Raw genomic sequence first — 57,671 nt, 5'->3', positions numbered from 1 at the left:
TACTGGTACATCGGATCGCCTATCTGCTGCGTATGAAGCGCGAGGATCCGCGAGGCATTCTGGTTCTCGCCTACAACCGGCACGCAGCGGCCGAAATCCGCGTGCGGCTGCGGTCTCTGGTCGGCGACGATGCCATTGGCGTCACCGTCTCGACCTGTCATGCGCTGGCGATGAAGCTTGTGGGGGCCAGTTTTGTGGGCCAGCGGGCCGAGACCGAAGATTTCGATGGCATCGTAATGGAGGCGGTGCGCCAGCTCGAGGGCGAAGGGCTGTCGAAATCCGAAGCCGAAGCGCAGCGCGAGACCCTGATCCAGGGCTATCGCTGGATTCTCGTGGACGAGTACCAGGACATCGGGCCGGAAGAGTATCAGCTCATCTCGGCAGTCGCGGGCAGATCTCTCGAGGATGCCGACCTGAAGCTCAGCCTGTTCGCCGTCGGGGACGACGATCAGAACATCTATGCCTTCAATGGCGCGTCCGTCGGGTTCATCCGCCAGTTCGAAGAAGACTACAAGGCGCGGCCGGCGTTCCTGGTCGAGAACTATCGTTCCACCGACCACATCATTGCGGCGGCCAATGCGGTGATTTCTGCGGCGCCGGATCGAATGAAGGTTGATCATGAGATCAGGATCAACGCAGATCGCAGGCGTGATCCCGAGGGGGGCGTCCTCGCAAAGGTGGATGGAGTTGGACAGGGCCGGGTTCAGCTTCTGAATGTCCCCTCCGGCGATGTGCCACAGGCGATCGCTGCCGTCGACGAAATGGTGCGGCTGTCGAAATTGGATCCGGAGTGGTCCTGGGCCCGTACCGCCATCATCTCTCGTGACTGGAAGAGGCTTGGCGCTGTCCGGACCTATGCTGAAAAGCAGGGTATCATGGTCGAAATGGCCAATCAGGACTTGCCAAACATCTGGCGACTGCGCGAGACGCAGGCGCTTGTGGCAAGTTTGGGTCGGCGACAGGGCGAGCTGCTGGGCGTTGCCGACATCATCGAGCTCCTTAACGAGCAATCAGGCAACAAGTGGGTCGACCTGTTGGCAGAAGGTATCGCCGAGCTGGCGAGAGAGCTGAAGACAAAGACTATGCCTGTGCCCGATATCGTCGAATGGCTGGCCGAATGGTCCCGTGAGACACGGGGCGAGCAACGCGGGCTGCTCCTGCTGACGGCGCACCGGGCCAAGGGGCTTGAGTTCGATCATGTGGCTATTCTGGATGGCGGTTGGGACCGGGCATCGAAGAATGAAGACCGTGATGCTCCGCGCCGACTATTCTACGTCGCGATGACGCGTGCCCAAAAGGGCCTGATCGTTATGGCTTCGGGCGAGCATGCGTTCCTGAAGCCCGGCACTCCCTGCGTCGTTGAGAGACAGGTCGAGCCGCATTTCCCGGCTGGAGGACTACCTTCGAGGGTCTACCATCTGCCGAACCTAAAGCATGCCGACCTGTCATATGCCGGTCGCCAGGGAGATCGGCACGAGGTTCACAGTGCAATCCAGGAATGCCGGGTGGGTGACCCGTTGCACCTGGACCGCCGAGCCTCCAACTGGGAGTTGCTGGACCGGCATGGCCGCCTCGTAGGACGCATGTCGAAGTCATGGGAGCATCCGACGGGGCAGATCCTGCTCTCGGGTGCGGTTGGAGCTGTGGTCCAGTGGCGCAAGTCGGATGGTGACGAGAAGTATGCGCACTACGCGCGTCGAGATGCTTGGGAGACCGTCCTTCCCGAGCTGGTTTTTGCCCCACCGGGACAAGTACCTTCTGCCGCAACGTTGCCCGACACAGCTGTCGAGAGTGTCGTCTCTCGGGCCAATCCGGCAGGCTGCACGGAGATCCGGGGCGGGCAGCTTGCGAAAGCCGTCACGCCGGATGATGCGGATGCGCTCGCTTCGCTTGCGCAGCGCATCTACAACAAAAGCCGATCGTGGGGCGAATTTATCGACAGCTTCAAAGAACGGGGTCTTGAAGTGGCGCCCAAGGGTGGCGGCCTCGTGCTCAAGGACGGGACCGATGGGCGCGAGCTTTGCAAGATGTCTGCATTGGGCTTCAGCTACAAGGAGATGGTGCAGGGCTTCGAGGAAGGGTTTCCCGGCCATCCGTCTCCCTCCATGGCGGACTACGCTCTAGGAAAGAAGAGGGCAGGTGCGCCGAAGTTACAAAGACGCAGCAAGCCTTCATCCGAAGAAGATGACTTCGACATCATAGATGAGTGAAACTGCCAGCGCGCTCACCCTATTTCGTCTGGCGACTCCGCTCGAACGCCAGCACCGAGGTAGCCAATGGGTCCAGACCGGCTCCTTCGGCATTTTGGGACATGGGAAGACTTGGCCGGGATGAGGCTTCCCTTTTCAAAGGTTGCTGAAGCTTTGCTCGGCCCATTGCTGCCGTTCCTTGTAATGGCGTGCGCCGCGGAGCGGCATCTTTAGACCTGCCATTCGCGCGGGCAGCGACGACGGGGCGAACGTCCTGATCGAGACCCGTTGCGACGTCAGCTCAGGCACATCTGAATTTAGAATACGTTTCTCGAAATCCGGAAACGCCAATTCGTCCGCGTTTTTCTCTCGGCGCATGCACCAACCGCAGCGCTAAAGAGGTGATCCGCCCACAATAAATCGGGGCGGATCACTTGTCTTAGGTCACGCGCCAGCCGCTGCGCGCACCTCCTCCAGCGTCCAGACGCGCAGGATGCGGCCATCACGGAACACTGGCCTCAGGGCGTCGGCGCCAGGGGGGATGTTTTCCTGCCGTCGGGCCACCATGGCGCCGCTGTCCGACAGGAAGACGCCTTGCCGTCCGCGCTTGGAGGTCTTTGCCCCGCCTGCCGTCACCGGATCTTTGAAGACGTCGCTCCACTGCCCGTCAATTCGAATGGCCGAGGCCTTCATGGCATAGCCAAAGCTGTCGCGGTCGACCTTTTGCAGCAGCGCGCCCCCCATGCCGAAGGCAATGTTGCCGATGGCGAGACGGCGGGCGATCATCGCCTCCATGATCTCGACCAGCGACTTCGGGTTGATCCCGTCGCCTTGGATCACGCGCACCTGTGGCGGCAACAGGCGGTAGCCCTGTGCGGTCATCTCGCAGCCGAACCGAGCCATCAAGGCCTCGATCACGTCGGGCACGATCTCGATCGGATCACCAGAGTCAGGCCGGACCACCAGCGTGCCCTGCCGCGCCATGACCTTTGCCTTCAAAGCGTCGCCCCAATAGTCTCGGATCGCACGGAACAGATCGTAGCTGTCCGAGACGCAAGCGATGATGCCCGTCGGATTGGCGTCGAGAAAGCGCTCCATCTGTGCCAGTTCTCCATCGGGACCAAGCGCCGTCATGGTCGAGTGCTCCGTCGCGGGGATCGAGAAGCCCGCCATGTCAGCGCCATAGAGGTTGCGCGCCAGCACCAGCGCCGGAACGGTGTCGGTGCCGCGCGAGGCCACAAGGTGCGCGAGCCCACCAAGCGCGGCGCTCTCGCGGCTCGATGCTCCGCGTGCGCCGAAGTCGTGCAGCTTGAACTCCGCGCCCGCATCGCTACCGTCGGTCTGCACCAGCCTTTGCCGGATGGCGTTGACCAAGTAGTGCGAGACCGAGGCCACCGTCGTCGGATACCACACCGCACGCAGCAACCGCGTTTCGAGTAAGCCGACCAGCCATCCAAAGCCCGGGGCGGTATTGCGGATGCGCAGTTGCGGGATGCGCACAGGGACGAGCGTCCCCTCCGGCAGAGCGTCGATCTCGATGGGCAGACAGCCGCCGAACTCGTCGATGATCTGCTGCCAGCCTTGCACGTAGATATCAAAGCCGTGCGCCCTCAGAACCGGCACTGCCTGATCCAGCGCGGCTTGCGTCACGACCGGACCGCTTAGGCGCGCCAGCTCCACCTGCAAGCCGAAAAAGACCAGCCGATCGATCTCGCCAAAGGGGCTGCGCGCCTCGATATAAGAGGACACAGCCTCAGTCCCTTCTGGGTATTGAGCATAGTGCGAGAGTTTGTAGCTGTCGGTATCGAAAAGGATGTTCTCGGGATCGAGCGCATCGTCAAAGAGTGCCCCAAAGGGTTTCGTCATAGTCATTGTCCTGTTCCTCCTCGGATGGACGTGTTCGGGGGACGGACCTCCCGCCCCCTAGGTTCGCCCGCTTGTGCCCAGATTGGGCCCGGCGCGGACGGCCGGATCTCAGAGTGCCTGCAGCTGCGCCATCAGGATCGAGCTGTAGGACACCGCGATTTCGGGAATGAAGTGCTGGAGAATGTCGAAGTGATCCTCGAATATCTCATCGGGCGTAATCTGATCGAGCGGCACCCAGAGTGCCTTGATCGCGTCGTCCGCGCCCTTGACTTTCTCCATCGGATTGCGGTCTTCGAGTTGGAAGAGAAAGGCCTCGGTCCTGACCCAGCCTCGTTCGGACCGCTCGGGGTGATCAAAGACTTGCCTCGCTCTAATGCGGTTGGCCAAAAGGCCCGGCGGCACGTCCAGGCGTGTCTCCTCGCGCAATTCGCGGATCGCAGCTTGATCGGCGGTCTCGTCGCGGTTGAGGTGTCCGCCGGGCAGCGCCAGCGTGCCCTTGCCGGGCTGCACACCGCGCCGCACCATCAGCACATGACCGGACTGCACCACCACCGCATCGGCGGTGTTGATCGGGATCGGGTAGCCAAAGACCTGTTCGGCCGCCGCTGTCTGTTCGCGGTAGCGCTGAATATAGAGAGCTTCGTCGCGCACGGTCTGGACCGCGTCAGGGTTAGCGTCGATCCACCCCTTAAAAGCCGCGACAGGGGCCGCGCCGAAGCTGTCGATCAAGTCCGCCTGCGGTTCATCCAGAAACAGGGCGCGCCGCAGGTCGGTTGCATTGATCACCCGCCCACCGTGTTTGAGCGGCTCAATGGGCAGCGCCTCCCATTCCGGAAACCACTTGAGATAACGCGAGGATTTGTCCTTTTCGAAGCCGGTGAGCACGACCTTGACGCCGTCTTCCTCCCAGTTGCGCGCGCGGATATAGGCCTTGACCGCCATGCGCACATTGGCCGCCCAAGCGCGGTCAGAATAGAGCGTGTCAATCAGCGGCAGCACGTCGAGGCGCGCATCCAGCCCCGTCGCGACCTTGCGCACAAGAGCTTTGCGTTCGTCGAAAGTCAGGGGATTGCGGAAACTGCGCGAACGGTAGGCGCTGCCGACAAGCAAAAGCACGTCATCGGCGGCGCGCGCAGCGGTTTCCAAGATTTGAATGTGGGCTTTGGTGACAGGGTTCACTCGGCCGATCATAACGGCGAGAACCCGCGCGTCAGGGTCTTTCATCAGTGCGTCCTCCGCTCTGGTATATTGAAGCAAGCTGGACCTCCCAGCATGCAATACAAACTCTCTATCCCAATAAAGATTGGTTTGGCAAGAATAAATGCGAGACTACTACGGTTGCTCCTATCCAATTTGCATGTCGCGACCGGCCCAAAGGAGACATCTGTCCCGCGCCTCTCTGCTGCAGCGCAGACTCACCAGAGCCGACGTTGGTGGGGTGGCCCCGTGTGGTTTTTTCGGGCAGCTGCGTTAGGCAAAACGGAGCTTGGGGCAGTCAAGAGGTCTGCATATAGTAAGGCAATAGAGAGGTTGGAATGATTGAACCAGATATTCAGTTGCTTAATTCGAAACTATCTAAGCTCCAAAAGGCAGTCAGCGAAGGGCGTTCACGATCCTATTGCCTTTCCAAATGGAGTGATTTCGTGCGCTATCGTGACGGCCAAAGGTGTGTCGACTGTCATGAAGTGAATGGATTGGCAGCTCATCACATTTTCAGAAAAGTGATAGCTAGTCCGGCACAGTTTGATCCAGGCAATGGGATCACACTATGTAGGCAGTGTCACAAAGAATGTCACAAAGATTTCAACCGCCGCCCGAATATGTCTCTGCCAATAGATGCAGAAGGGGGTGAAAAGCTAGAAGTGATGGAAAGATTATATTGTATTTTGTACCAAGATTCCGTCGAACGTGACTTAGCGCATGAGCCATTTTATTCGCTAAGCGCCATCGTGATTTCGATGCTGAAAAAAATGCATGGCCATTCAGCAAACTCCCATTTTCCAGGCTCATCGCTTCAGCAAGCTTTTATGATCCTAGCGACTTGCGAGAAACAAACAAGAGATGCACTCCTGGCAGCTAACGGGTTTTCAGTTGGAGCGGAGCCAATCCTGCCTGGCACTATGCAAATTTTTCGAAAGTAGAGCCATCGGCCCAGAGCGGCCCTTCGCTCTAGGCGCGGCGCATGACCGGTGTCAGCCCATCGCGCCGGTGGACATCCATAAAGTTGGCAATTTCTACATCAGACAAGTCGGTCGTTAAGCTGACTTTTGTTCCGATTTATGCGAATTGGCAAAATGAGTCACGAGGCGATCTCTCGGGGCCATCAAGCCAAAAAATAAACAGCTGCTATGAATAACGGCGCCCCCCACGACACGCGACCTTTGTAGGCCATTGTCATGCCACTCACTTGGCTTCCAGTTCCATTATTCGTTTCTCCAGTTGCTCTCGATATTTTCCGTGAGACGTCCGAGCAGCAGCATCCCGCGCTGCGATCAACGCATTTCGAATGTCGCCGTCCCCTTCGTGGCATCGGCTTATGAGATCCAAGTACGACCCTAACCGCCCCGTCGCCCTTTGGTCTTTCTCTGCCAACGCCAATGCCAGTTTAGACGTAGAGAGCGCGCGGCTCACAAGCTTTTCATCTAGTTGAGCTTTGGCTTCCTGATAGAGAACCCAATGATCCTTGCTTTCATCGGGTACGGTCTCGAGAAGAGCACACGCCTTGTCAGCTTGCCCGGAACCAATGTAGGTCTTGGCGACTAGTCGCAGCACATAGTTATTCATATTGCCTTTAGCCGAAAGTGCATCCGCGAAGACGCAAGCAGTTGCATTTAGTTTAGTAGACAATTCAGTTTTTCCGGCAATAGACGCAGCGGTAGCCGTGTTGGATAACGCCTCGCAAACATTGGACCACTGTCGCTCCTCGACCGCCTCAGGGTAAATCGCGAGCAAATCTCCAAAGAACTGGGCGATCGCAACAGGATGCTCTCCATGATGGTAGGAAAAAAGACTCGTGAATGCCAAGAATCCTTCATAAAACTGTTGGAAGCCTGACAGGGCAGCCAAGGTCACTAATTCTGCAAGCTGCTTGACCGCATCTGGCGACTTCTGCAATTCGTCGCGCAGAGCGGGATAGGATCGCAGGCGTCCAATCGACGCAAGAGATACACGTAACGGTACTTTATCGATGTCGTTCATAATCGCGCAGATTAGGAACCTCTCCGCCTCTTCACCGAACTTGCGTATGTCATCCGACGCTCCTTTTTGCGAGCCGGCGTGCGCAATTTGGCCGTAGGTCGCGTGCCAGTTGGGCCTCCCTTCGAGGACCTCGCGGAAGCACTCCACAGCAGGTTCGAGCTTGCCGCTTCTACGAAGCGACTTTCCCTGGTGATGAAGGAGCTCTACTCTGATTTCGTGATTGGTTGAGAGCGCAGCTATCCGACCATATTCTTCACTGCATGCTACATAGTACGCCAATCGCTGGTCGTGCGGCAGGCTATACGAATGGGCTTCCCTAAGGTCGATGACACAAAGTAGCTCCGGCAACGTCATCTTGTCGTGAATAGGGTCAAGGTGAGCACCTGGTGCCAATCCCAGCTTGTCACCGCTTTCAATCTGAAGAAGCGAATATGTTAACCAGTCGACAGGCGGCTTCTCACGTGATCTATGAGCCTCCAGAAGTTGATCCGCCGAAAGGTGGATTTGTCGAAGAACGCTTGGGAGCATTTCTCCTTGGAGCTTCTCGACCAATCTGACGATTTCTATCGCCAGATCTGAACCATCCATCTTGGCACCACGTCGCATTGCGCTGCATATCAAATCGTGGACGGTCAATGCGGACGACGCTCCGGCGCGCGTTACAATTCCCAAACGCTGTAGGGATGCGCGAGCGTTGGCGCCAATGAAGCGCGTCAGAAACCTCGAGTCAAATCTGGTACAGCCACTGGTTGCTATCTTGGACAATGCATCTCGATTGTTCTCACTAAGGCGTTGAAGTAGCCGGTCCATAACGGAACGGCCGTCAAAGTCTTCAGCCACCTCCGGAAGAGCCAAAACCTCTTCGTAAAGCTCCTGCTTGTCGACACCCTCTGTATTCGCGACCTCGCGAGTGACTGAAAGGATCAAAGGGCAGAAACGGCAGGCTTCAATGAACCGAGCTAAGTCATCATTTGCCGTTTTTTCATCTTCCCCAAGGATCGCGAAAGCGGTAGCGGTTGAGAACTTTGGAACTGGCAGATGGATCTCGCTATTTGGATCGCCAATCTGAGATGTGACGATCACTCTACTGCCAATTTCGAAACCTCGTTCTAATTCCGAAAACATGTTCTCAGAGGTGGATCGGCCTAAGTCATCAATAACCAGAATGGTCTTCGTGCGGTTGAATACACCTGCCACATTTATCGGGACACCACCACGTGAACGCTTGATCGCTGTAAGTGGGGTGTTTTCCGCCCAGTCGCTTCCTGAAATCCAAATGTAGTTTCCGAACTGAGGGAGTTCCGCATGCACAAAGTCAATTGCTGCTTGCGTTTTTCCAGATCCGCTCAATCCATAAAGCACGCAGACCTTCGCAGTCGCGGCGAAGTGCGCCCTAATGGCGTCAAGGATTAAAGGCTCAAGATGGTGGCCAGGACAACTAGTGGGAACGCGGCCATAATACTCATAGCTGTCCAGATTTTGGGAGAAATCAGGTAAGAAGTAGCGGAAAAATTCCGCGTCACTTGGGTTTTCGATTGAAAACTCCAAAATTCTCTCGGCCAACTGACGGCCATCCAGAAACTCGATTTTATCCGAGTGAGCAATCGACAGATCTGTTTTATTGAAACTCCCCCGGAAGCTGGGTGGTTCTTCGCAGGTCGAGACGAGGTAGATTTTACGAAGCGCAATCTGATCCGCCATCTTCAAGGCATGATTGATATCGTTTTCAATTTTTCTGAAAGAATTAAGCTTCTTGCGGCCGGACTGATCCTCAAAGTAATCCTTTTCTGTACTGTACTCGCCCACCGTCGTGAAATCTTGGGTGAAGCTGTCGACTGTATACCCAACTGGCTTATAGTCCTTATTTATACCATGATGTACAAGTCGTTGACCCTCGATACATTCGATTACCCGATGCCCAACCAATTCGAGTGCAATTGCATCAAGATCTAGGATCTCATCAATGAGATCTTTAAGTACTCGCTTTCGGATAAATTCAGACAAATGAACCTCAATGTGATCAAAGGGAAGTATAGGGCCGGAGTAAGGCTACCTCAGGCAGCGCGGTTGATGCAATCTAGGAGCGCCCAAGGCGTCTTTCGAGTCCCTCCTTCACAGCCACCGGCTGATGGAGGGTGCTAACCTGCTATTGGTCTTTCATCCACTCGTGACCGAAGCCCTATTGGAATTTACGCCGATCGGTGCAAGTTGAGCAGTCACCAGACGCGCGGAGTTTTCATCTCTCGCACCCGGCGGTACGATTGCTGAGTTCAGGGCCCCCGCTTGGTCATCCGATCTCTGGTAGTCTCAGGCCCACATGCGGGGCGTGTCTTATTAGTTTCGGCAGACTAGATGAGGATCACGACGAAAAGCCTCGCATCTTAGCTCCTTCCGCTTCCTGCGCAGATCAGTCGTTAATGCGGTCCGCAGCGAACTTCCGCTTTCCGCCCCATCATACTTTTAGAGGCATCGGGTAATTGTCTTGGTGCATGTCGGCGAGCACTACGGTTATGTCTATCGACAAAGGAATACTGACCGGTTGGCTGATCGCACTCATGAAATGGGCTTGCCCCAGGCTAAATTCCAGAACATGCAGCGAATGGAGCTTCACGAGCGCGACTTCAGAAGAATGGCGGCGCAATCATCACAGGTGGTTGTCAGCCACCCGCCCAGACTCTTGAGCTCAGCAGTGTGCATTCCACAGTGTTCGCATTTGCTAGCGGCCTCAAATTCAGCTTGAAGTATGCGGTCAGCAGTGCGGTCGTTTCCGCCCTTTGAATAGAACCGCAACTTACCCAGCTTTTGCTTGACCTGCCGTGCCTGAAAACGGCTTAGATCATCCTGTTGGACAATCGTTGTCAGATCCGCGCTCAGGCTTTCAATCAGGGGATACCAACCCTTGCCACAGCTTAAGCCCCAGGCCAGATTTGTCTCCTCAATCCTCCATGGTGGTTTCCCAAAAACCTCGGGAAACGCTACCATGATGCGCCGGGCTTCATCATCAATTCTGCGCTCTTGGTCTTGCATAGCGGCCTCCTGCTAATTCTGCTTGGATCGCTGAGGCGATAAAGTGCGTCCGGCACCCGAGCCCGTCATATCCGCGCATACTTTGATGGTAATGTCTAGTGTGTTGAAACTAGTTTATTTTTCGCATTTTTTCTAAGGCTTTCGGGGGCAGCGCCGTTCCGCTACCCTTCGGGCGAGTTGAAAGGAGGCAGCTTCGGCCTGCTGTTCCGAGGGCACAGGGGGCATACATCTTGAAACCCGTTTACCGCAGTCCGGCTGCAACGCCACTAGCCCATGTGCGCGGGGCCCAATTCGCTCGTTTTCAGGACGTTATGTCAGAGTACGCTTGAGCACTCTAAGCAGTAGTACTTTTCACCTTAATGTAGATTGGACTGCGAATTATTCTTCAATTAATTGATTTGTTAAGTTTACTAGATCGTCGACGAAACCAGCATGGGCGCCAGAGCGCGTTGCTCTGAGAGTTTCTGAAAAGTTTGTAGCGAGGTTTGCAGTCTTGTGAATCTGTTCCACAGCGGGCACAGATTTCTGAAAGTGCAAACCCAATGTCAGTGGGCGTTCAACCGGCTCCTCAGTTCGAACCGGGCGCTTACCTGCCGTGCAGCTGTGGGGCGAGTTGTCGGAAGTCTCGTTGCCCCAGAGGCTGATCCCTCCAAGTCGCGTGGCGACTTTTTTCTCGCGATGTCCTGCTCATGACCTTGCGAGAACATGTCGGCCATCGTGCGTTCGGCCCCGGAAACGTGATGTTCTCAGGCCCTGAACTGGTCACCTGAAGAAAATTCAGATGATATTTTTTCGCATTTTCAGGGGGTTGACGCCATTTCGGAAAGGGCCTTGAAGGCCGGGCGCATTTTTCTGTTTTGGATTTTCAGCGGATTCGCGGACCTTCCCCTTGTGCAAGGTCGGCGGTCCATGACGCCCACGTCCTGCGCAAAAGAAAACGCGCACCCTCGGGTGCGCGCCTGGAAGTTGGGGCAAGGATCGCCCGTGTGTCACTTGCCAAGCTAGAGGCCGAAATCGGTCTGGGCAAGCGCGGTCTGAGCTCCAGGATGAAAAGATGACTACCCCGGAAGCGCCTCGTTTCCGGGAACGGAGACGGCATGTCGAATTACGAAGACTGGTTGCAGGACCAACCGGCACCCAAGAAGAAACAAGCAGCCCTGGTGGTGGCGCCGATCCACGGGGTTCTGCCCTATGCTGGTGACCGCAATCCGTTGACGCGCAGCGACACTGTCAAGCGTGTGTCGGCCGCGATTGCAACTCCAATGACCGGCGGCATCCGGCAGGTTTACCATTTCGATGGCGAGTCCGAATACGCCGTTGCCCTGGATGCCCTTCGCAGCCCCGAGCTCTATGGGCTGGAGGTACAGCTTCCTCCGCTTAGCTTCTACTGTCGGCAGAAGCGGAAGGTGCGGACCCATCGGTTCGACTTGCGGCTGACGTTCAGGGATGGGTACCGGCGCGCGGTCTTCGTCCGCAACGCGACTAGCTTGGCGAAGCGCGAAACCCAGGACGAGATCGACGACATCTTCGCCGCGGTCACCGAGGACTTCGCTGACGACTGCATGGTTGTCTGCACCGATGATTACACGCGGGCATACCGCGATAACCTTCGCCGTATCTGGGACTATCTGCAGCTTGCAGATGCCGAAGCCGACAAGATCGTCGAAGACGCCGCGCGCATGACCAACTACTGGTACCTGAGCGACCTAATCAAGAATTGCGACTTTGAGCCGGGTCGCTGCTACCAGGCGGCGATGCGGCTCATCGGCCACAATGTGCTCTGGACGGACATGCATGGGGTCATCGACTACCCCTCCCGGGTCGCGCTGAACGCATGACTTCGCAACCGCTCTACAACATCCCCAGGGGATCTATCCTCCAGCTGGATGGTCGCGAACTGACTGTGTCGGTTCGCGAGGAGAGCGGCTATGCGGTGGAATGCAAGGAAACCGGCGAGTGTTTCACGCTTTCGCTGGAGCGGGTTGAGACTGCAATTCGGAACCGGGATTGCGAAATCATCAAGCCGGCTGATGTCGAAAAGCGGATGGCATTGCTCGAGCATACCGACGGCCTCGAGTTCGTCGAGCAGCTGTCGGACAAAGACCAGCGAATTGTCCAAGCGCGTCTCGCCCTCGTTATCGCCCAAGACGAGCTGCGCGCCGAGGGCGTGAAGCTCACCCAGCGCAGTATGAACAAGGGCGGTACACATCGCCGTCTACTGCTGACCCGCGCGGAAGAGATCGCACCGGGACACAATTTCCTCGGGACACGCCGCGGCGGGAAGCTCGCAAGCGGCTTTGACGTCCCGCAAGGGCGCACCTTGGCCAACTACCGCGACGTTTACTATCGCTTCGAGCAGAACCCGGTGGTCCTGGCAGATCGTGATCGCATGAAGGGGCGTCGGGAGCCCAGGCTCTGCGAATGGCAAGAGCGGTTCATCGACTATGTCCTGAACCGTTGGCTTGATCTCAGACAGCCGAAGCTGGCATCCGTTTTCAAGCTGGCGACAAAGGTTTTCCACCGCTCTGCGAGAGAGATGGCGCAAGAGATCAATTTCCCCTCGATCACGACGGTCCGTACGCGCGCGAAAGCGATTTCAGATGTCGTCGCCGTGCTCGGTCGAGGTGGGACGCGGCACGGGACTAACACCAAGGGAGCTGGGTCGACCGACGTGCGTGCCTTGGCGTTTGGCGAGAAGTTCGAATGGGACCAGTGCCTGCTGTCGATTTTCACCTCCGGGGACGGTGTCGTGCGTGCTGAGGTGATCAACCCTAAGGAAGCCCCTCAGGAGCTTGCGGACAACGAGATCCGCCGCTGCTGGCTCCATGTGATCCTCGATGTCGCGACCCGCGAGGTACTTGGCTGGATCATTTCAGAGACAGCCGACGCTGACCACAGCAAGGCTCTGCTTCGCATGGCGACGCGCGACAAGACTAAAGAGAAGGTGCGGTACGGGTGCAAGCAGGACCCCGCTCCTCCGGTGCGGCTGGGCCTCGCCCTGGCGGACAATGGCACTGCAACTCGAAATGCCGAAGTCTACGCCAGCCAGCTTGGCATGGGGATGACCGTCATGACAGCGCGTGCCTATCAGCCAATGGATAAGCAAATGGTCGAGCGGCTTTTCGGTACGACGCAATGGGATGTTCTGAACTTCCAGCCTGGATATACGGGCAGCCGTCCGGGAGAGCTGACCGGCTATGATCCCAAGGGATCTGCCGAACTCAGCCACGATCAGCTCTACGGAACGATCACGCGGTACTTCGTCGATGAATACCCCTTCCGTCCGCACCGTGGCACTGGGATGTTTGGCGCGACCCCTCGTCAGAAACGGGAAGAAGCCCTGCGGCGCTATGGGCCTATTGAGGCGCCCTCCCAGCGAAGCCGTTGTTTGCACCTTGGAGAAAAAGTCCGGGCAACCACGACATCCGAAGGCGTGAGGGCATTCAACATCCCGTTCAACTCGAAGGCACTTCAAGACTTGGCGGCCGGCACCGCGAAAGAGGTCACCGTGCATCTCGATCCAGACGATCTTCGCAAGGTCTATGTCACCGCAGAGGGTGACGAGGAGGTCGCGGAGACCCGTTTGAGCATGACGATTTTCAAGGATCAATCGCTCGAAGAGGCCATTGAGATCATGGAGAACGCAATGGCATCCAATCCCAGCCTGCGTGTTCTTCATGAGGAGAACCTGAGCGAAGCCATGCAGCGCCGCGCAACCGAATCCGGCTTCTTCCCAGATTCTCGTGATCCCCTGAGCTACCGGAAAATCGAGCAGCTCAGGCGTCGCGCTGACAAGCTTCACCAAGTGGAAGCGCGCCCCGCCGCCTACATCGGCGGCACTGCTGCTCCCGGGCAGCTCATGAGCAGGGGGCGCGCGTCGGGTGTGGTGCCGGCACGCCCGGCCGGTACGGCTCCGTCTAAACCGCCATCCGCTTCGACGCCTCCCAGGGCAAGTACATCGTCGCCGCGGTCCGCTGGACAGGCGGATGGGACCCCAGAGACGGGGGCAACTTCGGCGCCAGACCCTGACGACATCAAGACCATGACCTTCGGCCCCATCAAGGATAGCAAACTGTGACCAACCCCTTCATCATTCGCTCATTGGCAAACCTGAATGCGGATCTCGCCCAGCGGCATTTCCCGCTGGCCAGGGGCGAGGAACTTCAGCAGACCTTCGCGCAGCTCTTCAGTCGCCACCTGGGGCGCCTGCAGTCCGGGAAGGGCTTCGAGGCACGTAGCCTCCTTGTGACGGGGCTGTCTGGTTCTGGCAAGACAGCCGAGATCTCGGACATGTTGAATCGCTTCAACGAGAGCGCTGTTCGCATGCCTGACGGCAAGGATGCGCGGTTTGCAAGCTGCGTGCTTGAGGCGAAAGGGTCCTGGAAGGATCTTGGCCGCAAGACACTTCACGCCTTGGGCTATCCGATTACGAACAAGACGCGCCGAACCCAGTTTGAGATCTGGGATCTGGTCGTCAAGCAGGCCAAGCTCCAGGGCGTCGTCGGGATCTACTACGACGAAGCCCAGCATATCATGCGCGGAAAGTCGGATGCCGAGGTTCTGAGCGTCCTGGACGCCTTCAAGACCCTGATGAAGTCACACGACTGGCCACTCATGTTGATCCTTTCGGGTGTTCCGGAACTGGGAGGTTATGTGCAACGCGAGCCACAACTCGATCGGCTGATGACCAGGATCGAGTTCCAGGAAATCGATTTGAGCAGTGCGCCCGGGCATCCGGCACAGGACTATGAAACCCTCAACGAAATCGTCGGCAGCTACGCCATCAGCGCGGGGCTTTATGTAGATGCAAGCCTACCGACGGGAGATTTCCTGCACCGCCTCGCGACTGCTGGCGCATTCAGGTGGGGCCTGGTCATCGACATGGTCGTCGATGCCGTGGCGCTTGCCGTTGCCAGGAGGGAAGGGGGGGTTGAGCGGTCGGATTTCGTGGCGGCCTGGTGCGAGAAAACCGGAATGAACCAGCTGGCGACGCCGTTCACGCATGACAGCTACGAGAGGATGTTCCGGAGGGACAAGCCGTTCCGGGCCGCCATCGGCACCTGATCTTCCAGGACAATTCAGTCTTTGAGAAACCCGCGCTTCGGCGCGGGTTTTTTCATGCCTGGATGCTGGCGCCCGGATGCCCGCACCAGCTAAGCCGCTGATGATGCGCAGGTTTTTGGTTTCTGCGCAGATATATGCTTTCACTCTGGAAATCGCGTCCGGCAAGTTGTTGAAAATGTTTATGGATTCCTGGTGCCGAATCGGAAGCGATTGATTTTGCGCATTCATATGCTTTCTCTGACTTGTTCGTGCCATTGCACCATAAGTTTGCACGTTTTGGCGGTTTTCATACCCCCTCCCTATCAAGGGTTTTTATGTGCCGCTGCACAAGGGTGCTCAGGTCTGTGTTGGCGAATAGTTTGAATGAGCTCGAAGCAAGAACCTGACTTTCGGGCCCTGTGCGGTGAAAGTCTCAAGTGAGCTATAACTACCGCACCCGCGCCGAACCTTTGCTGCGGGTGCAATCGGCGGCTCCAAGCCCAATCGCGACATTCATACGAAGCGCGGCGAAGCCTCCGTTGAAAGAGCCAACAAACCCGAAAGATGCCCGAGAGCGGACCTTCAGTTTCGCTCACCTGAACACCCAATAAACAACGCGTTAGCAAAGCCAATGACGTGATGGAGTATCCTTCAGCAGCAACGACCAGGATACTCCGTCAAATGTAGTCGGTGTTTTTGCTCGCAAAGCAGTAAGCAACCTGATCTGCGGATCCCATCAGGGCCAGCGGTCAAAACTTCACAGCCGAGCCGGACACAAGAAGACGCAAAGGCATTCAGCCACGTTTAATCCGTGCTATGCGGGCGCAATCCACAGAGGATGTTCGCATTGTGCCGCGTGGTAATCACTAAGCTGCCCATAGCGCAGAACGGTGATTTTTTGTCCGGACTGACTTGGTTGTCGTGCGGTGTCTGACAGTGTGGTCAGATCGAAGCAGCGATCCCATTCGTGGGGTTTGCCTCAGGGTGCCGCCGCTCAAATCTGCAATACGTCAACGACAGGACAGAACCAAAAACGATCAGCGCGTAGCCGAGCAGTTCCAAGCCTTCCTGCACGATGGTTTTGAATGTTGCGTTGTACTCCGCCCCCATGGCCGCCTGCCAAAGAGCACCTGTGCCAAACAAGCGGCTGAACACCAGAACAATCAAGAGCCCCATAAACATGAAAGTCGAGTGACGTTCTTCGATTTGACTCGTAAGTGGTTCGACTAAGGTGGCTTTATACCGCCCTATCAACACGGCGCCAGCTACCGCGGCAATGCCCACCGGCACCGCCCAAAAGCCATGGTAAACCTGATCAAGGTACGCATCGTTTTCCCGTATGAACATGCAGGTAAATAGTGTTGCAAGCCCGATCAGGTACCCCCGCGCCTCGACCTCACGCATCGCACGCCAGATAAATATGAGCGCGGAAGCCAGCACAAGCACAGCTTGCAGCGCTTCAGTGAGAGATGCTTCTGACACGGAAGTCTTGAGGAGTTTCAAATCAATCATCACGGCAAGAACGACGCCCACCAGCAGCCCCGTCAGGGCCAGAAATTCAATTGCGACAGATCTTAGCTTGCGACGTGTCTCTAACAGCGCAGGCTCTAGGACATCGATGTGACTGTCCGAAATTGTGCTCATTCACTCTACTCCAATATTTGGTGGGTCTGTCAAAGACCAGGCGGTCAGGATGAAGTAGATGTAGCCGCCAAGCTGCTGGGCGATCGTCCGGTACCAAAGGCAAGGACAGATTCACGCGTCCTTGCCTGTACGCAAGGACAGATAATTGATGTGCAAAATGATCTGATCAATGTAGGCCACCGGCCTTGCTGGCTCTATAAAGCGGTTTTCCATCGCAGCAGATCGTCGACACGATTAATCTTATCGCTTGGAATGCGAGCGAGCGCGTCTGCCAGCCAAGCTTGTGGGTCCCACCAGATCATCTTGATCGGTCACCTTGCCGGCCACGAAACACAAAGAGATGCCCGGTGGACGGGCCCTTCTCCAGTGTCTGCTCGGCAGCGCCGCCGGCGTCGTAAAGCCGCGTATCTGCCGACACGATATCCGCTATCAATGGCGGTCCCTATCAACACACTCTATGATGCGTCTGAGCAGGGAGGCTGTGCGCCAACCGATCAGTCATATCATTGCTGAATTAAATGAGCCGATTATGAAAAGCGCAGAATTATTGCATCTTAGCTTTGGCAGCTTCATGGTCGGCTTGTCATTGTTTTGCGCCAGCCTTTTATTCGCTCAAAAAGAGTATCGACAAGCGTACTGGCCCTTGGGGCTATTCTTCCTGTCGCAAGGCATCTCATCCCTGACATTGGTTCTAGATGCGGTCGCAAATGTCTATGATATCAGGCAGGTATCCAGATATTATTTGCCGCTTAGCATGCCCTTCGCCCTACTGCAGGTACCGCTGTTCTGGATGTATGTGCGCGGCTTGACGACTGAAGCCAGCCATCTTGATATCAAATACAAGGGGTGGCACGCCGCGCCAGCGCTCTGCGCGTTCGTGTTAATGTTTCTCTTCCTGATGCTGCCAAACGATGTGTATCAGTCCTTCGAGCGCAGTGAGACAGTTGATCATCCTTTGATGCCGGTTGGTATTTTCGGAGTTTGGGCGCTGACAATCATGTTTTACGCTCAGATTCTCATTTACCTATTTTTGATCGTTCGACTGCTCACATCTTACACCACCCGGCTCAAAGATCTGTTCGCCAGCACCGAAGAGCGAGAACTTCACTGGCTCTGGTGGATCATTGTTGCCCTGATGGCGTTTTTGATTTTTGACATCGACGATTCACTGGCCGCCTTATCGGGCATACATATTCTTCCTGCCAGGTTGGTGGAATCGCCTGTTGTTGATCTGACATTCAGCGCTGGGACAATCTGGCTCCTTGCACTTTGGGGGCTGCGTCAGAAACCCGGTCTTGCCTGCTTGTCTGCATCAGCTGCAGCGAAGGAGGTTAAGGCTGCAGAAGCCGCCCCAAAGTATGTACGCTCTGCTTTGTCTGACGAACAAGCGCAGCGCCTGGCCCGCAAGATCAACTTGGCGATGGAAAATGACCATTTGTACCGCAATCCAAATCTGTCGTTGTGGGACCTTTCAAAACACATTGGGGTTACGTCCAATCATCTTTCCCAGACCCTAAATGAAACGATAGGAAGCACGTTTTTTGACTACGTAAATCGCTGGCGCGTTGAAGACGCCGCCAACCGGGTGCGAGACAGCACTGATACCATTCTGGCAATCGCATATGACGTGGGGTTCAATTCAAAATCATCCTTCTACTCTGCCTTCAAGAAGCACCTTGGCGTAACGCCTTCTGCCTTACGACACTCTGCCGCGCCTAGCTGTTCAGTCCCGGCATCTGGTGGGTCGGATTGATGATAAATCGACTTGGCTCTGGAGCCCCGACTTTGCAGGTGTATTCGTTGGGTGTGAGGCCGTTCAGGGTCTTTAGCCTGCATGCGAAGTTGTATGCGGCCATGACATCGGTGAGGTGCATGCGCAGCTGATGATAGCTGTCGTAATGGTAACGTTTGACTGTCGCTTCCTTAATCGTTCGTTCATCCGCTCGACTTGGCCATTGGTCCACGGATAGTTCACCTTTATCAGTTCTACTCGATCCCATTCACGTCGCAGATCATGTCAAAGCGCATCTGCCGGGGGTATGCTGTGTTCCGGTTGCGACGCTGTTCGGCGAACTTGATGCCCCTCGCCATCGTCTCTCGGACCAATGGCGTTCCAATGGCTCAGTCAGGATCGTGTAAGTTCGACTGGGGACGGCCTTGAGCAGGTTCTCGAGTAATACACTGCATGAATCCAGTATGATAGCTGGATGACATGAGCTGTTGGGCCCCTACGACGTACAAAAACCACGAACCGGTCGGCTTACAATGACGCTTTGAAGCGGCGCGGATCACTGACGATCTGGTTTGAGCCAGAAGTGGCATGGAGAGCGCCACCGACCCGCAAACGCGGCCTACAAGCACCGCATCTGGCAAATATACACATGGAATTGACGAAGAAACGCTGGTAGTTCGAGCGGTGGAGGTCACGACCAGCAATGTGGGTGACGCGCCGATGCTGGCGAGCTATGCGATCAAATCCCACTCGATCAGAGCGTTGGATCGGTTCCCGCGGACGGCGCCTATGACAGGCAGCCCAGATTTTGATCCGGACTGCCTTCTGGGCTATGCCGTATCTTGGCCTGGTTTTTTACCCAGAATGATCATCGACAAAAGATCGTCATCGGTCACATCATCGATGTCCACGGTGCCGACCAGTTGACCGTTCTTCATCACCGACGCCCGGTCACACAGCTCCATCACCGCGTGTACATCATGATCGATCAGGAAGATCGCGATGCCTTGTGCCTTCAGCTGCTGGATCAGCTCCGCCACCATCTGCGTTTCATGCGGTCCTAGCGCCGCAGTAGGCTCGTCCATGATCAGGATCTTGGCGTTAAAATAGACAGCGCGGGCGATCGCCACCGATTGCCGCTGCCCACCCGAAAGCGCCGAGACCGGTTCGTTGAACTTGCGAAAATTCGGGTTCAGACGGCCCATGATCTTGCGGCACTCGGCCTCCATCGCAGCATCGTTCACCAGACCCGTTGCGGTGACGATCTCGCGCCCCAGAAACAGGTTGGAGGCCGCATCGAGATTATCCGCCAGCGCCAATGTCTGATAGATCGTCTCGATATTGTGGCTGCGGGCATCACGGGGGTTGGTGATCTCCACCTTGTTGCCGTTGATGCGGATCTCGCCGCTGTCCATCTTGTAGGCGCCTGATAGCACCTTGATAAGTGTCGACTTGCCGGCGCCGTTGTGGCCAAGCAGGCCAACGACCTCGCCGGGATGTAGATCGACCGAGACGTCGTCCACCGCCTTGATGCCGCCGAAAGAGATGGAGATATTGTTCATCTCCACCATCGGAGTTGCGCCTTGGGCGCGGAGTTCTTTGGGAGTGGTCATTACTTGGCCCCCACGCGTTTGCGATAGACGATGTCGATGAAGACGGCTGCGACCAGCACTGAGCCGACGACGATATTCTGGAACGGCGCGTCGACACCGACCATGGCCATGCCGGACTGCAGGCTCTGCATGATCAGCGCGCCGAGGATGGCGCCGTAGATGGTGCCAAAGCCACCCGACAGCGCAGTGCCGCCAATGACCGCCGCCGCAATCACCCGCAACTCGTCCAGTGTGCCGATGTCGTTGGAATGGTTGGCGAGACGGGCTGAGGCCACGACCGCAGACAGGGCGCAGAGAAAGCCCATGATTGCAAAGATCTTCACTGTCAGCAGGCGGGTGTTGATGCCCGACAGCTCTGCCGCGTCGGGGTTGCCGCCCGTGGCAAAGATGTAGCGGCCCAGCCGGGTGCGGCGGGCAACGATGGTCATGACCACCGCGACCGCGATCAGGATCAGCACCGAAATCGGCAGGCCGTAGCCCATGGTCAGACCTTCGGGCATGACCTCGCCGCGGGCTTCGAACAGGCGCGCCAAACGGCGGCTGGGGATTTCATAAGCGTTGAGGATGCCGACAAACCCGAGGATCGCGCCGGAGACGATGACAGCCATAACCGCCTCGGCCCAGAGAGGTTTTACCGGGAATTCATGCGCGAGCTTGGCGCGACGGCTGTTCCAGAGGGTCAATAGTGCAAGCACGGTCGCCACGATGCCGAGGATCCAGCTGAGCGAGACACCGAGAGTGCCATTGATGCCCCCGAACATCATGAAGGTGGAATCCAACGGGCCGATCGTCTGGCCGTCGGTCAGGTACCAGGCCACGTTGCGCCAGACCAAGAACCCGCCCAGCGTAACGATGAAGGCAGGGATTGTCAGGTAGCCGACCATCCAACCATGAAACGCCCCGATCAGCGTGCCGGTCACCAAACCAACCAGAACAGCAACGACCCATGTGATCGGGTGATTGAGGCCAAGTCCAAGCACATGCGGCACAAATTCGGTCTGGGTCATTGCCATCACCGCCGAGCAGGTGGCCAGCAAGGCCCCGACACTCAGGTCGATGTGGCGGGTGACGATCACGAACACCATGCCCGAAGCCATGATCGCCACGGAAACAGTCTGGATCGTCAGATTGAAGATGTTGCGCGGCGTCAGGAAGCGCCCATCGGTCACCAGGTTGAACCCGATGCAAAGAATGATGAAGGCACCAATCATACCCAATAGCCGCACATCCAGCTCAAGTTGCTGGAAGATATTGCGTTTGGTTTGGGGGGTGATTGGCTGAGACGTGGTGTCGGTCATATCCGGCTCCAGTAATCAGCGATTTTATGAGGTGGGATAGGCGCTCCGGAAGATGCCGGAGCGCCCGGTTGTGGTGATACGAAGATCAGTTACAGGGTGCAGGGCCGCTTTCGACACCTTGGCAGAGCGCTTCCTGGGTGATCCAGCCCGCGTCCACGACTGCGGAGAGATTGTCCTGGGTCACCGGCATCGGCGCCAGGAACTTCGCGGTCATGGTGGTGCCCGCCGGAGAGGTCCAGGAGGTCGCGCCGTCGATCTCTTCCATCGCGGTGCCGCTTGCCATGGCCACCGCGATCTCGCCCGCTGCCGCGCCGAGGTCACGGGCGTCTTTCCAGACGGAAACAGTCTGGGTGCCCTTGGCGACACGGTTCAGTGCGGCGTGATCGCCATCCTGGCCGGAGACCGGGATGCCTTCCATGCCCTGCGCGGTCAGCGCGGCGACAACACCACCAGCGGTCCCGTCATTGGAGGCCACAACCGCGTCGACGTTGTTGTCGTTCGCGGTCAGGATTTGCTCCATGTTGCGCTGCGCGTTCGCGGGCAGCCAACCATCAGTGTAGGCCTCCGCGACGATATTGATGTCACCAGAGTCGACTGCGGCCTGGATGACCTCCTGTTGACCGCCACGCAGGAAATCTGCGTTGGGGTCGGTGGGAGAGCCTTTGATCATCACGTAGTTGCCCTTGGGCATCGCTTCGAAAACGGCACGCGCCTGCATGCGACCTACTTCGACGTTGTCAAAGGTCAGGTAGAAGGCGCGATTGTCTTCGATCAGGCGGTCATAGGCGACCACCGGAATACCTTCGTCCGCTGCGGCTTGAACCGCGGGTCCGATGGCTTGGGCGTCCTGTGCGAGGATGATCAGCGCATCCACGCCCTGTGCAATCAGGCTTTCGATGTCAGAAAGCTGCTTGGCAGAGGAGGATTGCGCGTCGGCAGAGATATACTCAGCCCCGGCTTCGTCCAATGCGCCCACGATGGCTGCTTCGTCGGTTTTCCAGCGTTCTTCCTGAAAGTTCGACCAGCTTACGCCGACGGTCAGATCCGCGGCAAAGGCCGAGGATGCTGCAAATGCACTCAGTGCGATAACGGAAAGTCCGTTCAAGAATTTCATATTTTCCTCCCTTGGCGTGCGGCCCATTCGTTTGCTGACCTGCACGGTGATTCATGTGTAGCAATATTTTTTTTGAGTTTCAAATTAAATCATGTATCCTCTCTCGAAGGGAGAGATTGCCGGAACCTGCCCAGAGTGTCATACCCTAGCGCGTCTGGGCCGGGCTGGTAGTGGAGGAGCATCGATTTGGCACGATCAGGACGGCTGTCGCCAAGCGGCGATCAGCGCGAAAGCGGGCGTCAGCAGATACTGGATGTGATCCGTGCGGCCGAGAGCATTGCCCGCATCGACATTGCCAAGGCCACGGGCGTAAGTCCTGCTACGGTTACGGCGATCACCGCAGAGCTTCTGGCTGCAGGCCTGATCGAAGAGGTTGCCCCCGAGAGCTCCTCCGAAGCCCGTCGCGGGCGCCCACGCGTTGCGCTGAAAATCCGCGGCGGCGCGCATCTGATCGCCGGCCTCAAGGTGTCTCACCATGTGATTTCCACCGTGATTACAGACTTTGTGGGCGAGGAACTGGCGAGCCATGAGATGCCGCTTGCACAGGGCCGCATGCCGGTGCCCGTCCTATGTTCGCAAATCCGCCGTGCGCTGGAGCTGACGTGTCAAAAGGGCGGCTTCACGATTGACGATCTGTCTGGCGTTGGGCTTGGTCTTGCAGGCATGATCGATGCGGAGCGCAGCTTCATATATTGGTCCTCCTCGCTGGAGGAGCGCAATGTACCCTTTGGTGAGGCGATCGCCAGGGAGCTGCCCTGCCCGGTCTTCCTCGACAACGACGCAAACCTTGTGGCCAAGGCCGAACATCTGTTCGGTGAAGGGCGCACCTGCGACAACTTCATCGTCATCACCATCGAGCATGGCGTCGGCATGGGTATCGTAATCGACGGGAAGATCTATCGCGGCACACGTGGATGCGGCGCGGAGTTTGGTCATACGAAGGTCCACCTGGAAGGCGCTTTGTGCCAATGCGGCCAGCGCGGCTGTCTGGAGGCCTATGTGGGCGACTACGCATTGTTGCGAGAGGCCAATATCTCCAGCGGCAGCGAACGACACCGCACCTTGGCCTCACTTTTTCAGGCCGCAGAGAAGGGCGACTCCATGGCGCTGTCCATCCTCGACAGGGCACGGCGCATGTTCGCAATGGGATTAGCGAATGTTGTCAATATCTTCGACCCTACAAAGATCATTCTGGCCGGTGCGCGACTGTCCTTCGACCACCTTTATTCCGGCAAAGTGATCGGTGAGATGCGCCAATGGGTGGTGCAGGTCGATGCGCCCTTGCCCGAGGTCATCGTGCATGACTGGGGCGATCTGATGTGGGCCAAGGGCGCCGCGGCCTATGGAATCGAGGAAGTCACGGCGCGCACCGTGAAGGAGCTTGCCAATGCTGCCGCGTAGCTGGATTGCCCTAACTGCGGTCATATGTGTCCATGCGGCGAATGCCGATACGCAGACCCCAAGCTTCACGCCGGTCGCGATGAGCGAACACATATATGGCGGCGGCTGGGAGCACTATGTTGGGGGCGGCCTTGCAGTTTTTGATTGCAACGGCGATGGCCTGCCAGAACTTTACGCTGCCGGCGGCGAAAACACAGCGCAGCTGTTTCAGAACACCACCCCCGCCAATGGCGCGTCCGTGGCATTTACTGCCGAAACACCGGCATCCCTGGCCCTGACCGGCGTCACCGGAGCCTACCCGCTAGATATTGACGGTGACGGGTGGACCGACCTTGCGATCCTGCGGGCGGGACCGGACCTCCTGATGCAAGGCACCGGCGAATGCCAGTTCCAGCCCTTCGATCACCTCGGTTTCGTGAGTGATGATCACTGGACCACCGGCTTCTCCGCAACCTGGGAGGGCGACAATACTCTGCCGACGCTCGCCTTCGGCACCTACGTGGACCGCCAGGACCCTAACGGTCCGTTTGGCACCTGCGACGACACCCTTCTGTATCGCCCGGACGGCGAAACATACCAAGCCAGGCAATCCCTAGCTCCGGGTTACTGCGCGTTGTCGGTCCTGTTCAGCGACTGGAACCGAACCGGTCACGCAGATCTGCGCCTGTCCAATGACCGGCACTATTACGTGCGCGGTGGGCAGGAACAGATGTGGGCAATGGAAGACACGCCGCGGCTGTACACGACCGACGAAGGCTGGAGGCCATATGCTCTATGGGGCATGGGCATCGCCTCGCGTGACATAAACGGTGACGGGTTTCAGGATGTCTACCTGACCTCGATGGGGGATCAGAAATTTCAGCTGCGTGACGCCAAAGCGAAGGGTCCGGTCTGGGAAGACGTGACCTACGGCTTCGGCACCACCGCCCATCGGCCCTACACTGGCGGAGATGGGCGCCCGTCAACCGGCTGGCACGCCGCTTTCGGCGATGTGAACAATGATGGGCGTGACGATATTTTTGTGACCAAAGGCAATGTCGAGCAGATGCCCGACGCCGCGCAGAAAGATCCCAACAACCTGATGCTGCAGAATGTGGACGGTACGTTTTCAGAAGTCGGTGACACAGCCGGCGTTGCCAGCTTGCATCGCGGTCGTGGCGGCGCTCTGGTGGACCTGAACCGTGACGGGTTGCTGGACATCGCAGTCGTCAATCGCCGCGCCCAGATGGAAGTGTGGGAAAATACCAGCGATCTGGACGGCAACTGGCTGCTGCTACGCCTGCGGGCAGCCGCCCCCAACCCAGACGCCATTGGTGCGTTTGTCGAAGTCAAAACCCAAGACCGGACCCTCACGCGCGAGATCACTGTTGGCGGCGGGCATGCGGGCGGGGATTTGGGGGATCTACACTTCGGCCTTGGCCAGGCCAACACCGTTGATCTGCGTGTCACTTGGCCGGATGGTACGCTGAGCAACTGGCAGGCGTTTCACGCCAATCAGCACATTACTCTGTCTCCGCAAGACAAGCGCCCCTAACGGTCCACAGGCAAACCACTGGGCACACTCTCCGGGACGCCCAGCCGACCTTTTGCAGCGTCCTCATCTGTCAGTGCCCGCAAAAACGCCACGATATCATCCACTTCGGCTGGAGACAGCGGCTGTGGCGTCAGATCCACCGCCCGAAGTACTGCCTCGCGCTCTGCCGCTGCGCGATGAACGCGCCAGTCGTCCTTGCCCTCCAACGGCGGCAAGACAACGGACGCAATATCGAAACTCTCCAGCGAGGCCTCGGGCGACAGGTGATGCTCAACCATCGCCTCCAGCGTCGCGAACGCGCCGGAATGTCCATAAGGCGCTGTCAGGCTGACATTGCGCAACGACGGCGTACGAAAGGCATAAGCATCCTCCGCTGCGCCGGTCACCCGTAAACGCCCCTCATCGCGGTTGTGGGCTTCGAAACGTGCGGCCTTGCCCGGCCCCAACTGAGGCACTGCAAGAGCGTGAAAATCGTGATCTGTCTGCAACCAGCCGGAATGGCACTGACTGCAGGCCGCCTTGCCATAGAACAGCTTCATGCCGCTCTGCGCATCGGGCAGCAGTTCACCCTGCTGCAACATATACGCATCAAAGGCACTCATATCCGCGCGCCATTCGAAGCGGATGAAATCGGCAAGGACATTGGCGATATCGGCAAAGGTGATCGCCTCCCCCTCTGCCAAGACCGTATCGAAACGCGTCCGGTATTCCGGTATGGCCTCAATCCGCGCCGCTATCAGGTCCCAAGCCCCACCCGGCGTGGAGAGCTGCCCCAACCGCACCGCCTGCGCCACATCGTTCTCCGAATAGTGGCCCGCCATTTCATCCGCCGAGAGCACCGGGAACATGGCTTGCGCCGCAAGGGCGTCGTCAAATCCGGAAAGCATGTCCTCGCCCAAGGGAGTGCGAATGCCATTGGGAAACGCAGGATCATCTTCCAGCCTACCATCATGGAACATCACGGTGAATTCCGGCGCGCCGAGGTTCCAAAGACCCGGCGCATTCCGCGGAATGCGTTGTTCGGGTATATTCAGGGGGTCGGGCGTACGATCCGGGCCGAGGCCAATGCCGCCCTCACCAAGCCCAAGCGCAACACCATCCCCCGTGCCGAATTTCGGATGATGGCATGTGGAACATGCGATATTGCGGTTTCCCGAAAGAACCGGATCATAAAAAAGTAGCTGCCCCAGCTCGACTGCGGCCATATCGACGGCAGGGAAGACTGGCCGCGGGCCGAGATCCGGCCGCTCGTCAGCGCGAACCGCAGAGACGACCAGAACACCAGCACAGATCACAACCGCCCTCAGATCCATCCGAAATCCAGACGCAACTTTTGAACATACGGCACATCTGGCGACACGATCACCGACGGGAAATCTGGCTGGTTTACCGCGTTTGGAAAGCCCTGCGGTTCAAAGCAGACCCCCATGGCGGGGCCCAGCACCTGCCCTGAATGCCCCTCGGGCTGTGTCGGCAAACCACCAGCTGTATAAATCTGCGCGCCGGGCTGATCAGTCGTCACCGTCATTTGCAAGCCATCAGGCGCAGTCAGCTTTGCCGCCGGGAGCGCCTGTGTGCGATCCGTGTCGAAGACAAGGTTGATATCACACCCCTGATGTTCGGGGTCCAGCTCTCCAAAACTGCGCCCAAGACGAAAGTCAAAACCGGTATCGGACAGGTCAGCGATTGTGCCGTTCGGCACATTGGTATCGTCCAGCACGAGATAGCCTGTCGCATCAACCTGCAAGCGATGATCCCAGATTGCCTGCTGACCACCCGACAAATTGTAGTAGCTATGCTGTGCAAGGCTGATCGGGGTTGGCTGGCTAACGGATGCGATCATCTCGTATTCTACCGAAAACTCGTCAAGCGTAACGGTGACAGTGAAATCTACTGCACCCGGATAGCCGTTTTCCCCTTCGGGTGAGTGATAGGTGAGACGCGCGCTGGCAGACGTCAGCGGCTCGATACCCCACAGCACATGAGACAGCCCAGCGGGACCACCATGAAGCTGGTTGCCTCCTTCGTTTTCGGCCAACCGCACCATCTGCCCGTCAAGCGCAAAGCGGGCATTCTTGATCCGGCCCGCGACGCGCCCCGCGATCACCCCCATGTATCCGGGATTGGTCAAATAGTCCGCAGGGTTGCGAAAGCCGAGCACAAGAGATCGGTTTTCGCCTTGGTCATGCAGGCGCAGATCGCGCGTCACCGCACCGAAGTTCAACAGACTGAGGCTGAGCCTGTCACTTCGCAGACAGACCTCCTTCAGTATATGACCTTGGTGAAGGCCGTGATTGACGATCTGCGCCATACTCATTCAGACGAACCGATTAACGACATTCTCCAGATACTCCTGGCGGCCGGACCGCGGCCTCGGGTTGATGCCCTCGGCCTCAACCTTTTCCGCTATGCTCTCAAGGGACAGCTTTCCGTTCAGCATATCCTGCGCGCTCGCGCCCTGCCAACCAGCGTAGCGGTCGGTGACGAACTGATCCAATGTGCCGTCCTCGACCATCGCGACAGCGGCCTTAAAACCACGAGCGCAAACATCCATGCCACCGATGTGCGCCATCAACAGATCTTCGGGGTCGATGGACTGGCGGCGCAGTTTGGCATCGAAGTTGGTGCCGCCGGTGCTGAACCCTCCGTGTTTCAGGATGTGGTAATAGGCAAGCGCCACCTCAGGGGTGGTGTTCGGGAACTGGTCGGTGTCCCAGCCGGACTGATAATCGTTGCGGTTCATGTCGATGGACCCAAAGATGCCCAGCGCCTGCGCGGTGGCGATCTCATGCTCGAACGAATGGCCCGCAAGGATCGCGTGTCCCTGCTCCAGGTTCAGTTTGACCTCGTTTTCCAACCCGTGGCGCTTGAGGAAGCCATAGACCGTCGCCGCATCATAATCGTATTGGTGCTTGGAGGGCTCCTGTGGTTTCGGCTCCACAAGGATCGCACCCTTGAAGCCGATCTTGTGCTTGTACTCGACCACCATGTTGAGCATGCGGCCCATCTGCTGGTCTTCTTGCGCAAGATCGGTGTTCAGCAGGGTTTCATAGCCCTCACGACCGCCCCAGAGCACGTAGTTCTCGCCGCCGAGACGATGTGTTGCATCCATGCAGGTCTTGATGGTCGCCGCCGAGAAGGCAAAGACATCCGGGTCCGGGTTGGTCGACGCCCCCGACATGAACCGCGCGTTGGAAAACAGGTTGGCGGTGCCCCAGAGCAATTTGACGCCGGTTTCTTCCTGCTTTTGCGCGAAATACTCGACGATTTCATTCAGGTTGCGGGTGTTTTCCGCAAAATTCGCCCCCTCCGGTCGCACATCCGCGTCGTGGAAACAGTAGTAGGGCGACTGCAACAGGGTGAACATCTCAAACGCCACATCGGCCTTGAGCTTGGCCGCCTCCATCGTGTCCTTGAACCATGGGCGATCAAAGGTCTGGCCACCAAAAGGATCGCCGCCCGGCCACACAAAGTTGTGCCAGTAGCAGGTGGCAAAGCGCAGATGCTCTTCCATCCGTTTGCCGAGGATCACCTCGTCGGGGTTGTAGTGGCGGAAGGCCAGCGGGTTGGTGCTGTCTGCGCCTTCATATTGGATTTTGGAAACGTCGCCAAAGAAGCCGGTGGTCATGTCATCAGTGCCTTCATGTTGGGATAGAGCGCGCGATACCGGGCGTATGAGGCGTCATAGGCCTCGGTCAGATCGCTGCGTGGATCAATGGTGTGGGCGATGGGCGGTGCAGTCATCACGGTGGAAATGTCAGCGCCGGCGGCGGTCATCGCCAGACGGGCGGCGCCCAATGCCGCGCCAAACTCGCCCTTGTCAGGAATGTCGAGGGATACGCCAAGAACGGTGGCGAGGGTCTCCACCCAATAGGGCGAGCGGGTGCCGCCCCCCACTGCGAGCAGGCGCGTGAGGTTGGTATCGGTGCCTTTCAACGCCTCAAGGCAATCACGCAGCGCAAAGGCCACGCCCTCCATCACCGCCTGTGTCAGCTCTGCCGGGCCATCGCCAATATCAAGCCCTGCAAGCGTGGCGCGGATGCTGGCATCGTTATGCGGCGTACGCTCGCCAGAGAGATAGGGCAAGAACGTCACCGAAGAGGGGCCGGAGATCTGGGTCGGCAGCAGTCCCGCCAGCGTCGCCGGGGTCTGCCCAAGCGTGCGCGACAGCCAATTGAGACAGTCCGTCGCCGCAAGGATCACCCCCATCTGATACCACGTATCCGGCACCGCGTGGCAGAAGGTATGCACAGCCGAGGCCGGGTCAGGTTTGTAAGCAGATTTGGCTGCCAAGAGCACGCCGGAGGTGCCAAGGCTCACAAAGCCCTCACCTTCACGGAAGCACCCGGCCCCGCAGGCGGCAACTGCATTGTCGCCACCGCCCCCGGCGACAACCACCGGGCCGTCGATGCCCCATTCGCGGCGAAGCGCGTCACGCAAATCGCCACTGGCGGCAGAGCCTTCGACCAGTTCGGGCATCTGGTCCCGGCGCATGCCGGACACTTCCAGCAGCTGGTCCGACCAATCCCGCGCGCCCACATCAAGCCATGACGTCCCGGCGCTGTCTGACATGTCAGAGACATATGTGCCGGTCAGCCAGTAGCGCAGATAATCCTTGGGGAGCAGCACCTTGGCGACCTGAGCAAAAATCTCCGGCTCATGCGCCTCGACCCAGGCCAGTTTCGGCGCGGTGAATCCCGGAAACACGATATTCCCCGACAGATCCCGCACGCCTTCTGCGCCATCCAGCTGGGCTGCCTCGGCAGCCGAACGCGTATCGTTCCATAGAATACAGGGGCGCAGAACCTTACCCGCCGCATCCAGCAGGGTTGCCCCATGCATGTGACCGCTCAGGCCTATGCCGCGCAAAGCAGCCAGTTCGGCCGGGTGGTTCCCACGCAGAGCTGCAATCGCGGTTTGGCAAGCGGTGATCCAGTCCTGCGGGTCCTGTTCGCTCCACCCGGTATGCGGGTGTGAGACCCCATAAGCTGCATCCGCCACGCCAATGACATTGCCACCCTCATCGGCCAGCAACGCGCGCAGCCCCGACGTCCCCACGTCAAGACCCAGAAACATTCGATGTCCTCCCAATCGCCAGATGCACACGCCCATCAGGGTCGTATGCATATTTATTTCGGCAAATAAAATAAAACAGGTTTGGCACAGCCTGTCAATCAGCGAGCAAGCAACCGGCACAGGGATCTCCACGGTGGCCCGGTGCTAAGGAAACAGGTTTTGGTGGAAAGAGCATTTGGCCGAACATCGCATGGTGTCATGAGGACAACAGCCTGCGGTATCGGAAGTGCCTGCAAGCGGGCGGCACGCGGGTGCGTCAATCAGTGGCGACGCCAATACATCCGCATTTCTGCGGGAGTGCCTGCGGAAACAAACTCCGCAGGCATATCGTGGTGGCTTAGGAGTTCATTTCTTCCAGCAGACCATCGTAGTATTCGCACACTTCGGAGAGATCATCGGCGTTTTCGAACATGGCGGATTTTTCCATCATCTCGGTCGCCACTTCCTGCATGCGCTGCGGATCTTTGGCCGCCAGCTTCTGCAGACCTGCGTTTACTTCCATGGATTTCGCCTGTGCGAGTCCCGCGGTGCACTCTTCAGCCAAAGCAGGTGCGGAGAAAGCAACGGTCAGTGCAAGTGCGACAAGTTTCGTTTTCATAACAATAGCCTATAAATCATAAGGGATGGTGATGCGCCGGACAATCCGGGCCGCGCTCACCTACCCAGATCACGCGTAGCGTTCCAGAGGTGAATTGATCTCAACCGAAAGAGGAGCGGAATCCCGCCAGTGATGGCGAGAATTCCTCACACTCCCAAAATGCAATATGGCGGACCCAAGTCACGTCTCAGCCCAGATACACATCACCCTTGGGATAGCGCACGCGCGGCCTGCTGTGCGTGGCGAGGAAAAAGCCCAGTGTCAGCGGCCCGACCCGCCCCAAGAACATGATTGCAATGATGACTGCGCGACCAAAACCATCGAGCTCGCCGGTTGCGCCACGCGACAGTCCAACGGTGCCGAAGGCAGACGTGGCCTCAAATGCAAGATCGAGGAATGCATCGTCATGTGAAACGGAGATCAGGAAGATCCCCACCAAAACAACGAAAATGCTGATGGTGGTCAGCGCCATGACCTTCATCACATCCTCCACCCCGAGGCTGCGGCCAAAAACATGCAGCGCGGTTTGACGGCGAAAGAAGGCAACGGTGCCGATCAACAACACGATCAGCGTGGTCACCTTGATACCGCCTGCGGTGGAGGTGCTTCCGCCTCCCACCAGCATCAGCGACATGGTCATCAGGGAGGTGCTGTCGTGCATCCCGCCGGTGTCGATCGTGTTGAAGCCAGCCGTGCGCGGGGTCACCGCCTGAAACCAACTCGCCCAGAGGCGGCTGGCCGTGTCGGGCATACCGCCAAGCGTGGCGGGGTTTGTCCACTCAAGTGCGGCGAAACCTGCCCAACCAACAAGGATCAACGACAGGGTTCCCGTCAGCATCAACTTGCTGTGCAGGCTGAGCCGCCGCCATGAACGTGCGCGGACCAGATCGCCTACCACGATAAAGCCCAGACCACCAAGAATGAACAAAGCCGGAATCGTGATGTTGATGATGGGGTCATCTGCATAGCCCGACAGACTGTCGGGATAGAGCGCAAAACCTGCGTTATTAAAGGCCGAGATGCTGTGAAACACCGCATGCCATAGCCCCAAGGACCAGCCCAGTTCCGGCACAAACACAAAGGACAGAATCCCTGCCCCGGCCAGCTCGCACACCAGCGCCACCAGCATGATGGTGCGCACGATGATCGCCAGACCGCCGAGGGTGCGCTGATTGAGGTCCTCGCGCAGCACCAGCCGTTGCGGCAGCCCAACAGGCAGGCCCAGCGCCGACAACAGCAGCACCGCAAAGGCCATCAGCCCCAGTCCCCCAAGCTGGATCAGAAGCGCGAGAATGGCCTGCCCGATCAGCGTGAGATCGCTGCCGGTATCCACCACTGCCAGCCCCGTCACCGTCACCGCCGAGGCAGAGGTGAAAAACGCATCGCCAAAGCCGACCGCGCCGGTATGCGACATCGGCATCCACAACAGCAGCGCGCCGATGAAGATGCTGGAGAAATAAAGGAGTGCCAGCACCAATGGCGGCGGCAATCCGCGATCAACCGGTGGAGCGGCCTTTACTGCGGGACGTTTCAAGATAGGCTGGCCGCAAAATTTCGCAAGTCGGAGCGTTTTCCGAGCAGGATCAACAGATCGTCCTGCGCGAGGGTGCAGTCAGAGCCATCGTGTCCGAGGAACTCGGTACCGCGCATCACGCCAATGCAGCGCAAGTTGTGGCCGGCAGCATAGGGGATATCCACCAGCGCCTTGCCTTCCAGCGACCGTGGGATCTTGAAGTTCACCACATGGTAGCCGTTGCCAAGGCTCACGTAGTCACGCACCAGCGGATTGTGCAGAACCTGTGCGATATGCATGCCCACATCGACCTCCGGGTGGATGATCCGATCCACCTTCAGCTTGCTGAGGATACGGTGATGGGTCTTGGTAGTGGCCTTCGCCCAGACCACAGGCACGCCGAGGGTCTTGAGGTTGATGGCCGCCAGGATGGAAGCTTCCAGATCGGAGCCCATTGCGACCAACGCCACATCGCAATCCGCAATTCCTGCCTGTCGCAGGGCAAGATCGTCGCGGGCGTCGATGATCAATGCCTGAGACAATTCATCAGCATATTGACTGACCCGCGCCTCATTGGAGTCTATTCCGATCACATGATTGCCGAAGCGGCTCAGTTCCTTGGCGACGGTCGATCCGAAATTTCCAAGGCCGACGATCACAAAGGTCTGACGTCGGTCCGGGTTCTTGCGTATTGCACCCAGCATGCGCATTTTGCTCTCTATGGCGTTGCCGGTTAACCCCGGCAAGAACGGGACAAAGCAAAGGCGCGGTATCTTGGCAAGCCCTCGTCGAGAGTTTGCGAGCCGTCAACCTGGCATCAGACGTCTTGAACAAGCGGAAATCATGCGCCTCACCTTGCCCAAGACACACCGGGATAAGGCTATGAATTATATAGGGTATGCCAAAGAAACCGATAGAGACGCCTGTCGCTGTAAGATCAGATATAGACCGCCGAGCCTGCGATGCACATATGTCCGGCCTGCAAGACTCGTGCCCGTATTTCGCATGTCGGGCGCAGTTGGCGACCCGATCATGACTTAGACATTCTGCGGCGCGACATGCAAAGGATCGGCAGAAAATACGCGCAAACTCACCACAGGTACTGATCTCACCGCCTGTTGAGTTTAGACCATAAAGCGCCTATGTCGGCGTTAACCCGCACCCTAGAAATCCTCGCAGGATCAAGGACAGCCACGTGGCCACGCATCTTTACCAGAATGATCTTCCCGACACCCTTGACCTTGGACCTGTTGTGGCCATCGACTGCGAAACCATGGGCCTCAACCCGCATCGGGACCGGCTTTGCGTGGTGCAGATGTCCAGCGGCGACGGCAATGCGCATCTGGTTCAGATAGCCAAAGGGCAGAGCGAAGCGCCGAACCTCAGACGCATATTGACAGACCCCAAGGTGCTGAAGCTCTTTCACTTTGGGCGCTTCGATATCGCTGCCTTGTATCAGACCTTTGGGGCTCTGACCGCCCCGGTGTACTGCACCAAGATCGCCAGCCGCATGGTGCGCACTTACACGGACCGTCACGGGCTTAAGAACCTGACACAGGATCTGCTTGGCCTCGACATCTCCAAACAACAGCAGATGAGCGATTGGGGCGCCGAGACCCTGACGCAGGCACAACGTGATTATGCCGCCTCTGATGTGCTCCACCTGCACAGGCTGCGCGAGGAATTGGATCTCCGCCTGGAGCGAGAAGATCGCCGAGATTTGGCTCAGGCATGTTTCGATTTCCTGCCCACCCGCGCACGGCTTGATCTGGCCGGATGGCCGGACACCGACATCTTTGCCCATTCCTGAGCAACATCACGTTTCACGTCCCTGACGGGACCCCCGCATAACAGAGTTTGAGAGGAGGCACGGACATGGTGGATCGCTATTCGCGTATCGTTGCCTATCTCAAGGTCGCATTGCCGCTTGCGGCGCTTGCGCTGCTTTCGACCCTGTTTCTCATTTCACGTCGGATCGAAACCGATTCTGCGATACCATTTGCGGAGGTCGACCTCGAAAGTCGTCTGCGCGGACAACAAGTCACTGCCCCATTCTTCACCGGAACAACCAAGACTGGGCACGAAGTCACTATCGCAGCGACCAAAGCCTTGCCGGGTGGCGAAGGAAACACTGCATCGGCAAGTGATCTCGAAGCCGAAATCCGCACGTCTGACGGGCGCAGCATCCTGATGCTGTCAGACGCGGGTTCTGTTCGTCCGGACAAGAACACCGCAGTGCTGACTGGGAATGTTCGGATCATCACGGCAGATGGCACACGTGTCGAAACGGAAACACTGAATGCGCTGCTCGACGGGCTGGAGATCACCAGCCCCGGAACCGTCACGGCAACCGGCCCGTTGGGAGATTTCGAAGCGGGCACGATGCGGATATTCACAAATTCTCAGAACGGTCCCGTACATATTGAGTTCACGGACGGCGTAAAGCTGGTGTACGATCCTGCAAAAGTAGAAAGATAGCCCGTGCTACGACTGACATTAGTTATTCTTTTTGGCCTTACAACACTGCTCCTTTCCCCTGTCGCAATAGCACAAGGGACAGGGGTCTCATTCGGCGTTCTCCAAACAGACACGTCGCAACCTGTTGATATCACATCCGACAATTTGAGTGTGAATCAGGAAGACGGTTCAGCCTTGCTGACCGGAAACGTGCTGATCATTCAAGGTGAGATGCGGCTGAGCGCTGATAATGTGTTGGTGGTCCGGAAAACGGATGGCAACGGGATCGAACGGCTCGAAGCGCGCGGGAATGTACTGTTGGTCAGTGGTGAGGATGCGGCTGAAGCCAGAACCGCAGACTATACCATAGAAAACGGAACGGTCGTGATGCGGGGCGATGTCCTCCTCACGCAGAAGGGCAACACCCTGGGCGCGGAACAAATGACTGTGAATTTGACAACAGGCAACGCAACCCTCAACGGGCGCGTGCGCACCACCTTGCCAGGTAGCGGCGGCGACTGATGGCCCGTCCAGATCTGAAAGTTACCTCAGGCTCATCTGGTTTGCGTATTGAGAAGATGCGCAAGAGCTACCGCAAGAAAGTGGTCATCCGCGACGTGTCGATGGAGTTGAACCGCGGCGAAGTTGTTGCGTTGCTCGGCCCCAACGGTTCCGGCAAGACCACGAGTTTCTACACGATTGCAGGCCTCGTCTTTCCCGAAGCAGGCAGCGTCACCATCGACGGTCAGAATGTCACCACCCTGCCGATGTACCGCAGGGCACGTTTGGGCATCGGCTATCTGCCGCAGGAAATGTCGATTTTTCGCGGCCTGTCGGTGGAAGACAATATTTCTGCCGTGCTCGATATTGCGGTTTCGGACGAACACAAACGCCGGGAGCGTTTGGAGGAGTTGTTGTCGGACTTTTCGATAGAACACCTGCGCCGCGCCCCTGCGCTTGCGCTGTCGGGTGGCGAGCGCCGACGTGTCGAAATCGCCCGCTGCCTTGCGGCTGATCCAAAATACCTCCTTCTGGATGAACCCTTTGCCGGGGTCGATCCGATCTCCGTTGGCGACATCCGCGGCCTCGTTTCTGATCTTAAAACCCGCGGAATCGGTGTTTTGATAACGGATCACAATGTGCGCGAGACTCTGGAAATCGTGGATCGGGCTTATATCCTTCATGATGGACAGGTACTGATGTCAGGCAGCCCGGCAGAGGTTGTCGAGAACGAAAATGTCCGCCGCGTCTACCTCGGCGACAACTTCCGCATCTCCTAGATAGCCCTACAGCGATCCATACCGGCGAGCGCTCGCCGAAAGGTTGTTGGGACACCTCCTTTGCACGCTGAATTACATTGACTCCGTGCAGGCTTTGTCATCGAATTGAAGCATGGCACATGTGCGACCCGCTGCAGTCTCCGCGATGATCCTGTCTTCAGGGTCCGGCACGCTGCATGCCGCACGTGGCGCCCATCCTTCCTGGCAATCCTAAGACAGACTGAGCAAGTTCCTTGCACCGTTCTGCACGGGTCCAGGCAAAACAAAAAGGAGATCACATGCGTTACAAAGTCAGCGGAAAACAGATCGACATCGGCGAATCTCTACAAACTCATGTAGAGACCGAGCTAAGTGCGGTCTTGGAGAAATACGCAGGCCGACCTACCGACGCGCAGGTCGTTTTCTCCCGCAATGCGCATGAATTTGTCTGCGAAGCAATCGTTCATCTGTCGACAGGCCTGACCTGTCAGGCCAAATCCCATGCCACTGAAATCTATAGCTCCTTTGACGGATGCTTGGAAAAAATGGATAAACAGCTGCGGCGCTACAAGCGGCGGCTGAAGGACCATCACCGGGATCGAGCCGTTCCGGTTGAACTTATGGGGGCCAGCTCGTATATCCTCGCGTCTGATCAAGTGGAATCCGACGCGGAGCCGGAATCGCTGCAACCGATCATTGTGGCTGAGATGGAGACCAAAATCCCATCTTTGTCGGTCGGTGAAGCCGTGATGCAAATGGAGTTGGCTGGCTCTCCCGTTCTGATATTCCGCAACGAAGGAAAAGACGGACTGAACGTGGTGTATCGGCGCGAAGATGGCAACATCGGCTGGATCGATCCCTGATTGAATTTCGAAGGGGCCTCAGAACGGCCCCTTCACCCCGAGTGGAGCAGTGGCAATGCAGATTTCGAACATCCTCAAGCAGGAGGCCGTCCGAGTCATCGGAGCGGCATCGAGCAAGAAGCGCCTGTTTCAGGAAGTCGCCGAAGTGGCCCATTCAGCCTATGGGCTTGACGCATCTCCAACCGTAGAAGCGCTGTTGGATCGCGAAAGCCTCGGTCCCACCGGCGTTGGCCATGGGGTCGCCCTGCCGCATGCCCGGCTCAGTGGCATTGATCGCGTGGTCGGTGTGTTTGTTTCACTAGAGAAGCCTTTGGATTTTGGCGCGGTCGACCGCCAGCCAGTCGATGTGGTCTTTGCATTGTTTGCGCCGGTGGACGCCGGGGTCGAACACCTCAAGGCGCTGGCTTTGGTCTCCCGCACCCTGCGCGAACAGAGTTTTTGCACCAAGCTGCGGGCCAATCCGGACCCGTCGACGCTCCACACAATCCTGACGGAAAGCCAATCGGTGCAAGCGGCCTGAATCCGATAACGCCGGCGTTGCAAGCATGCCCTTGCCAGGTATCCCCGTAACGCCGACCGCGACTACGACCAATCTCCGAATCCATAGGTAAGATAGTCGCGCGCGTAGATTGACCGGCAGATGGCCTCCAGCTTGTCATCATAGATATCCGCCAACAAGAATGGCTGCCCAGTACCGGTACCACAGGCAGGGACGGAGGCTGGCTTCATGCGCCCCAGCTTGCGTGCAAGCCACGGCAGATCTTCTGTCATGTCGGCCTCTCGGAAGATAAAATCCGGTGCACCCAACTCAGAAAACCCTTTGATGATCTGCGTTTGGCTTGCCCAATGCGGATCTATGCGAATTGCGGTTTGGCCGGAAAGATTTGCTTTCAGGAAGATCAGGAATTGCTCAAACGCTGCACGATGCTGCGCGCGCGTGTAGGATTGATCTGGCTCACCTTCCGGTACAGAGAGGTCAAAACGTCGGCGCAACGTGCTGCGGATCTGGGTCATACTTCCCGTCGCCGTCGTCAATATCTTCCTGCAAAACACGTCATGTGCCCGCGCCAACGGATGCCGCACAACCGTAAAGCTGCGATGATCGGGGGTGCCGCGTCGCCATTGCCGCAGCTGTTTCTGGTTCATACCGCAGATCAGACCCTCAGCAGACACATGGTCCAACTCACCCATCCAGTTTGTCACCACTTGCTCAAGCCCGTTGCGGATCGGCATATAGAGGAGCGGCGTCACAACTCCCGCAACATATCCTGGCACTGCAGGACCACGACGTGGTTCAAAATTTGGCGTTCGCGACAGATTGAACCGATCCAAACCGGACAGCGCCGCCGCCATATCCTCAGGGTTCGTCACCTTTGATGTCACCGGAGCTGGGTTTTGCCGCTTCAAGCTGTCATCCAGAGCCTCCAGACGATCTGAAACACCGAGCCAAACTGCTAACCCATTCATCACGTCAAGGTTCTGCAGGTCCTCATACGCAATGTAAAAGCTCGTCTGACCCGTGCGTTGCATGTGGTTCAACAGCTGCACCTGAAAGGCCTGCTGATCCTCGACATGCGTGCTGAACTCCGTTGCATCAAAGGTCGCCTTGGCATCTTTGCGCCTGGCCACATTGGTCAGCTTCCACTGGCCGGTGGCCTGCGCGATTTTCCATGAGACGTAGCTGTCGAGCGGATTGCGGGTCAGGATGATCTTCGCGACGCGAGGATCATCGAGAACCAGGTCCAGAATCCGAGGATCATGATCGTGAAAGTAACGAAATCCACGTAGCGCACCCGCATCCGACCGGATCGCATCCAAGAGCTGCAAAGGCTCTGCGTCACGGGTATCTTGTGTGATTCCAAGGATCTCCGTCCGGTTTGGGTAGCCAATAAAATGCGGATTGAACGCTTCACCGTGGCAAACCACGCCCTCAAGCGCATTGAGGTTCGTCTCGAGAAAATTCGAACCTGTACGCATTTCAGCAAACACGACGAATGAGGAGAAGCTGCCGGTCATATGCTTTACTTTACCAGATAGACTTTACGCGGGCGCTGCATCGCACGGGAGGGCGTAGCCTCCACCGGGAAATCGCCCATCAGATAGGGATGCATCCCCTGATTTTTCAAATTCTGAAGAAACTGACCAAACCCGTCCAGGTCAACCAGTTGGGGCGCCTCGCCGATGTGGTTGGCGGCAGATGGCCCAATTTCGTCAATGATCGTTTGCAGATTCTCCATCGGCGCCTCGATAAACTCCGCCATGCTCCAGATGCGAATACGAGCGCTCGCCCATTGTGAGCGAAGCAGCTTCAGATGATTGGCTTCAATCCACTGCAGACGCGCAGCCTCGCGACGCAAATCGGCGAAGTTCCGGTTTGATCGGAACAGGCTCACAGCCCATGCCCCGGAAATCACCGAAATTTGCGCGTTGGTATCGCGGCTCATGAAACTGTTGGCCTTCTGCGTATCCCGCGGGCCAAACTGAAAACACTGCCGCTCTCCGCGCGTGTTCCAGATCAAATTTGCAAGAAAACTCTCGGGGTTGTGGTCACGCTGCACCGCGCTGTCGCTGAGGCAACCATTGAACAGCGGCTGAGCGCCGGAAAATTCCGCCCGCTCAGGCGCGAATAGATGCCCGTGCACCCGTGTGCCCGTTGCACGCCCGAGCCAGATTTCGAAGTCCTCGAACAACTCCGCAAACCCCTGAAACACCGAATAAGGGCCCGAGGTCAGGCCGTTCTCCGCACCGTGTCGCGGAAATCGGCTCTGCATGTAGAGCCCACGGCGGCCGCGCGTGCGTCGCTCCACCGCCTTGGCAAAGATCCTGTCGATCTTGCCGGGATTGGGCTCCGTGCGCTTCGTTTCAGCGGATGGCGGCGAGAGAAACGCCTGATAGAGCCGCTCAGCCTGAGGCCATATCTTGCGCGCAACAAAGCAATCGGACCGCCGCAACAGCTGCAGGTGGTCATCATAAAAGATGTGCGGTTTGCCCTGGTAGTCAAATTTTGACAACGTCAGTGAGCGGCTCTCGATCTTGCTGGAATGCAGGCGTGCCAGTGTCTGATAGTAGCTTTCATCTGGAATCCACACATACCGGAAATAGGCGTCGTTGCGGGGCCGCTCCGGATCGTTGAGAATGGCAGACAGCGTCTTTCGCGTCAGACACCACCACTGACTGCCCATATGCGGGACTAACCCGGCCGGAATGCGGCGACGGACCTTCAGTTTGCGCTGAACATTCACATAGGCGTCAAACAGCTTGCGCTGACGCTTCCAGGAAATGGGAAAGTGAAGCGTGAAGCGCTCCGTGCTCAAGCCACCCACGATCCACGGCACATCCGCGGTTGTCGCACTTTCGATAAAATCGGTTTCGGGTCGCTGCTGCAGGTAGTCTACCAGTTCCTGCACCGGGCGCAGTGGCAGACAGGACCCAGAGGCCAGATACACGTGACCCACATCCGGAAACTCCTTAAGCAGCAGCTCCGATGCGGACTGGGAAGCGGATACAATCCCCCATGTGCCCCACTCACAGCGATGTCGGCGGGAAAATCGCACCAGTGGGTTCTTCGATAACCGTTCGCGAAAGGCTTGGAACGTGCGCGCTTCAACCTTACGATCCACATGTATTACGACGGGGCAGCCCCCGGCCGTCCAGTGGCGCGTCACCTGCTCTGCGCGGTCAAGAGCCGTATGGACCAGCATGACGATGCCCACGGTGCTCATGCCCAGTTCCCCTTGGACATCAGGCCGAGGATTTCCAGCTGCCGCCAGTTGATGTATTTCTCACTCCACTTACACCAAAGCTCAGGCCGCTCCTGCAGCAGCTCGGCATAGGCCTTGTACTCGACCGAGCCGGCATAATGCTCGCGGCGGCGCAGCTCCTCCTGTGCCTTGGCGGAGAACGTATCGAGAAATTTGGTGTGCAGCAGGATGCCGCTGGCTTTCTCGCCACCATTGTCATCGTAGACCTGGTTCAATCCGCGCGGCAACAGCATGTGGGTCGAACTGACATAAGCGTATTTACGGCTCCACTTGACCAAAGGGATCTTGTTCAGCGCCGGAGCAATTTTGGGCCGATCCGCAAAGAAGACCCTCGCCCGCGGCCCACCCTGAATCCAGAGGTTTCCAAACCTCTCATTCTTGCGAATGGTGTAGTTCCCGCTGTCGAACCACTGAACAATATCAAGCGGATCCTGCCCCGCCTGATATGGTACCTCGTCGATACGTCCCTTGGGATAGAGGTCCAGAAGCATGGCCGAGAAACTGCGAATACGGGATTCATCAAGCCAGTCTGTAAGCGCCCGCACCGGACGTGTATCGCAAAAGGGGTAAACGAAGAACTCATCCGGATCGACAACGAGCGACCAGTGACCATCGGCGTATTTGCGCAGCAGGTAGTTCATCCAATCGACACCAAAGGTCGCCCGCTTGTAGCTGGACTTGCTGTGCCAAACCGACACGTCGGACATGCCCTTCAGGTAGGACAGACAACCATCGTCTGAATCATTATCCACAAAGAAGAAGTGATTTACGCCAAGGCTACGGTAGTACTGCAGAAAATATGGAAGGCGAATTGTCTCGTTGCGGAATGTCGAGAACAGCAGGATATCACCCGGACGAATTCGACCGGTATTGTCCTGCACCGTACGCAACTCACGCGATTTGCGCAGCGCCCGAAGGAGCCGACGCTTCCGCTTCAGGCGCATGCGATACGAGTCCCAGCCCTTCACCAGTAAACTGCCCCCAACTGAACACCGCTGGCCAAACCATCAGCCAGGCTATTATCTCTTTTCAGCCATATATCTCATGTAAACATAATGGAAACAATGCGTATAGAAACCATTGCCGACCTCACATAATCGGTCTCAGCCTGACCAGTTTCCACGCGTCATCAACCCTAGCGATTCCAAATGCTGCCAGCCTTGATATCGCTCAGACTCGCTATGCCAGAGGGTCGGGTTTTCGCTCAGACGATCATAGTACTCATCATATCGGTCCGCGTGCGTGAAATGCTCTCCACGCGTCTTCTCCGTGACTGATTTATCGACGATTTCATCCAGGAACTTTGTGTGCAAGAAGATGCCAGTTGGCATCCCGCTGCGCGCGTCAAAGACTGCATTCAGACGTCGCGGCAGCGCGATATGGGTTGAGCTGACATAGGCGTAGCGGCGGTTCCAACGGACCAACGGCACCTTGTGGAGATGCGGTGCGAAGTCGGGGCAGTCCGCAAAGAACAGTCGCTGCCGGGGGCCGCCCCGGATTGAAATATTCCCGTATTTCAACTGGCGTTCCCATGTATAACCCCAGCCGTCGAACCAGCTCAATGTGCGCGTGGGGTCGTCGCCCACAGTGTAGGCCTGCTCCGCAACTGGGCCTTTGGGGTACATATCCAACATCATTGCACCAAACGCGGGAACCCCCTGCGCATCCAGCCACGCAGTCAGATCCCCAAGGCCGCGATGCTCCATATGCGGGATTACCAGCAGCTCATCCGCATCCGCCGTCAGGCACCAATGCCCGTGGCCATAACGGATCTGTAGCCACGTCAGCCAATCGACGCCAAATCGCGCCGCCTTATAGCTGGCCCCGGTGGTCCAAAGCGACACATCCGGCTGCTCTGCCAGAAACGCCTGCGTATCATCAGTGCTGCCGTTATCGACAAAGAGAAAATGCCCGACTCCCAGTCGTCGGTAATGTGTCAGGAAATACGGGAGCCGGCGGCATTCATTGCGCACCGTAGACAGGCACAGGATACTATCGGTCGCGCGCTGGTCGGTGCGATCCGCGATCACCCGAAGTGCATGACGGGCCTGCAGACCGCGCCAAAGCAAACGTCGTCGTTTCCATCGCATACGGTAGGCCGCGAGAAGCGCGCTATGCCACCCATGGCCAGCCGACATATCAGCGCTCGTACTGACCGACTTGATGCCATTGCCATGCGTCGGCGATCATCTTCTCAAGCGTTGAGCGCTTTGGCTCCCAGCCCAGTTCCTCGCTGGCTCGCGTCGAGCCCGACACCAGCTTGGTGCAATCACCGGCCCGCCGATCGCCAACGGAATATGGCACCTCCTGATTGGTGACCGCACGGGAATGATCAATCACTTCGCGCACCGAGAAGCCCGACCCGGTGCCAAGGTTGAACACCCGGCTGCCCTTGCCGTTTTCCAGCCACTTCAACCCAAGGACATGCGCGTTAACAAGGTCGCAGACATGAACGTAATCGCGAATGCAGGTTCCATCGGGCGTGTCATAATCCGTCCCAAACACCGTCAGCGCCGCACGTTCGCCTCGGATCGCCTGGATCATCAACGGGATCAAATGTGTCTCCGGTTGATGAAACTCACCAACCTCGGCCTCTGGATCCGCACCAGCGACGTTGAAGTAGCGAAAGATCACCGACCGCAGTCCATATGCAGCCTCGAAATCTCCAAGGATGTCTTCGACCGCGCGCTTTGATGCGCCATAGGCGTTCAGTGGCTTTTGCGGTGTTGCCTCATCCAGCACAACATTGTCGTGCTCACCATAGGTGGCGCAGGTCGAGGAAAACACGAAATTCATACAGCCCGCATGAACGGCCGCTTCAATCAGGCATAACGAGCCACCGACATTGTTTGCCCAATACCGACCGGGCTGGCTCATAGCCTCGCCAACCTGACTCAGTGCCGCAAAGTGCATGACAGCGGCTGGTTGGTACTTCGCAAAAACCTCATCAAGGCGGGCGCGATCCGTCAGTTCGCCGCGTTCAAACGGGCCGAATTTCACCGCATCCTGCCAGCCCGTCACGAGATTATCGTAGGTGACGGGTGTATAGCCAGCCAGTTTCAGTGCCTTGCAAGCATGAGAGCCGATATAACCAGCCCCTCCTGTTACCAGTACATAGGTCAATGCGGGTCTTCTCCTGCAACAAATAGTTCGCCTGCACTTTGCACAGAAAGAGCCGTCCCTTCAAACAGGGCAGGCTCGAACTGTCGTGTGGAAATGCGAAATTTACTCGGCGGCCCGACGACCTTGTGTGATGGTCGTGATGTAATTCATCAGGTCATCACGCAGTTCTTCGCGCTCCAACGCGAAAGCCACGGTTGCCTGCAAGAAGCCGGATTTCGAACCACAATCAAACCTCTCGCCTTCAAAGCGGTAGCCATACACTGGCACATCGGATGAGATGTCCGCGGCGATAGCATCGGTGAGTTGGATCTCCCCGCCAGCGCCTTGCTTGAGTTGGTTCAAATTGCGCAAAACCGAAGGGGACAGGATATAGCGCCCAATCACCGCGAGGTTCGAAGGTGCATCCTCAGCTTTGGGTTTTTCGACCATCCCATTAACCGATACAACGGACCCCATGTCCTCCTTTACATCGAGCACGCCATAAGACGACGTTTTCTCGGGCGCGACTTCCATAGCCGCCACCATGTTGCCTCCAGTCTCGGCATAGGCCTCGACCATCTGCTGGAGGCAGGGCTTTTCTCCCGCGATGACATCATCAGGCAAAATCACCGCGAATGGCTCATCTGCGATCAGGCGACGCGCACACCACACAGCGTGGCCCAGCCCCAAAGCCTTGTGCTGGCGAATGTAGGCAATCGCTCCGGAATCCATATTGGTGGATTTGAGCACTTCGAGCAGATCGTCCTTGCCCTTCTTACGCAGCTCCTGCTCAAGAACTGGAGAATGATCGAAATAATCCTCCAACGCCCCCTTGCCGCGCGACGTAACGAAGATGAACTCCTTGATCCCTGCAGCCCGCGCCTCATCAATGGCGTACTGCACCAACGGACGATCAACCAGCGTCATGATTTCCTTGGGTACGGACTTTGTTGCAGGCAGAAAACGTGTCCCCAGACCGGCGACTGGAAAGATAGCTTTGGTGACTTTTCTACGCATTTAAACTCTCAATTTTCTAAGGACACGAGTGCGCATTCCCATTGCCTCGCAAGAGGATCGCATCTCGGGTACTACAATTCGCGCAGTGCATGGCTCGGATCAGGGCTCCCGGCACCACTGCACAACTCAATTTAACATGGTGAGACCCATAGGGTTCTAGAAAAACCAACCTAGCTCAGGCCCATTTTTCGCATCATGTGCTCAATTTTCGGCATATCTTGCGGATTGTTGAGTTCCCAGAACTCTCGACCACGCGCCTCGACCTCGACGCAGAGGATCTTGCGCCCGTTCTCCAGAAACCGCAGCTGCTCCAACCCTTCGAGTGTTTCGAGCGGCCCCACCTTCCACTGCGGATAAGCCTTCAGCGCGTCCGGACGATAGGCGTAGACACCGACGTGATGGAACACAGGGGTCTCATCCGCATCCTGGTAGGTCTCGGCACAGAACGGGATGACTTCCTTCGAGAAATAGAGCGCACTATGATCGCCAGAGAATACGGCGGTCGTCCCACCAACACGCCCGGACCGGCGATCTTCCAACAAACTGTTGAGTGTGCTGCCGTCGCACCGCAAAACCGGCGTCGCCAGCCCCATGCCAGTTGCATCCTTCAATCCAGAAATCAGGTCCTCGATGAACCATGGCGGTGTCAGAGGCGCGTCCCCTTGCAGATTGACCACAATTTCGTAGCCTCCGCCCAGTGCCGCATGGGCCTCCGCACATCGTTCAGTTCCGTTGGCGCAGTCTGCAGACGTCATAACAACTTCTGCTCCGAAGCCTTCCGACACGGTTCTGATCCGGTCGTCATCGGTCGCAACGACAACCCGGTCCACACCCTGAACCTCCATTGCAGCGCGCCAAGATCTCTCGATAAGCGTGCGCGTCTGGCCAGACGCACCGGTCAGCTCCGCGAGCGGCTTGCCGGGAAAACGAGAGGACGCATAGCGTGCCGGGATCACGATGAGAACGGACATTCAGGCCTCTTTCAATTCGACACCAGGGGCATAGGCGATGAAAAACGGATTGGCGTATCCCTCTTTTCCATACCGCAGCGGGCTGTGATCGTCGTAACGGACCACCGCGCCTCCTGCACCGCTCAGGACCGCATGACCTGCTGCCGTATCCCATTCCATCGTGCGCCCGACGCGCGGATAGAGATCAGCCTCACCTGTCGCGACAAGGCAGAACTTCAAAGACGATCCGGCGCTCTTCATGTCCTTTACGCTGTATTTATTGATGTAATCGTCCGTGGCTTGGTCCCGATGCGATTTAGAGGCGACCACCATCAGCGCGTCATTGTCGCTCGCGGCCACGCGAAGTTGCGTGGTGGTGCCAGCGGCTTCCAGGCCAAACGGACCCTGCTCCTCCACCGAAGAGCCGTCAGCAAGAGTGTAGAACATACGATCACGTGCCGGGGCGTACACCACACCGCGGGTCGGAACACCGGCCTCGACGAAGGCGATGTTCACGGTGAAGTCGCCACGACGGTTGATAAACTCCTTGGTTCCATCCAACGGATCCACAATCAGGAACGTATCACCCTTGCTCTTGTGAGAGTCGGCCTGTTCCTCGGTCACCAGCATGATATCCGGGAACGCCGCGCGCAAACCGGCCGAGATCAATGCGTCGGCTGCCTCATCTGCCTCGGTAACCGGACTGTCGTCTGATTTGACTTTTACGTCGAAATCATCCGCCTCGTAGATCTCCATGATCTTTTGCCCAGCTTCCAGCGCAAGACGTCGCATCGCGACGACCAGATCGTCATAATTCACCGTAAGACCCCCCAAAGATCCACATGTTGCCACAAAGAATTGCGCTTCTTATGCTTACTTCGCAATGGGTCAGCAAGGAATCCATGCGATTATAGGCAACACACTGCTGAAATTGAGGCCATGTTTCGATATCGCACCGATAGGTCATCGCTGTCCCGCGCCATTACACTGAGTGAAGTTGTCTTTCACTCGGTCGTGCGCAGCATTCGCTCGAAACATCACAACGCTTTTTTCGCGTTGGGTATGAACATCATTCAGGCTGTGATGTTCGTGATGTTCTTTTACTTCATGTTCACTGTTCTCGGCATGCGAGGCGCGGCAATCCGTGGAGACTTTCTTCTCTACATGATGTCAGGCGTCTTCCTGTTCATGACACACACCAAAACCGTCGGCGCGGTTGTTGGCGCTGAAGGCCCGTCGAGCCCGATGATGCAGCATGCGCCAATGAACACAACCATTGCGATTCTATCCGCAGCGATCGGGGCACTCTATGTTCAGGTGCTGTCGATGCTGATCATCCTGTTCATCTATCACGTCGCCTTCACGCCGATCCAGATTGAAGAGCCCATTCCGGCCTTTGGCATGTTGCTGCTCGGCTGGGCGTCGGGTGCGGCCATCGGCTTGGTACTATATGTTCTGAAACCCTGGATGCCGGGCCTGATCGGGATTATCTCAACGGTCTATCAGCGCTCCAACATGCTGTTTTCCGGCAAAATGGTGCTCGCCAACACGCTACCCGGAAACATGTTGCCGCTGTTCATATGGAACCCCCTGTTTCACGTCATCGATCAGGCCCGCGGCTATATTTTCATCAATTACAACCCGCATGTCACTTGGTGGGAATACACGGCTTGGTTGGCACTCGTGTTCTTTGTCCTTGGCCTGATGGGCGAGTTTTACACACGCCGTGCGGTCTCCCTCAGCTGGAGCGCCCGTCGCTGATCCCGGCATTGCGATTGTCAGGTCACCACCCTCAGTGTGAGATTGACCCGCCCTCCCTTCGGCAACAGGCGCGACGACTTGAAACGAATACGGTCAACGCCGTGATAGGCCAGCCGAGCCGGACCACCCATCACGACCACATCGCCTGAATTGAGCCAGATCGACTCGGTCTTTTCCTTGCGGCTTGTACCTCCGATCCGCAGCAACCCATCATCGCCAAGCGAAATCGAAACCACAGGATAGGAAAAATCCGCCTCATCCTTGTCCTGATGCAAACCCATCCGCGCGCCTTCACCGTAGTAGTTGAACAGGCAGCACTCCGGCGCGCGTTCAGAATCAACCAACCCATGCCAGACATCGAGCACCTCGGCGGGGATGCCGGGCCAGGGCCGTCCGGACGGATGCTCGGCCTCATAGCGATATCCGCTGCTGTCACTAAACCAGCCGAAGGCGCCGGCCGACGTCATGCGGACTGACATCTTCCCACTCCCCGGCACATCGGGCGCGAACAACGGCGCAGAACGCAGAACCGGGCGCAAAGCTTCGATGAGCGCGCGCTGCGTCTCTGGGGGCAGGAAACCCTTGTGAATTTCGAATCCACGCACCTTCAGTCGCGTCATTTACCCAATCTTCACTCTGTTTGTCGCAAAAGCGTTCAGAATTGCCCATAACAGGGCAATCGTGCGGTTGCAGGGGTGATTTTCGCTCCCTATATACGCCGGGAAGCGGTCGGGTGCAGACCCTATCGCAACTGAATCGGGGCCGGAATGCCAAAACGGGTTTCGGCTTCGGGTAATCGCCTTGTGAAGTAAAAGGGATCAAACACAATGAGCAAAGTGATCGGGATCGACCTCGGTACCACCAACTCCTGCGTTGCCATCATGGATGGGTCTCAGCCCCGCGTGATTGAAAACGCCGAAGGTGCGCGCACCACCCCCTCCATCGTCGCCTTCACCGATGAAGAGCGCCTTGTTGGCCAGCCGGCAAAACGCCAGGCCGTGACCAACCCGGACAACACCATTTTTGGTGTGAAGCGCCTCGTCGGTCGTCGGTTCGACGATAGCGACCTCGCCAAGGACAAGAAAAACCTGCCGTTCGCCGTCGTTGACGGTGGCAATGGTGATGCGTGGGTAGAAGCCAAGACCGAGACCTATTCTCCCTCCCAGATTTCCGCTTTCATCCTCGGCAAGATGAAAGAAACCGCGGAGAGCTACCTGAGCGAAGAAGTAACCCAGGCGGTCATCACCGTTCCGGCCTACTTCAACGACGCCCAGCGTCAGGCCACCAAAGACGCCGGCAAAATCGCCGGTCTCGAAGTGCTGCGCATCATCAACGAGCCGACCGCGGCTGCGCTTGCCTATGGCCTCGACAAAGCTGAGACTCAGACCATCGCAGTCTATGACCTTGGTGGTGGTACCTTCGACGTCACCATCCTCGAAATCGACGATGGTCTGTTCGAAGTAAAATCCACCAACGGCGACACGTTCCTCGGCGGTGAAGACTTCGACATGCGCATCGTGAACTACCTCGCTGGTGAGTTCAAAAAAGAGCATGGCGTTGACCTGACCAAGGACAAGATGGCGCTGCAGCGTCTGAAAGAAGCCGCCGAGAAAGCAAAGATCGAGCTGTCCTCCTCCAGCCAGACCGAGATCAACCAGCCGTTCATCTCGATGGACTCCTCCACCGGCCAGCCGCTGCACATGGTTATGAAGCTGACCCGTGCGAAGCTGGAAAGCCTCGTCGGTGACCTGATCAAGAACTCCATGAAGCCCTGCGCCGCAGCGCTGAAGGATGCGGGCCTCTCTGCGTCCGACATCGATGAGGTGGTTCTGGTCGGTGGTATGACCCGGATGCCGAAAGTCATCGAAGAGGTGACCAAGTTCTTCGGGAAGGAACCGCACAAGGGTGTGAACCCGGACGAAGTGGTCGCCATGGGCGCCGCCATTCAGGCTGGCGTTCTGCAGGGCGACGTGAAGGACGTTGTTCTTCTGGACGTGACCCCGCTGTCGCTGGGTATCGAGACCCTCGGTGGCGTCTTCACCCGCCTGATCGACCGCAACACCACGATCCCCACGAAGAAGTCTCAGGTCTTCTCCACCGCTGAGGATCACCAGAACGCCGTGACAATCCGGTGTTTCCAGGGTGAGCGCGAAATGGCGTCCGACAACAAGATGCTCGGCCAGTTCAACCTTGAGGACATCCCGCCGGCACCGCGCGGCATGCCGCAGATCGAAGTGACCTTCGACATCGATGCCAACGGGATCGTTTCCGTGTCTGCCAAGGACAAGGGCACCGGCAAAGAGCAGAAGATCACCATCCAGGCCTCCGGTGGTCTCTCGGACGACGACATCGAAAAGATGGTGCAGGACGCCGAAGACAATGCCGAGGCGGACAAGGAACGTCGCGAGCTGATCGAAGCCCGCAACCAAGCCGAAAGCCTGATCCACTCGACCGAGAAATCTGTCGAGGAGCACGGCGACAAGGTCGATCCGTCCACCGTCGAAGCGATCGAGCTGTCGATTGCCGCGCTGAAGGATGATCTGGAAGGCGACAAGGCGAACGCCGAGAAGATCAAATCCGGCATCCAGAACGTCACCGAAGCGGCGATGCGTCTGGGCGAGGCGATCTACAAGGCTCAGGCGGACGAAGGTGGCGAGGCGGATGAACCCGCAGCAGCCGATGATGAAGCGTCCTCTGGCTCTGCAAACGATGACATCGTTGATGCCGAGTTCGAGGATCTGGACGACAACAAGCGCTAAGGCTGCACCTTGGCCAAAGGTGGGCCGGTCCGATCCCGGGCCGGCCCTCTTTCGTTGAGGCAGAAGGGATTTTCCGATGTCAAAACGTGACTACTACGAGGTGCTCGGGGTCTCTAAAGGGGCCAGCGCCGACGAGATCAAAAAGGGCTTTCGCAAGAAGGCCAAGGAGCTGCACCCGGACCAAAATTCCGACAATCCGGATGCAGAAGCACAGTTCAAGGAAGCCAACGAAGCCTATGACGTTCTGAAAGATGCAGAACGCAAGGCTGCCTATGATCGCTATGGTCATGCCGCCTTCGAAAACGGCATGGGCGGTGGCGGTGGCGGCGGACGTCCCGGCGGCCACCCAGGCGGTGACTTCTCTTCCGCCTTCTCCGACGTGTTCGACGACCTGTTCGGAGATTTCATGGGCGGTGGCGGACGCGGAGGTGGGCGCCAACGCGCATCTCGCGGGGCAGACCTGCGCTACAATCTGCGCCTGTCCCTTGAGGAAGCCTTTGCCGGGCTGCACAAGACCATCAACGTGCCGACCTCTGTCAGCTGTTCCTCCTGCGAGGGCACGGGGGCCGAGGGTGGTGCAGAGCCCACAACATGCCCCACCTGTTCCGGCATGGGCAAGGTACGCGCTCAGCAGGGCTTCTTCACCGTCGAACGCACCTGTCCGACCTGTTCGGGTCTTGGTCAGATGATCAAGAACCCCTGCAAGACCTGCCACGGTCACGGCAGGGTGGAAAAGGATCGTTCGCTTTCCGTGAACATCCCCGCAGGTGTTGAAACCGGCACTCGCATTCGACTTGCCGGCGAAGGCGAGGCAGGCTTGCGCGGTGGCCCGCCCGGCGATCTCTACATCTTCATCGAGGTCGCGCGGCACGAGTTGTTCGAGCGTGAAGGCAACAATCTCCATTGTCGCGTCCCGGTCTCCATGGCCAAGGCGGCGCTGGGTGGCGCCATTGAGGTGCCCACCATCGACGGTGGTCGTGGCCGCGTCCAGATCCCAGAGGGCAGCCAATCCGGCCGTCAGATGCGCCTGCGCAACAAGGGCATGCCTGCGCTTCGCGGTGGCGGCGTTGGTGATATGTTCATCGAGCTTGCGGTGGAAACGCCAGTCAGCCTGACCGCCCGTCAGAAGGAGATCTTGAAGGAGTTTGATGAGCTTTCGGAGGAAAACAACAATCCCGAAAGCCGTAGCTTCTTCTCTTCCGTCAAAAGCTTCTGGGACGGCATGAAGGGCTGAACCACGAGGCAAACACCAAGTAGCCGGGCCATCGAATTCGAAGGCCCGGCTTATTCTGTAAAACGCCCATTGGGCGTTTTTCTTTTTGATAGTATCACGCAGACAATCGCAGGCGTTAAGAACTCGCTAACCATATCGCCCTCACCATGGAGTGATGGGAAAGCCTGGTCATTTCAACGAACAGATGCTCCCCTTATTCGGGGACAATGACGAAGCTCCTGCGACCTCTGTGCCGCAAGGGCGCCTCCCATCTTACATCAAGGATCATCGCGCCCGATTGCGCGCACGTTTCATGAGCGGTGGTGCAGACGCCATGCCCGACTACGAGCTGCTAGAGTTGATCCTGTTCCGCTCTATCCCGCGCAAAGATGTCAAACCTCTTGCGCGCGCGTTGCTGGACCAATTCGGTGACTTCAATCGTGTCGTCAGCGCCTCTCCGGAACGGCTTTCGAAGATGTCTGGCATTGGTGACGCAGTCATCTGCGATCTAAAGGTCATCCAATCTGCCGCCCAACGCATGTCCCGGGCTAGAATCATGCAGCGACAAGTGATTTCCAGCTGGGACGCGCTTCTGGATTACTGCCACACCACCATGGCCCACCGTGAAACCGAGCAGTTCCGCGTGCTCTTTCTCGACCGCAAGAACGTTCTCATCGCCGATGAAGAGCAGGCGGAGGGCACCGTGGACCACGTTCCCGTCTATCCTCGCGAGGTTGCAAAACGTGCGCTGGAACTGAACGCCAGTGCGATCATTCTCGTACACAATCATCCATCTGGCGACCCAACTCCGTCGCAGTCCGACATAGCGATGACACGCAAAATTGAGATGGCCCTGGAAGCGCTCAGCATCACGCTACATGATCATCTGATTATAGGTGCCTCGGCGGAACTTTCCTTTCGATCTGACGGGCTTCTTTGATCCCACACCCAGAATGCTACACATTGGGCGCAATGGACGTGCCCCGCTCGCGTGCCATCTCTGGTGCTCGTTCAAACCAATTTGCTTTCGAAACCGACCGGACCGTTGTCACCACGCTGAGTGCCTCGGGCGCAGGTAGCAAATGCGGCTGATGTGCTGGAGTATTGCCACTTCAGTGGATCGGCATCTAACCGTCTCGCATCGACGGAAGTGCCTACAGGCACAGTTTTTCATACCTGAATCCAAGATAAAGGTATGAAAAACTCTCTGGTAACTGTGATCAAGGCGCTTACTCAATTCTAGCAAGGGCCTCAGTATCAGTTAAAAGCTCAGCGCGGAGGGACGGATAGAACACACCGCTTTCGACGCTGAAAGCGCGATCACTGGTGCACAGTAGAGAGACTACCGTCAGCGACCACTGCCAGCCCTGCGCAGGAGAAGCGCCAGTCGGTTGAAACTGCCCTTAACCCCATCTGCTTCTGCACGGCCGAAGAAACCGTCGAGTTCCGGCCAAATCTTCACAGCCTGATCGAGAACAAGATCGTTCCCCTCTGAGTAAAGGCCCGCACGGATCATCACCTCGGATTGCTCATAGGCGCCAAGGAATCTGCGAACCGCAAGAATCATTTCATTCTCATCCTTTGTGGCCGCCGCTGGAAGACTTCGCGATACCGAGCGGGAGACATCAATCGCCGGGAAGCGCCCACGTTCAGCGATTTCACGGTTGAGTACAATGTGCCCGTCCAAGACCCCGCGCAGGATATCTGCTATCGGCTCGTCCATATCCGAGCCCGCGACAAGAACACTGAACACCGCCGTGATGTCGCCCTGCCCGTCCGAACCGGGCCCAGCACGCTCACACAAACCTGTGATAAGCGGCGTTACGGAAGGGGGAAACCCACGCAAAGCCGGGGCCTCGCCGGAGGCGACGGCGATCTCACGATGCGCCTCGGCAAAACGTGTGATCGAATCCGCCATGAAGAGCACGTTGAGACCCTGATCTCGGTAGTGTTCTGCCACGGACATCGCGGCCCATGCGCACCGGCGGCGCACCAACGCCGATTGGTCCGATGTCGCAGCCACAACGACTGCACGCTTCATACCCTCGGGGCCCAGAACCTCTTTTACGAAGTGATTGACCTCGCGTCCGCGCTCGCCGATCAGCGCCATGACAACCACGTCTGCTTCCATGTTCTCGGCCAATTGCGCCATCAGGGTGGATTTCCCGACCCCGGAACCTGCGAACAGACCAATACGTTGCCCAGTCACGATCGGCAGCACCGTGTTGAGAATCGCAAGGCCAGTGGACAATCGTTTCCCCAAACCGCGGCGCGCCGCTGCCTTGGGTGGGCTGGCCATGAGATCACGACTGTCGACCCCGCCCAACATCGGCTTACCGTCCAGTGGCTCTCCGAACGGATCAATCACGCGACCTATCCAACTGTTGTCCGGCGCGAACTCCGGCGTCTGGAACAGCAGCACCGCATCACCGATAGACGCACGTTCAGGCGCGGTGTCTGGCAGCATTCGAATATGCTCCGCACCGATCGCCAGTACCTCTCCATGCAGATCATCCTGTTTGCCGCGACGCAACACCAACCGGTCCCCGATGCGCGCCTGATCTTCGAGACCTGATACTTCGATCTCGCCACCGGAAATTCCGGTCACCCGTCCCATTGGGGCCGCCAGCCGAGTATTGGCCAGTTCTTGGCTGAGCGCCTGGATCGATTTCATCATCTGCGGGTTCTCCAACATTCCTCTGAAAACAATTTCTAAAGGAATCAGGGTTAAGCCTTGATTGAAATTAATCGAGGGAGAAGCCCCGGTGTTCGAAAGACTGAATGTTTTTAACGTCGCATTTTCCATGGCGACACATGCAGGTAAGCGTCAGGCGCTTATCTCAGAGAATATCGCAAATGCGGATACCCCAGGGTATCACGCAAAGGATATCAAACCCTTCAAGGAAGTCTTTGCCGCTGGCGAAGCGCAGGGCGACATGATCGCCACACGCGGGTCGCATATCAACGGCGCCGACGGCTCTGGGTTCGATTGGGCGGTAACCACGAACGATTCGTCCGTGGACCCCAATAACAACTCCGTTTCGATCGAGGAACAAATCCTCAACGGGGTAGAAGCCAAGCGGCAGCATGACCGCGCATTGGCAATCTACCGTTCATCCATGAACATCCTGCGCGCCAGCCTTGGCCGCAGTTGAATCGGAGTATGAATCATGAATGAGTTTTCCAAATCCCTGGCAGTAACTGCCAGCGCACTGCGTGCTCAGGCAGCCCGTTTGACCCACGTCTCCGAGAATATCTCGAACGCGGATACGCCAGGCTATCGCCGCAAGACCGTTTCCTTTCAGGCCGTACGCGACCTGGAAACGGACGTGAGCCAGGTCAAGGTGGGCCGTGTCTCGCTGGACCGCAGTGAGTTGGATCAAATTTACGACCCTTCACACCCTTTGGCCGATGAAACTGGTCACTACGAAGGGTCCAACGTCGATCTGATGATCGAAGTCGCCGACGCGCGCGAAGCGCAGCGTACCTACGAAGCAAACTTGAAAATGTTCGATCAGACACGGCAAATGTCGTCCTCTCTGATGGACTTGTTGCGTCGCTAACCTGAACAGATTGGAGATCCAGAATGGATATTCGTTCACTTACCGCTACCTCCGGCTATGCCGCAGCCCGCCCTGCAACCAAGATCGACCCAAGCTACACGCCTGGTTCCATTCAGGAGCAGGCAAAAACCAGCTTTGAGGACTTCACCAACACACTGAACAACAGTGAACAGGTGTCCGTTCAGGCGATGACCGGTAATGCGGGGCCACATGCCATGGTCCAGGCGCTGGCGCAAACAGAGCTGGCCGTTGAGACAGCCGTAACCGTCCGCAACAAGGTCGTCGAAGCCTATCAAGAAATCCTCCGGATGCCGGTCTGAGCCATGATGAGCGAAGGCGTATTTTACGACACGCTGCGCCAGGCGATGCTGGCGGCGATCACCATGTCACTGCCAATCTTGGTTGTGGCCTTGGTGATCGGCCTCAGCGTTGGTCTGTTTCAAGCCCTGACCTCGATTCAGGAAATGACACTGACCTTCGTGCCGAAATTGGCGGGAATCCTCGTCGTATTCTGGCTCACCATGGGAATCATGACGCAAGCGCTCGTCGCGTTTTTTGACGGGCACGTCATTCCCCTCATTCATGGAGGAGGTCTTTAATGGGATCTATCGGTTACACCACCCTGTCACGCCAGTCGGGCCTTCTGAATGAAATTCAGGTCGTGGCCAACAACATCGCGAACTCGTCCACGACAGGCTACCGGTCTGAGGGGCTGATCTTTTCGGAGTACGTGAAATCTGCGCCGGGGCAGGAGAGCCTGTCTATGGGGCGTGCGAGCATTCGCAACACCTCGCTGGAGCAGGGCACGCTGAACCAGACCAACGGCAGCTTCGATCTTGCGATCGAGGGAGACGGGTTCTTTATGGTGGAAACACCTGCAGGCAACCGCCTGACCCGGGCCGGGAATTTCACCCCGAATGCCGAAGGCGACTTGGTAACAGCTGACGGCTATCGTGTTCTGGATGCCGGCCAAGCGCCCATGTTCGTGCCTGGCGATGCAGAAACCATCGCCTTCGGATCAGATGGTACACTCAGCGCAGACGGGCAACAGCTTGGCCAAATTGGGCTCTTCATGCCCGATGAGGAAGCGCAAATCCTGCGTGAAGATGGCGTGATGTTCCGCGTCGAGGGCGAGACGCTCCCGGCGGACGGCGCGCAGGTTCTGCAAGGGTTCCTCGAAGGCTCAAACGTGAGCACGATTAACCAGCTTGCCCGCATGATCGAAGTTCAGCGCGCCTATGAAATGGGCCAGAGCTTTCTCGACAATGAAGACAAGCGTATCCGCGCGGCAATCGACAATCTGATGAAATCATAGGAGATAATCATGCGTGCACTTCAAATTGCCGCCACGGGGATGAGCGCACAGCAGCTGCGTGTCGAAACGATCTCCAACAACCTCGCCAATATGAACACCACCGCCTACAACGCGCGACGCGCAGAGTTTGCCGATCTGCACTATCAGCAGGTTTCCCGCGCAGGCACCGTCAACGCATCGGATGGCACAGTTCTGCCAACCGGTGTTCAGGTTGGCCTGGGCGTACGGCCCTCTGCCGTGTCCATCTACCTGAACCAAGGCGCCCTATCGCAGACCGGGAATGACCTGGACCTGGCGATCGACGGCAACGGGTACTTTGAGGTCACTCTGCCTTCGGGCGAGACTGCATATACCCGTGACGGCTCCTTCAAACGTTCTGCCGAAGGACTGGTCGTGACCAACGACGGCTACCCCGTGTCACCCGAAATCACCGTTCCGGAGGATGCGACCTCCGTCTCCATCAACGCCGAAGGTGAGCTTTATGCCTACTTCAGCGATACGGTGGAAGCGGAACTACTTGGGCAATTCACCATCTCCGGTTTTACCAACCCCAAGGGGCTCGAAGCGGTCGGCGGCAATCTGTTTAAACAGACCGAAGCCTCCGGTCAGCCCACCACGACAGACCCGGGGTCAGATGGCGTCGGAACCTTGCGCCAGGGGTATCTGGAAGACAGTTCCGTCGATGCGGTACGCGAGATCACTGATCTGATCGAAGCCCAGCGCGGCTACGAGATGAACTCAAAGGTGATTTCCGCTGTTGACCAGATGATGTCGGCAACCACGCAGGTACGCTAACATGAGAATC

51 protein-coding genes and 2 pseudogenes (2 of these 53 cut by a window edge) are annotated in these 57,671 nt (G+C 57.6%); 26 read left to right on the top strand and 27 right to left on the bottom strand.

Features of this window, described 5'->3' with window-relative positions; translation table 11 throughout:
- Nucleotides 1–2,210, top strand: the final stretch of a protein-coding gene (locus CLV89_RS05245; protein WP_106162582.1) for a RecQ family ATP-dependent DNA helicase. Its footprint begins 3,358 nt before the window's first position; only the last 2,210 of its 5,568 coding nucleotides appear in the window; its start codon lies off the left edge, out of view; it ends in the stop codon at nucleotides 2,208–2,210.
- Between the two features lie 423 nt (nucleotides 2,211–2,633).
- On the opposite strand, the gene CLV89_RS05235 is transcribed toward CLV89_RS05245, so the two are convergent.
- Complete coding sequence (locus CLV89_RS05235) at nucleotides 2,634–4,055, bottom strand: nicotinate phosphoribosyltransferase (protein ID WP_106162580.1); 1,422 nt, start codon at nucleotides 4,053–4,055, stop codon at nucleotides 2,634–2,636.
- Between the two features lie 108 nt (nucleotides 4,056–4,163).
- The gene (locus CLV89_RS05230; protein WP_106162579.1) at nucleotides 4,164–5,279 is read right to left on the bottom strand and encodes an NUDIX domain-containing protein; all 1,116 of its coding nucleotides are present in this window, start codon (nucleotides 5,277–5,279) and stop codon (nucleotides 4,164–4,166) included.
- A gap of 311 nt (nucleotides 5,280–5,590) precedes the next feature.
- Here CLV89_RS05230 and CLV89_RS22375 point away from each other — a divergent pair, with 311 nt between their 5' ends.
- Nucleotides 5,591–6,196 carry an HNH endonuclease gene (locus CLV89_RS22375; RefSeq protein WP_133166699.1) on the top strand — a complete coding sequence of 202 codons (606 nt, stop codon included), beginning with the start codon at nucleotides 5,591–5,593 and terminating at the stop codon, nucleotides 6,194–6,196.
- Between the two features lie 262 nt (nucleotides 6,197–6,458).
- On the opposite strand, the gene CLV89_RS05225 is transcribed toward CLV89_RS22375, so the two are convergent.
- Nucleotides 6,459–9,257, bottom strand: coding sequence for a hypothetical protein (locus CLV89_RS05225; RefSeq protein WP_106162578.1), 2,799 nt, complete (start codon nucleotides 9,255–9,257; stop codon nucleotides 6,459–6,461).
- Between the two features lie 603 nt (nucleotides 9,258–9,860).
- Entirely contained in the window at nucleotides 9,861–10,280 is a 420-nt protein-coding gene (locus CLV89_RS05220; protein ID WP_106162577.1) for a hypothetical protein, read from the bottom strand.
- 1,097 nt (nucleotides 10,281–11,377) lie between these two features.
- Between CLV89_RS05220 and CLV89_RS05215 the strand changes: the two genes are divergently transcribed.
- From CLV89_RS05215 to CLV89_RS05205, 3 genes are read left to right on the top strand one after another with little or no spacing between them, the layout of a single operon-like run.
- Complete coding sequence (locus CLV89_RS05215) at nucleotides 11,378–12,118, top strand: hypothetical protein (protein ID WP_065331331.1); 741 nt, start codon at nucleotides 11,378–11,380, stop codon at nucleotides 12,116–12,118.
- Nucleotides 12,115–14,358 (top strand): Mu transposase C-terminal domain-containing protein, encoded by a 2,244-nt coding sequence (locus CLV89_RS05210; protein ID WP_106162576.1) that lies wholly within the window; start codon nucleotides 12,115–12,117, stop codon nucleotides 14,356–14,358. Before CLV89_RS05215 ends, CLV89_RS05210 begins: the two co-directional genes overlap by 4 nt.
- Entirely contained in the window at nucleotides 14,355–15,344 is a 990-nt protein-coding gene (locus CLV89_RS05205; RefSeq protein WP_106162575.1) for an ATP-binding protein, read from the top strand. Before CLV89_RS05210 ends, CLV89_RS05205 begins: the two co-directional genes overlap by 4 nt.
- Nucleotides 15,345–16,265: 921 nt before the next feature.
- On the opposite strand, the gene CLV89_RS05200 is transcribed toward CLV89_RS05205, so the two are convergent.
- Both CLV89_RS05200 and CLV89_RS23195 read right to left on the bottom strand, forming a co-directional pair.
- Complete coding sequence (locus tag CLV89_RS05200) at nucleotides 16,266–16,967, bottom strand: hypothetical protein (RefSeq protein WP_106162574.1); 702 nt, start codon at nucleotides 16,965–16,967, stop codon at nucleotides 16,266–16,268.
- 194 nt (nucleotides 16,968–17,161) lie between these two features.
- Nucleotides 17,162–17,269: a transposase domain-containing protein gene (locus CLV89_RS23195; protein WP_417817161.1), complete on the bottom strand. Its 108-nt coding sequence runs from the start codon at nucleotides 17,267–17,269 to the stop codon at nucleotides 17,162–17,164.
- A gap of 179 nt (nucleotides 17,270–17,448) precedes the next feature.
- Here CLV89_RS23195 and CLV89_RS05190 point away from each other — a divergent pair, with 179 nt between their 5' ends.
- Nucleotides 17,449–18,720: a helix-turn-helix domain-containing protein gene (locus CLV89_RS05190; RefSeq protein WP_165798087.1), complete on the top strand. Its 1,272-nt coding sequence runs from the start codon at nucleotides 17,449–17,451 to the stop codon at nucleotides 18,718–18,720.
- Here CLV89_RS05190 and CLV89_RS22875 read toward each other — a convergent pair.
- A pseudogene (locus tag CLV89_RS22875) lies at nucleotides 18,683–18,951 on the bottom strand (integrase core domain-containing protein); the annotation flags it as partial. The gene CLV89_RS05190 and the pseudogene CLV89_RS22875 overlap by 38 nt on opposite strands.
- Nucleotides 18,952–19,179: 228 nt before the next feature.
- Here CLV89_RS22875 and CLV89_RS22870 point away from each other — a divergent pair.
- Nucleotides 19,180–19,493, top strand: a pseudogene (locus CLV89_RS22870) (transposase); the annotation flags it as partial.
- A gap of 36 nt (nucleotides 19,494–19,529) precedes the next feature.
- On the opposite strand, the gene CLV89_RS05175 reads toward CLV89_RS22870, so the two are convergent.
- The 3 genes from CLV89_RS05175 to xylF all read right to left on the bottom strand — a co-directional run bounded on the left by CLV89_RS05175 (nucleotide 19,530) and on the right by xylF (nucleotide 22,724).
- Nucleotides 19,530–20,312, bottom strand: coding sequence for an ATP-binding cassette domain-containing protein (locus CLV89_RS05175; RefSeq protein WP_106162572.1), 783 nt, complete (start codon nucleotides 20,310–20,312; stop codon nucleotides 19,530–19,532).
- Nucleotides 20,312–21,610, bottom strand: a complete 1,299-nt coding sequence (locus CLV89_RS05170; protein ID WP_106162571.1) for a sugar ABC transporter permease — start codon at nucleotides 21,608–21,610, stop codon at nucleotides 20,312–20,314. The genes CLV89_RS05175 and CLV89_RS05170 overlap by 1 nt, the downstream gene beginning before the upstream one ends.
- An 85-nt stretch (nucleotides 21,611–21,695) precedes the next feature.
- On the bottom strand, nucleotides 21,696–22,724 hold the full coding sequence (gene xylF, locus CLV89_RS05165) for a D-xylose ABC transporter substrate-binding protein (protein ID WP_106162570.1): 1,029 nt from the start codon (nucleotides 22,722–22,724) through the stop codon (nucleotides 21,696–21,698).
- Nucleotides 22,725–22,910: 186 nt separating this feature from the next.
- Between xylF and CLV89_RS05160 the strand changes: the two genes are divergently transcribed.
- Together CLV89_RS05160 and CLV89_RS05155 are read left to right on the top strand one after the other, a co-directional pair.
- Nucleotides 22,911–24,125, top strand: coding sequence for an ROK family transcriptional regulator (locus CLV89_RS05160; RefSeq protein WP_106162569.1), 1,215 nt, complete (start codon nucleotides 22,911–22,913; stop codon nucleotides 24,123–24,125).
- Entirely contained in the window at nucleotides 24,112–25,659 is a 1,548-nt protein-coding gene (locus tag CLV89_RS05155) for a CRTAC1 family protein (protein ID WP_106162568.1), read from the top strand. The genes CLV89_RS05160 and CLV89_RS05155 overlap by 14 nt, the downstream gene beginning before the upstream one ends.
- Here CLV89_RS05155 and CLV89_RS05150 read toward each other — a convergent pair.
- The 7 genes from CLV89_RS05150 to CLV89_RS05120 form a co-directional block, all read right to left on the bottom strand.
- Nucleotides 25,656–26,972 (bottom strand): cytochrome-c peroxidase, encoded by a 1,317-nt coding sequence (locus CLV89_RS05150; protein WP_106162567.1) that lies wholly within the window; start codon nucleotides 26,970–26,972, stop codon nucleotides 25,656–25,658. The two genes, CLV89_RS05155 and CLV89_RS05150, sit on opposite strands and share 4 nt — an antisense overlap.
- Nucleotides 26,963–27,976 carry an aldose epimerase family protein gene (locus CLV89_RS05145; RefSeq protein ID WP_106162566.1) on the bottom strand — a complete coding sequence of 338 codons (1,014 nt, stop codon included), beginning with the start codon at nucleotides 27,974–27,976 and terminating at the stop codon, nucleotides 26,963–26,965. Before CLV89_RS05145 ends, CLV89_RS05150 begins: the two co-directional genes overlap by 10 nt.
- Entirely contained in the window at nucleotides 27,977–29,287 is a 1,311-nt protein-coding gene (gene xylA / locus CLV89_RS05140; protein ID WP_106162565.1) for a xylose isomerase, read from the bottom strand. It abuts the gene before it with no gap.
- Nucleotides 29,284–30,735 (bottom strand): xylulokinase, encoded by a 1,452-nt coding sequence (gene xylB / locus CLV89_RS05135; RefSeq protein WP_106162564.1) that lies wholly within the window; start codon nucleotides 30,733–30,735, stop codon nucleotides 29,284–29,286. The genes xylA and xylB overlap by 4 nt, the downstream gene beginning before the upstream one ends.
- Nucleotides 30,736–31,072: 337 nt before the next feature.
- Nucleotides 31,073–31,333 carry a hypothetical protein gene (locus CLV89_RS05130; protein ID WP_106162563.1) on the bottom strand — a complete coding sequence of 87 codons (261 nt, stop codon included), beginning with the start codon at nucleotides 31,331–31,333 and terminating at the stop codon, nucleotides 31,073–31,075.
- Nucleotides 31,334–31,520: 187 nt separating this feature from the next.
- A complete protein-coding gene (locus tag CLV89_RS05125; protein WP_106162562.1) occupies nucleotides 31,521–32,867 on the bottom strand; it encodes a TrkH family potassium uptake protein in 1,347 nt (448 codons plus the stop codon).
- On the bottom strand, nucleotides 32,864–33,550 hold the full coding sequence (locus CLV89_RS05120) for a potassium channel family protein (RefSeq protein ID WP_106162561.1): 687 nt from the start codon (nucleotides 33,548–33,550) through the stop codon (nucleotides 32,864–32,866). The genes CLV89_RS05125 and CLV89_RS05120 overlap by 4 nt, the downstream gene beginning before the upstream one ends.
- A 491-nt stretch (nucleotides 33,551–34,041) precedes the next feature.
- On the opposite strand from CLV89_RS05120, the gene CLV89_RS05115 reads away from it, so the two are divergent.
- From CLV89_RS05115 to CLV89_RS05090, 6 genes are all read left to right on the top strand, one after another.
- Nucleotides 34,042–34,656 carry a ribonuclease D gene (locus CLV89_RS05115; protein ID WP_106162560.1) on the top strand — a complete coding sequence of 205 codons (615 nt, stop codon included), beginning with the start codon at nucleotides 34,042–34,044 and terminating at the stop codon, nucleotides 34,654–34,656.
- Nucleotides 34,657–34,724: 68 nt separating this feature from the next.
- The gene (gene lptC, locus CLV89_RS05110) at nucleotides 34,725–35,324 is read left to right on the top strand and encodes an LPS export ABC transporter periplasmic protein LptC (RefSeq protein WP_106162724.1); all 600 of its coding nucleotides are present in this window, start codon (nucleotides 34,725–34,727) and stop codon (nucleotides 35,322–35,324) included.
- A gap of 3 nt (nucleotides 35,325–35,327) precedes the next feature.
- Entirely contained in the window at nucleotides 35,328–35,825 is a 498-nt protein-coding gene (lptA, locus tag CLV89_RS05105) for a lipopolysaccharide transport periplasmic protein LptA (RefSeq protein ID WP_106162559.1), read from the top strand.
- A complete protein-coding gene (gene lptB, locus CLV89_RS05100; protein ID WP_106162558.1) occupies nucleotides 35,825–36,583 on the top strand; it encodes an LPS export ABC transporter ATP-binding protein in 759 nt (252 codons plus the stop codon). Before lptA ends, lptB begins: the two co-directional genes overlap by 1 nt.
- A 278-nt stretch (nucleotides 36,584–36,861) precedes the next feature.
- Complete coding sequence (gene hpf / locus CLV89_RS05095; protein WP_106162557.1) at nucleotides 36,862–37,425, top strand: ribosome hibernation-promoting factor, HPF/YfiA family; 564 nt, start codon at nucleotides 36,862–36,864, stop codon at nucleotides 37,423–37,425.
- A gap of 55 nt (nucleotides 37,426–37,480) precedes the next feature.
- Nucleotides 37,481–37,945, top strand: coding sequence for a PTS sugar transporter subunit IIA (locus CLV89_RS05090; RefSeq protein WP_106162556.1), 465 nt, complete (start codon nucleotides 37,481–37,483; stop codon nucleotides 37,943–37,945).
- Between the two features lie 62 nt (nucleotides 37,946–38,007).
- On the opposite strand, the gene CLV89_RS05085 is transcribed toward CLV89_RS05090, so the two are convergent.
- The 8 genes from CLV89_RS05085 to cysQ form a co-directional block, all read right to left on the bottom strand.
- Nucleotides 38,008–39,441, bottom strand: coding sequence for a sulfotransferase family 2 domain-containing protein (locus CLV89_RS05085; protein WP_106162555.1), 1,434 nt, complete (start codon nucleotides 39,439–39,441; stop codon nucleotides 38,008–38,010).
- 5 nt (nucleotides 39,442–39,446) lie between these two features.
- Nucleotides 39,447–41,147 (bottom strand): DUF5927 domain-containing protein, encoded by a 1,701-nt coding sequence (locus tag CLV89_RS05080; RefSeq protein ID WP_106162554.1) that lies wholly within the window; start codon nucleotides 41,145–41,147, stop codon nucleotides 39,447–39,449.
- A complete protein-coding gene (locus CLV89_RS05075) occupies nucleotides 41,144–42,130 on the bottom strand; it encodes a glycosyltransferase family 2 protein (RefSeq protein ID WP_106162553.1) in 987 nt (328 codons plus the stop codon). Before CLV89_RS05075 ends, CLV89_RS05080 begins: the two co-directional genes overlap by 4 nt.
- A 159-nt stretch (nucleotides 42,131–42,289) precedes the next feature.
- On the bottom strand, nucleotides 42,290–43,324 hold the full coding sequence (locus CLV89_RS05070; RefSeq protein ID WP_106162552.1) for a glycosyltransferase family 2 protein: 1,035 nt from the start codon (nucleotides 43,322–43,324) through the stop codon (nucleotides 42,290–42,292).
- A 1-nt stretch (nucleotide 43,325) separates the two neighbouring features.
- A complete protein-coding gene (gene galE / locus CLV89_RS05065; protein WP_106162551.1) occupies nucleotides 43,326–44,309 on the bottom strand; it encodes a UDP-glucose 4-epimerase GalE in 984 nt (327 codons plus the stop codon).
- 102 nt (nucleotides 44,310–44,411) lie between these two features.
- A complete protein-coding gene (gene galU, locus CLV89_RS05060) occupies nucleotides 44,412–45,305 on the bottom strand; it encodes a UTP--glucose-1-phosphate uridylyltransferase GalU (protein WP_106162550.1) in 894 nt (297 codons plus the stop codon).
- A 170-nt stretch (nucleotides 45,306–45,475) separates the two neighbouring features.
- On the bottom strand, nucleotides 45,476–46,276 hold the full coding sequence (locus CLV89_RS05055; protein ID WP_106162549.1) for a 3-deoxy-manno-octulosonate cytidylyltransferase: 801 nt from the start codon (nucleotides 46,274–46,276) through the stop codon (nucleotides 45,476–45,478).
- Nucleotides 46,277–47,074 carry a 3'(2'),5'-bisphosphate nucleotidase CysQ gene (cysQ, locus tag CLV89_RS05050; protein ID WP_106162548.1) on the bottom strand — a complete coding sequence of 266 codons (798 nt, stop codon included), beginning with the start codon at nucleotides 47,072–47,074 and terminating at the stop codon, nucleotides 46,277–46,279. It abuts the gene before it with no gap.
- Between the two features lie 120 nt (nucleotides 47,075–47,194).
- Between cysQ and CLV89_RS05045 the strand changes: the two genes are divergently transcribed.
- The gene (locus tag CLV89_RS05045; protein WP_106162547.1) at nucleotides 47,195–48,016 is read left to right on the top strand and encodes an ABC transporter permease; all 822 of its coding nucleotides are present in this window, start codon (nucleotides 47,195–47,197) and stop codon (nucleotides 48,014–48,016) included.
- Nucleotides 48,017–48,033: 17 nt separating this feature from the next.
- Here the strand turns inward: CLV89_RS05045 and CLV89_RS05040 are convergent, their stop codons facing one another.
- Nucleotides 48,034–48,636: an alpha-ketoglutarate-dependent dioxygenase AlkB family protein gene (locus CLV89_RS05040; RefSeq protein ID WP_106162546.1), complete on the bottom strand. Its 603-nt coding sequence runs from the start codon at nucleotides 48,634–48,636 to the stop codon at nucleotides 48,034–48,036.
- Between the two features lie 207 nt (nucleotides 48,637–48,843).
- Between CLV89_RS05040 and dnaK the strand changes: the two genes are divergently transcribed.
- The 3 genes from dnaK to radC all read left to right on the top strand — a co-directional run bounded on the left by dnaK (nucleotide 48,844) and on the right by radC (nucleotide 52,928).
- On the top strand, nucleotides 48,844–50,775 hold the full coding sequence (gene dnaK, locus CLV89_RS05035) for a molecular chaperone DnaK (RefSeq protein WP_106162545.1): 1,932 nt from the start codon (nucleotides 48,844–48,846) through the stop codon (nucleotides 50,773–50,775).
- Between the two features lie 76 nt (nucleotides 50,776–50,851).
- Entirely contained in the window at nucleotides 50,852–52,009 is a 1,158-nt protein-coding gene (gene dnaJ, locus CLV89_RS05030) for a molecular chaperone DnaJ (RefSeq protein WP_106162544.1), read from the top strand.
- Between the two features lie 154 nt (nucleotides 52,010–52,163).
- Nucleotides 52,164–52,928, top strand: coding sequence for a RadC family protein (radC, locus tag CLV89_RS05025; RefSeq protein WP_106162543.1), 765 nt, complete (start codon nucleotides 52,164–52,166; stop codon nucleotides 52,926–52,928).
- A gap of 408 nt (nucleotides 52,929–53,336) precedes the next feature.
- Here radC and CLV89_RS05020 read toward each other — a convergent pair whose 3' ends face one another.
- Nucleotides 53,337–54,665 carry a FliI/YscN family ATPase gene (locus CLV89_RS05020; RefSeq protein ID WP_106162723.1) on the bottom strand — a complete coding sequence of 443 codons (1,329 nt, stop codon included), beginning with the start codon at nucleotides 54,663–54,665 and terminating at the stop codon, nucleotides 53,337–53,339.
- Between the two features lie 88 nt (nucleotides 54,666–54,753).
- Between CLV89_RS05020 and CLV89_RS05015 the strand changes: the two genes are divergently transcribed.
- The 7 genes in view from CLV89_RS05015 to flgA are tightly spaced (at most 23 nt apart) and all read left to right on the top strand, a layout consistent with a single transcriptional unit that may run on beyond the window.
- On the top strand, nucleotides 54,754–55,143 hold the full coding sequence (locus CLV89_RS05015) for a FlgB family protein (RefSeq protein WP_207796886.1): 390 nt from the start codon (nucleotides 54,754–54,756) through the stop codon (nucleotides 55,141–55,143).
- A 15-nt stretch (nucleotides 55,144–55,158) separates the two neighbouring features.
- Entirely contained in the window at nucleotides 55,159–55,551 is a 393-nt protein-coding gene (flgC, locus tag CLV89_RS05010; protein WP_106162541.1) for a flagellar basal body rod protein FlgC, read from the top strand.
- Nucleotides 55,552–55,574: 23 nt separating this feature from the next.
- A complete protein-coding gene (gene fliE, locus CLV89_RS05005) occupies nucleotides 55,575–55,871 on the top strand; it encodes a flagellar hook-basal body complex protein FliE (protein WP_106162540.1) in 297 nt (98 codons plus the stop codon).
- Nucleotides 55,872–55,874: 3 nt separating this feature from the next.
- Nucleotides 55,875–56,150 carry a flagellar biosynthetic protein FliQ gene (locus tag CLV89_RS05000; protein WP_106162539.1) on the top strand — a complete coding sequence of 92 codons (276 nt, stop codon included), beginning with the start codon at nucleotides 55,875–55,877 and terminating at the stop codon, nucleotides 56,148–56,150.
- Entirely contained in the window at nucleotides 56,150–56,866 is a 717-nt protein-coding gene (locus CLV89_RS04995) for a flagellar hook-basal body complex protein (protein ID WP_106162538.1), read from the top strand. Before CLV89_RS05000 ends, CLV89_RS04995 begins: the two co-directional genes overlap by 1 nt.
- A 9-nt stretch (nucleotides 56,867–56,875) precedes the next feature.
- Nucleotides 56,876–57,661 carry a flagellar basal-body rod protein FlgG gene (flgG, locus tag CLV89_RS04990; RefSeq protein WP_106162537.1) on the top strand — a complete coding sequence of 262 codons (786 nt, stop codon included), beginning with the start codon at nucleotides 56,876–56,878 and terminating at the stop codon, nucleotides 57,659–57,661.
- A 1-nt stretch (nucleotide 57,662) separates the two neighbouring features.
- On the top strand, nucleotides 57,663–57,671 hold the start of the coding sequence (gene flgA / locus CLV89_RS04985; RefSeq protein ID WP_106162536.1) for a flagellar basal body P-ring formation chaperone FlgA. 408 nt of this gene lie beyond the right edge of the window; 9 of the gene's 417 nt are visible here — the first part of the coding sequence; the start codon lies at nucleotides 57,663–57,665; its stop codon lies beyond the right edge, outside the window.

The organism is Tritonibacter scottomollicae, from assembly GCF_003003215.1.
GTDB lineage: Bacteria > Pseudomonadota > Alphaproteobacteria > Rhodobacterales > Rhodobacteraceae > Epibacterium > Epibacterium scottomollicae.
Note: the sequence above shows the minus strand (reverse complement) of the source record. Positions and strands in the feature narration are given on the sequence as shown.

Coding starts and splice junctions, on each gene's coding strand:
- CLV89_RS05150 (WP_106162567.1), bottom strand. CDS start 26,972: ATGGATCTGAGGGCGGTTGTGATCTGTGCTGGTGTTCTGGTCGTCTCT.
- CLV89_RS05200 (WP_106162574.1), bottom strand. CDS start 16,967: ATGAGCACAATTTCGGACAGTCACATCGATGTCCTAGAGCCTGCGCTG.
- CLV89_RS05080 (WP_106162554.1), bottom strand. CDS start 41,147: ATGAGCACCGTGGGCATCGTCATGCTGGTCCATACGGCTCTTGACCGC.
- CLV89_RS05175 (WP_106162572.1), bottom strand. CDS start 20,312: ATGACCACTCCCAAAGAACTCCGCGCCCAAGGCGCAACTCCGATGGTG.
- CLV89_RS05170 (WP_106162571.1), bottom strand. CDS start 21,610: ATGACCGACACCACGTCTCAGCCAATCACCCCCCAAACCAAACGCAAT.
- CLV89_RS05155 (WP_106162568.1), top strand. CDS start 24,112: ATGCTGCCGCGTAGCTGGATTGCCCTAACTGCGGTCATATGTGTCCAT.
- CLV89_RS05210 (WP_106162576.1), top strand. CDS start 12,115: ATGACTTCGCAACCGCTCTACAACATCCCCAGGGGATCTATCCTCCAG.
- flgC (WP_106162541.1), top strand. CDS start 55,159: ATGAATGAGTTTTCCAAATCCCTGGCAGTAACTGCCAGCGCACTGCGT.
- CLV89_RS04995 (WP_106162538.1), top strand. CDS start 56,150: ATGGGATCTATCGGTTACACCACCCTGTCACGCCAGTCGGGCCTTCTG.
- CLV89_RS05085 (WP_106162555.1), bottom strand. CDS start 39,441: ATGACCGGCAGCTTCTCCTCATTCGTCGTGTTTGCTGAAATGCGTACA.
- CLV89_RS05130 (WP_106162563.1), bottom strand. CDS start 31,333: ATGAAAACGAAACTTGTCGCACTTGCACTGACCGTTGCTTTCTCCGCA.
- fliE (WP_106162540.1), top strand. CDS start 55,575: ATGGATATTCGTTCACTTACCGCTACCTCCGGCTATGCCGCAGCCCGC.
- CLV89_RS05045 (WP_106162547.1), top strand. CDS start 47,195: ATGTTTCGATATCGCACCGATAGGTCATCGCTGTCCCGCGCCATTACA.
- galU (WP_106162550.1), bottom strand. CDS start 45,305: ATGCGTAGAAAAGTCACCAAAGCTATCTTTCCAGTCGCCGGTCTGGGG.
- CLV89_RS05040 (WP_106162546.1), bottom strand. CDS start 48,636: ATGACGCGACTGAAGGTGCGTGGATTCGAAATTCACAAGGGTTTCCTG.
- CLV89_RS23195 (WP_417817161.1), bottom strand. CDS start 17,269: ATGATCTGGTGGGACCCACAAGCTTGGCTGGCAGACGCGCTCGCTCGC.
- CLV89_RS05220 (WP_106162577.1), bottom strand. CDS start 10,280: ATGCAAGACCAAGAGCGCAGAATTGATGATGAAGCCCGGCGCATCATG.
- xylB (WP_106162564.1), bottom strand. CDS start 30,735: ATGTTTCTGGGTCTTGACGTGGGGACGTCGGGGCTGCGCGCGTTGCTG.
- CLV89_RS05215 (WP_065331331.1), top strand. CDS start 11,378: ATGTCGAATTACGAAGACTGGTTGCAGGACCAACCGGCACCCAAGAAG.
- CLV89_RS05120 (WP_106162561.1), bottom strand. CDS start 33,550: ATGCTGGGTGCAATACGCAAGAACCCGGACCGACGTCAGACCTTTGTG.
- xylA (WP_106162565.1), bottom strand. CDS start 29,287: ATGACCACCGGCTTCTTTGGCGACGTTTCCAAAATCCAATATGAAGGC.
- flgG (WP_106162537.1), top strand. CDS start 56,876: ATGCGTGCACTTCAAATTGCCGCCACGGGGATGAGCGCACAGCAGCTG.
- CLV89_RS05055 (WP_106162549.1), bottom strand. CDS start 46,276: ATGTCCGTTCTCATCGTGATCCCGGCACGCTATGCGTCCTCTCGTTTT.
- CLV89_RS05230 (WP_106162579.1), bottom strand. CDS start 5,279: ATGAAAGACCCTGACGCGCGGGTTCTCGCCGTTATGATCGGCCGAGTG.
- CLV89_RS05000 (WP_106162539.1), top strand. CDS start 55,875: ATGATGAGCGAAGGCGTATTTTACGACACGCTGCGCCAGGCGATGCTG.
- CLV89_RS22375 (WP_133166699.1), top strand. CDS start 5,591: ATGATTGAACCAGATATTCAGTTGCTTAATTCGAAACTATCTAAGCTC.
- CLV89_RS05090 (WP_106162556.1), top strand. CDS start 37,481: ATGCAGATTTCGAACATCCTCAAGCAGGAGGCCGTCCGAGTCATCGGA.
- dnaJ (WP_106162544.1), top strand. CDS start 50,852: ATGTCAAAACGTGACTACTACGAGGTGCTCGGGGTCTCTAAAGGGGCC.
- hpf (WP_106162557.1), top strand. CDS start 36,862: ATGCGTTACAAAGTCAGCGGAAAACAGATCGACATCGGCGAATCTCTA.
- radC (WP_106162543.1), top strand. CDS start 52,164: ATGGGAAAGCCTGGTCATTTCAACGAACAGATGCTCCCCTTATTCGGG.
- lptB (WP_106162558.1), top strand. CDS start 35,825: ATGGCCCGTCCAGATCTGAAAGTTACCTCAGGCTCATCTGGTTTGCGT.
- CLV89_RS05235 (WP_106162580.1), bottom strand. CDS start 4,055: ATGACGAAACCCTTTGGGGCACTCTTTGACGATGCGCTCGATCCCGAG.
- CLV89_RS05020 (WP_106162723.1), bottom strand. CDS start 54,665: ATGATGAAATCGATCCAGGCGCTCAGCCAAGAACTGGCCAATACTCGG.
- CLV89_RS05145 (WP_106162566.1), bottom strand. CDS start 27,976: ATGAGTATGGCGCAGATCGTCAATCACGGCCTTCACCAAGGTCATATA.
- dnaK (WP_106162545.1), top strand. CDS start 48,844: ATGAGCAAAGTGATCGGGATCGACCTCGGTACCACCAACTCCTGCGTT.
- CLV89_RS05070 (WP_106162552.1), bottom strand. CDS start 43,324: ATGTCGGCTGGCCATGGGTGGCATAGCGCGCTTCTCGCGGCCTACCGT.
- xylF (WP_106162570.1), bottom strand. CDS start 22,724: ATGAAATTCTTGAACGGACTTTCCGTTATCGCACTGAGTGCATTTGCA.
- CLV89_RS05075 (WP_106162553.1), bottom strand. CDS start 42,130: ATGCGCCTGAAGCGGAAGCGTCGGCTCCTTCGGGCGCTGCGCAAATCG.